The organism is Streptomyces sp. NPDC014894, from assembly GCF_043080985.1.
GTDB lineage: Bacteria > Actinomycetota > Actinomycetes > Streptomycetales > Streptomycetaceae > Streptomyces.
The window spans coordinates 646,695-703,667 of record NZ_JBIBWD010000001.1 but is presented as its reverse complement, the minus strand read 5'-3'; the positions used below and the strand labels follow the sequence as shown (position 1 = coordinate 703,667).

The following is a 56,973-nucleotide window of genomic DNA, read 5'->3' as shown; positions in this document are numbered from 1 at the left end:
TTTCTGCCCCGCCCGCGCCGGAGCGCGAAGGACGGGCCGCCCCGGCTGCTCACCCTGCGGCGGGCCGAACGGATCGCCGCCAACGACGACCGCGACGAACTCGCCGCGCACGACGTCGGCGCCGAGGAGCCCGCCGCGCTGTACGACCTCACCCGGCTCACCGCCGGGCGCGACAACGACGAGTTCGACGGGGCCTTCCTCCTGGACGACCGGCATCTGCTGGTCACCGGCCGGACCTATCCCCCGGGCCGCCCGGCGGTGATCCGGCACTGGCTCTGCGACGCCGCCACGCTCCGGCCGCTGGGGCGGCTGCGCTATCCGGCCCCGGTCGGCTGGGTCACCCCGCTCGGCGACGGCACCTGGCTCACCCGGAGCGCCGACGGCCACCGCCACTGGGCCCTGCCCTGACCGCACCCCGACCGCACCCGCCCCGACCGCACCGGACCCACCGCCGGGGAGCCGTGTCCCGGCCGCCCGCGAGCCATGGGCAGCCGTCCGCCGGGCAGCCCGCCGCCCGCGCGTCGCCCCGGACGGCAGGACGCCCCGGAGCAGGCCCGTCCGGCCGCTCCGGGGCGTCCTCGGCGCCTCGGGCCGACTACGCCCCGCCCTCCGTGCCCCCGTCGCTCTCCTCGGTGTCCGAGGGCGCGTCGGTCGGCACCGAGGCGGCTCCGTCGGCCTCCAGCAGCCGGGCCAGCTGCCGGCCCACGATGCGCTTGAACTTCCGCTTCTGCGGCCGCGTACGGTCCAGCACCGCCACCTCCAGCCGCTCGGCGGGGATCTCCCGCTCGGTGCCGTTGGTCTGGTTCGACAGCGCCTGCACCGCCAGCTTCAGCGCCTCGGCGAGCGACATCCCGTCCCGGTGCCGCTGGTCGAGATAGGCGCTGATCTGCTCCGCGTTGCCGCCGACGGCCACCGAGCCGTGCTCGTCCACGATCGAGCCGTCGTGCGGCAGCCGGTAGATCTGGTCGCCGTCGGGCGTCGCGCCGACCTCGGCGACCACCAGCTCCACCTCGTACGGCTTCTCGGCCGAGCTGGAGAAGATCGTGCCCAGCGTCTGCGCGTAGACATTGGCCAGGCCGCGGGCGGTCACATCGTCGCGGTCGTAGGTGTAGCCCCGCAGATCCGCGTAGCGCACACCGCCGATCCTGAGGTTCTCGTACTCGTTGTACTTTCCGGCCGCGGCGAAGCCGATCCGGTCGTAGATCTCGCTGAACTTGTGCAGCGCGCGGGACGGGTTCTCGCCGACGAAGACGATGCCGTCGGCGTACTGGATCACGACCAGGCTGCGACCGCGGGCGATGCCCTTCCGGGCGTACTCCGCCCGGTCCTGCATGGCCTGTGCGGGGGAGACATAGAACGGCGTCGTCACCGGTTATCCGTCCCTTTCTGTCAGTGGCGTCAAAGCCCCGCCGAGCGGTGGCCGGGGGAACATCAGAGCAGCGCGGCGCGCGGACCGTCGGGCTGTTCGAGGCGGCGCTCCAGGATCGCGCGGGCGATCGCCGAGGACTCGTCGTCCGTCAGCCTGCGGAAGCCGTCCTCCGTGATCACCGTGATGATCGGGTAGATCCGCCGGGCCACATCGGGGCCGCCGGTCGCCGAATCGTCGTCCGCCGCGTCGTACAGCGCCTGCACCACCAGCGTGGTGGTCTGCTCCTCCGTCAGATCGTCGTGATAGAGCTTCTTCATCGACCCGCGCGCGAAGATCGAACCCGATCCCGTGGACGCGAAGCCCAGCTCCTCGGAACGGCCGCCCGTCACGTCGTACGAGAAGATGCGGCCCTTGCCGCGGTCCACGTCGTATCCGGCGAAGAGCGGGACGACCGCGAGACCCTGCATGGCCATGCCCAGATTGCCCCGGATCATGGTGGAGAGCCGGTTCGCCTTGCCCTCCAGGGAGAGCTGTGCGCCCTCCACCTTCTCGAAGTGCTCCAGCTCCAGCTGGAAGAGCTTCACCATCTCCGTGGCCAGCCCCGCGGTGCCCGCGATCCCCACCGCGGAGTACTCGTCGGCGGGGAAGACCTTCTCGATGTCGCGCTGCGCGATCATGTTCCCCATGGTCGCGCGCCGGTCGCCGGCGAGCACCACGCCGCCGGGGAACGCGGCGGCGACGATGGTCGTGCCGTGCGGGGCCTCGAAGGCGCCCTGCACGACCGGAAGCACGCGCTTGCCGGGGAGCAGCTCCGGGGAGTGCTCCCCCAGGAAGTCCATGAAGGAGGAGGAGCCTGGCGTCAGGAAGGCAGCTGGTAGACGCCCGGTGCCACGAGTGTTGGCTTCCACGAGTTTCCTTCCACGTAGGCGGCAGCCCGCCGGACGGTGTCGGGATCGTCTCCCAACTCGCCGATGGCCGAATCGCAGTTGAAGCACAGTACGCCACGGACCCTACCCGTCCCGCGGCGGTGATCCACATGTACGGCGGAAGCCGCCGGACGGAGCCCGGACGGGCCCGCCCGACCGGCGGTCGCGCCGGTCCGGCCGGGGGCGCCCGCCCCGGGCCGGGGCCCGGGCCGGGGCCCGGGGCGGCGGGTCGCTACTGTCCGCCCTTTTGTACGAATGACCGGACGAAGTCCTCGGCGTTCTCTTCGAGGACGTCGTCGATCTCGTCCAGCACGGAGTCCACGTCGTCCGACAGCTTCTCCTGGCGCTCCTTGAGATCCTCGGAGACCTGCGCGTCCTGCGCCTGCTCCTCGACCTCCTCCGTGGAACGCGTGGCCTTCTGCTGTCCGCCGCCGGTGTCCTTGGTCGCCATGTCCCTCACCCCGCTCGGTTTGCCCTGACGTGAGTTCGATCCTGTCAAGATCAGACCCTACAAGCCCGGTCTGACATCGGCCCCGCACTTTCCTCAACGCCCCGGGGCCGTCCCCGCGATTCCCGGTGATGATTCCCGAACCGGGACCTTTTAGCCTCCTGACAGCACCCGGACCAGGTCTTCCGCCGTCCTGCAGCGGTCCAGGAGCTCCTTCACGTGATTGCGTGTACCGCGCAAGGGCTCCAGGGTCGGGACCCGCTGGAGCGAGTCACGGCCCGGCAGATCGAAGATCACCGAGTCCCAGGAGGCGGCGGCGACGTCGTCCGCGTACTGCTCCAGACAGCGGCCCCGGAAGTAGGCGCGGGTGTCCTCGGGAGGCTTCGTACGGGCCCGGGCGACGTCCTGCTCGTCCAGCAGCCGTTTCATCCTGCCGCGGGCCGCCAGACGGTTGTAGAGGCCCTTGTCGGGCCGTACGTCCGCGTACTGGAGGTCCACCAGATGCAGCCGGGCGGCGTCCCAGCCGAGCCCGTCGCGCCTGCGGTATCCCTCCATCAGCTCCTTCTTCGCGATCCAGTCCAGCTCGCCCGACAGGCTCATCGGATCGTTCTCCAGCCGGTTGAGCGTGTCCTCCCAGCGGCTCAGCACATCCTTGGTCTGCTCGTCGGCGTCGGCCCCGAAGCGCTCCTCGACGTACTTCCTGGCCAGCTCGTAGTACTCCATCTGGAGCTGTACGGCGGTGAGCGTCCGGCCGCTGCGCAGCGTGACCAGCTGCCGGAGATCGGGGTCGTGGGACACCTGGTGAAGAGTGCGTACGGGCTGGTCGACGGCGAGGTCGACGGCGATGAAGCCGTCCTCGATCATCGAGAGGACCAGGGCCGTGGTGCCCAGCTTGAGATAGGTCGAGATCTCCGAGAGATTGGCGTCGCCGATGATCACATGGAGCCGGCGGTACTTCTCGGCGTCGGAGTGCGGCTCGTCCCTGGTGTTGATGATCGGGCGCTTGAGGGTGGTCTCCAGACCCACCTCGACCTCGAAATAGTCGGCCCGCTGACTGATCTGGAAGCCGTGCTCGTGGCCGTCCTGGCCGATGCCGACCCGGCCGGCGCCCGTGACGACCTGCCGGGAGACGAAGAACGGCGTCAGATGGCGCACGATGTCCGAGAACGGGGTCTCGCGCTTCATCAGATAGTTCTCGTGGGTGCCGTAGGAGGCGCCCTTGTTGTCGGTGTTGTTCTTGTAGAGGTGGATCGGCAGGGCCCCGGGCAGCTGGGCGGCGCGGTCGGCCGCCTCGGTCATGATCCGTTCGCCGGCCTTGTCCCACAGGACGGCGTCGCGGGGGTTGGTGACCTCGGGAGAGCTGTACTCGGGGTGCGCGTGGTCCACATAGAGCCGGGCGCCGTTGGTGAGGATCACATTGGCCAGGCCGATGTCCTCGTCGGTGAGCTGGCTGGAGTCCGCGACCTCGCGGGCCAGGTCGAAGCCCCGGGCGTCCCGCAGCGGGTTCTCCTCCTCGAAGTCCCAGCGGGCACGGCGCGCCCGGTGCATCGCCGCCGCGTAGGCGTTGACGATCTGGGATGAGGTGAGCATGGCATTGGCGTTGGGATGGCCCGGGACGGAGATGCCGTACTCCGTCTCGATTCCCATTACTCGCCGTACGGTCATGCGGCCCTCCTTGCCCTGCGACGCTCCCGTCCGGGGGCGGCGCTCAAGTACCGCTGGTGCTCCGGTGCGCATGCGGTGCCCGTCCCCGCGCTGCGCGACCCGGCGGTACCGAAGAGCCTAGAACGGCTCTGCGCTGCGGGGGAGATCGATGTCGTCTTTGCTGCGGTGTGGCTGGTGAGACCGGGTGGGCCGGTGTGGTCCGGACGGGAAAGCGGCCGGCTGCGGACGCCCGGCGGGGGCGTCCGCAGCCGGGTCGCCACTACAGGTACTGCCCGGTGTTCGCCACCGTGTCGATGGAGCGACCGGTGTCGGCGCCCTGCTTTCCGGTGACCAGGGTGCGGATGAAGACGATCCGCTCGCCCTTCTTTCCGGAGATCCGGGCCCAGTCGTCCGGGTTGGTCGTGTTGGGCAGGTCCTCGTTCTCCTTGAATTCGTCCACGCACGCCTGGAGGAGATGGGCGACGCGCAGACCCTTCTGGTTGTGGTCGAGGAAGGCCTTGATGGCCATCTTCTTCGCCCGGTCCACAATGTTCTGGATCATCGCTCCGGAGTTGAAGTCCTTGAAATAGAGGACTTCCTTGTCACCATTGGCGTAGGTGACCTCCAGGAAGCGGTTCTCCTCGGATTCCGCGTACATCTGCTCCACGACGGACTGGATCATCGCGTGAGCGGCGGCTTCCTTGGATCCATTGTGCTCGGAGAGGTCGTCGGCGTGCAGCGGCAGCGAAGCGGTGAGATATTTCGCGAAGATGTCCTTCGCGGCCTCCGCGTCCGGTCGCTCGATCTTGATCTTCACATCGAGGCGGCCGGGGCGCAGAATCGCGGGGTCGATCATGTCCTCGCGATTGGAGGCGCCGATGACGATGACGTTCTCCAGGCCCTCGACGCCGTCGATCTCGGCGAGGAGCTGGGGGACGATGGTGTTCTCGACGTCCGAGCTGACGCCCGAGCCGCGGGTGCGGAAGAGGGATTCCATCTCGTCGAAGAAGACGATGACGGGGGTGCCCTCGCTGGCCTTCTCCCGGGCCCGCTGGAAGACCAGCCGGATGTGCCGTTCGGTTTCGCCGACGTACTTGTTGAGCAGCTCGGGGCCCTTGATGTTGAGGAAGTAGCTCTTTCCGGCGGGCTGACCGGTGACTTCGGCGACCTTCTTGGCAAGGGAGTTGGCGACGGCCTTGGCGATGAGCGTCTTGCCGCAGCCGGGCGGGCCGTAGAGCAGGATGCCCTTCGGCGGTCGAAGCTCGTGCTCCTTGAAGAGGTCGGGGTAGAGGTAGGGCAGCTCGACCGCGTCGCGGATCAGCTCGATCTGGTTGCCCAGGCCGCCGATCTTGTTGTAGTCGACGTCCGGGACCTCTTCGAGGACAAGCTCCTCGACCTCGCTCTTGGGGACCACCTCGTAGACGTAACCGGAGCGGGGTTCGAGCAGCAGGGCGTCGCCGGGCCGGATGGTGATGTCCAGCAGCGGTTCGGCGAGCCGTACCACCCGTTCCTCGTCGGTGTGGCCGATGACCAGGGCGCGCTCGCCGTCCTCGAGGATCTCCTTGAGGGTGACGATGTCGCCGGCGCGCTCGTACGCCATGGCCTCGACCACGTTGAGCGCTTCGTTGAGCATGACTTCCTGGCCGCGCCGTAGCTCGTCGAGCTCGACGCCGGGGCTGACGTTCACCCGGAGCTTGCGGCCCCCGGTGAAGATGTCGCAGGTGCCGTCCTCATTGGCCTGCAGGAAGACACCGAAGCCGGCCGGCGGCTGCGCGAGCCGGTCGACCTCCTCCTTGAGGGCCACGATCTGGTCGCGGGCCTCACGGAGCGTATTGGCGAGCCGCTCGTTCTGTGCGGACACGCCGGCCAGATTGGTCTGCAGTTCGACGATCCGCTCTTCGAGAATCCTCGTGTGACGCGGAGAGTCGGCGAGCTTGCGGCGCAGGACGGCGATTTCCTGCTCGAGATAGGCGACCTGGCCGGCTGGGTCTTCAGACCCCCGCCCCGGCCGGATGCCGCGGTTGATGTCGTCGTCGTGGGCTGCCACGGTCCTCACCTCCTCCAAGGGGAGCTGGACGCTTCCTGACCCTACCTGGGTGGGTGGTGATTGAAACCCCTAGATCACAAAGACGGTCGGGGTGTGTCCGATCTTCACCCTTGCGCTCTCCCTCCCGCCAGGGGAATACCCACCCATCAACATCGGAAAGCGGGCGGTTGTAAGGTCGAAGTGTTCAACACCCGTCAGGGCTGGCGCGACTTGCTTCAGATCACTTGGCAGGACGCTCGACCCGACGCAGGAAACGGCAGGAGATATGACCGTGCAGCACGAGGCCCCGTCCGAAGGCGCCGCCGACGCCCTGGAGGTCTGGATCGACCAGGACCTCTGCACCGGGGACGGGATCTGCGTCCAGTACGCCCCGGATGTCTTCGAGCTGGACATCGACGGGCTGGCGTATGTGAAGAGCGCCGACGACGAGCTGCTGCAGGATCCGGGGGCCTCGACTCCGGTCCCGCTGCCGCTGCTCCGGGACGTCGTGGACTCCGCGAAGGAGTGCCCGGGGGACTGTATCCATGTACGTCGGGTTTCGGACAGCGTGGAGGTGTACGGCCCGGACGCGGAGTGACCTCCCGGCTACCCCGCGTCGACGCGCGGGCACCGCGTGCCATGATCGGCGTCCGCATTTCGGACGCCGATTCCCGTACCGCCGGAGCCGGCCCTCACAGGGGCCGTGGCTCGTTCGGCGGCGTACGGAGGAACTTGCCGCCCTCCCACCGCCATTCGGCGTTCTCCCGCTCGTCGGGGCAGCACAGGGGCACCTCGGGCGAGGAGTAGCCGAGCAGGGTGGCGGTGATCGTCTCGTTCCGCACGGCGAGCCGCTCGACGTTCTGGCGCAGCTCGGGCGCGATCAGGGTGGCGACGACGCGCGGGCCGCCGTCCCGGCTCGCGGCGAGGACGTAGACCCCGCTGGGCGGGGTGCCGGCGCCCGCGTCACAGCGTGCCGCCACGACCGTCTCGGGCGCGCCGTCGCCGTCCAGGTCGCCGGTGGCCTTTTTCGTCACCACGGCGGAGACGGTCGCGCACTCCAGGGGGAGCTTCACCCGGGCGGGGTCGGGCGCCGGGGCGGCGGCTCCCGGGCCGGCGGGGGCGGAGCGGGCGGCGGGCCGCTCGCTCTGGGAGGCGGTGGCGGCCTCGGGCTGGAGCAGCCCGGCGAGCGCGGCGACGGCGGCCATCGCGGCGGCGGTGGCGAGCCAGTGCGCCGGGCGGGTCCGGGTGTGCGCGAGGTCCGGGAGTGCGGAGGTCTGCACGCGTGAAGTCTCCTGTGATGGCGAAGCCGGGGGCACGTCGGCGGCGGGAGGGAGGTCTGCATCGTGCCATACGTCACAGGGCCGGGGAACGGCGGGGTGCGGGCCCGCTTGTCAGGGTTTCGTAACCGATCGGCCGCCGAACGCGCCACCGCCGCCGTCGAGTTCCCGTTCGCGAAGTGTGTCGCGACGGGAACTCGGCGGCGGCGGTCCGGCGTTGTGGTGGGCGAGGGCCGGGAAGGGGCCCTCGATCGGGGCTCAGCCCTTGTTGGGTCCCTCGTAGTCGTCGCCGTAGGCGCCCTTGGCGGGGCGGCGGCGGCGCATCGGGGGCTCGACGCCGTCGGCGAGGCGCCGCGCGGTGACGAGGAAGCCGGTGTGGCCGATCATCCGGTGGTCGGGGCGGACGGCGAGCCCTTCGACGTGCCAGTTGCGGACCATGGACTCCCAGGGCTGCGGCTCGGCGAAGCATCCGATCTCACGGATGGACTCGACGGTGCGGGCGAGCTGGGTGGTGGTCGCGACGTAGCAGCAGAGGATGCCGCCCGGGACGAGCGCCTTGGACACGGCGTCCAGGCACTCCCAGGGGGCGAGCATGTCCAGGATCACCCGGTCGACGTCGGCGTCGGAGAGGTTGTCCTGAAGATCGCCGACGGTGAGCTGCCAGGCGGGGTGGGGACCGCCGAAGTAGCGCTCCACATTCTGCTGGGCGATCTCGGCGAAGTCCGGACGGCGCTCGTAGGAGTGGAGCATGCCGTGGTCGCCGATGGCGCGCAGCAGGAAGGCGCTGAGGGAGCCGGAGCCCACTCCCGCTTCGACGACGCGCGCACCGGCGAAGATGTCGGCGAAGGCCAGGATCTGCCCCGCGTCCTTGGGGTAGACCACGGCGGCGCCGCGGGGCATGGACAGGACATAGTCGGGGAGCAGGGGGCGCAGCGCGAGGTAGGCGACGTTTCCCGTGGTTCGGACAACACTGCCCTCGGGAGCGCCGATCAGCTCGTCGTGCGGGAAGGACCCTTTGTGGGTGTGAAAGTTCTTCCCGGCTTCGAGCGTGAACGTGTAGTGGCGTCCCTTGGGATCGGTGAGCTGGACCTGGTCCCCGACCTTGAAGGGCCCGCGTCGGCGGGCGGCACCGGTCGGTTCGGACATGTGACCAGCGTACCGGGCCCGGGGAGGGCCTGAGCACCTGGGAGAGCGGGGCGGGGCCCGGGGGCCTCGCGGGGGGCCGCCCCGGGGTCTCGCGGGGCGGTGGGCCGGCGGGGGGCGCGGGTCAGTGGGGGCGGGCCATGGCGGCGACGAAGGCGCGCTCGACGTCGGCGGTGGAGAGGACTCCGTAGATCTCGCCGGTCTCCTCGATCACCAGGTATTCGGTGGCGGGGGTGGTGCGGAGGCGGTCGAGGAGGGCTTCGCCGGCGAGGTCGGCGGGGAGTCGCATGCCGTCGGTGAGGTCCTGGGCGAGGCCGCTGACGGCGACCCAGGGGCGGCGGTGCTCGGGCACGCCGACGATGGCGGTCTCGCGGACGAGTCCGGTGGGCTCGCCCTGGCCGTCGACGACGACGAGGGCGCGGGCCCCGGCCTCGTTGGCGCGGCGCAGGGCCTCGGAGAGGGGGGTGCCGGACTCGACGGGGACGGCGCGCCGGGTGAGGGTGCGGGCCTCCAGCTCGGGGAGGTGTTCGCGCAGCCGGGCGACGCGGAGGCTGTTGCCGGCCCCGGTCCAGATGATGGCGGCCAGGATGGCGGCGAGGAGCGCGTCGGTGATGGTCTCCATGCCGCCGATGTCCTGGGCGGGGTTGCCGAGGGCGCCGGTGTGGGTGAGGAGGGGGAGGCCGATGAGGACGGCGACGGCGAGGGCGCGGCCGACCCAGGCGGCGGCGATGGTGCCGCTCATCGGCTTGCCGGTGATCTTCCAGACGACGGCGCGGAGCATCCGGCCGCCGTCGAGGGGGAGGCCGGGGAGGAGGTTGAAGGCGGCGACGATGAGGTTGGAGATCATGAGGCCGGCGAGGAGGACGCCGGGGACGGTGCCGGCCTCGACGGTCTGCATGCCGAGGTAGAAGACTCCGGCGAGGACGAGGGAGAGCAGCGGGCCGACGAAGGCGAGGATGAATTCGCGGCCCGGGGTCTCGGTCTCCTTCTCGATCTCGGAGACGCCGCCGAAGAACTGGAGCTGGATACGGCGTACGGGGAGCTTGAAGCGGAGCGCGGCGACGGTGTGGGCCAGCTCGTGGACGAGCACCGAGGCGTAGAAGGCGACGGCGAAGAAGAGGGAGACGAGGTAGCGGGCGCCGCCGAGGTCGGGCAGGACCCGGTCGAGCTGGCCGCCGAAGACCCAGGTGATGAGGGCGGCGACGAGGAACCAGCTGGGGGCGACATAGACGGGCACGCCGAAGGGGCGGCCCATGAGGATGCCGCCGCCGGGGCCGTCGGGGCGCTGCGGTTTGCCGTTGCGGCCGACGCCCCGGGGGTTCTCCCCCTGGCCCTCGCTCCGTGCCCGCTTGCGCTCGCCTCGGGTGTCGTCCTCGTTCACGGGTTCCCTTCGTCTCGGTGGGGCGGGGCGCCCCTCGCTCGATCATGCGCTGTGCCGACCTCTGACGTCGATGGTATTGCGCTCGCTGTCAGTGGCGGGTCGTAGGGTCGTGGTCATGAGGACGAGTGAGGAGCCGTTGCGGAGCCGGCCGCCGATGTCGCTGTCGCCTTCGCGGGCGAGCGATTTCATGCAGTGCCCCTTGCTGTACCGGTTTCGGGTGATCGACCGGCTGCCGGAGAAGCCGAGCGAGGCGGCGACCCGGGGCACGCTGGTGCACGCGGTGCTGGAGCGGCTCTTCGACGCTCCGGCGGCGGAGCGCACGGCTCCGCGGGCGAGGTCGCTGGTGCCGGGGCAGTGGGACCGGCTGCTGGCGGACCGGCCGGAGCTGGGTGAGCTGTTCGACGGGGACGAGGGCGGCGAGCGGCTGACGCGCTGGCTGGGCGAGGCCGAGGCGCTGGTGGAGCGCTGGTTCTCGCTGGAGGATCCGACGCGGCTGGAGCCGGCGGAGCGGGAGATGTTCGTGGAGGCGGAGCTGGAGTCGGGGCTTCGGCTGCGCGGGGTGATCGACCGGGTGGATGTGGCGCCGTCGGGCGAGGTCAGAATCGTCGACTACAAGACGGGCAAGGCCCCGCGCCCGGAGTACAGCGAGGGCGCGCTGTTCCAGATGAAGTTCTACGCGCTGGTGATCTGGCGGCTGAAGGCGGTGGTGCCGCGCCGGCTCCAGCTGGTCTATCTGGGCAGCGGCGATGTGCTGACGTACGACCCGGTGCCCGCGGATCTGGAGCGGGTGGAGCGGAAGCTGCTGGCGCTGTGGGAGGCGATCAGGGCGGCGACGGAGTCGGGCGAGTGGCGGCCCCGGCCCACCAAGCTCTGCGGCTGGTGTGATCATCGGGCCGTGTGCCCGGAATTCGGGGGTACTCCCCCGGTGTATCCGCTGGGCGTTTCCCCGGCGGCCGGGGAGGCGGAGGGTCAGGGCAGAATGGGATCCGACCGAGTGTGAGGAGTTCCCTGTGGCCATCCGCGTTCTACTGGTCGACGACCAGCCGCTGCTGCGTACCGGTTTCCGGATGATTTTGGAGGCCGAGCAGGACGTCGCGGTCGTGGGCGAGGCCGGGGACGGTCTCCAGGCACTCGACCAGGTGCGGGCGCTGCAGCCCGATGTGGTGCTCATGGACATCCGGATGCCCCGGATGGACGGGGTCGAAGCGACCCGGCAGATCACGGGTCCCGGGCGGGACGGTCCGGCGAAGGTTCTGGTGCTGACGACGTTCGATCTGGACGAGTATGTGGTGGAGGCGCTGCGGGCCGGGGCCAGCGGCTTTCTGCTGAAGGACGCCCCGGCGGACGAGCTGGTCCAGGCGATCCGGGTGGTGGCGGCCGGTGAGGCGATGCTGGCGCCGAGCATCACCCGCAGGCTGCTGGACAAGTACGCGGGCCATCTCCCGTCGGGCGAGGAGCCCCTCCCGGACACGCTGAACACGCTGACCGACCGTGAGGTGGAGGTCTTGAAGCTGGTCTCCCGGGGTCTGTCGAACGCGGAGATCGCCGCCGATCTGTTCGTCAGCGAGACGACGGTGAAGACGCATGTCGGGCATGTGCTGACCAAGCTGGGCCTTCGGGACCGGGTGCAGGCGGCGGTGTACGCGTACGAGAGCGGTCTGGTGCGGCCGGGGGCGCAGTAGGCCCTCGGGCGGGAGCGGCGGCACAGCGGTAGACGGAGAACGGCGGCGGGCAGGATGCCCGCCGCCGTTCTCCGTCGTACGCCCTTCGAGAGCGCCGGCGGGTCAGCTGCCGGTGGTGGACAGCTCCCAGAGCTGGAGGTCGGAGCTGCCGTTGAGGAGCCGCTCGACGCCGGTGACGCCCTTGCGGGCGGCGACGTACTGCTTGCCCTGCCAGAGCGGCAGCACGGGGACGTCCTCGGCGACGATCTGCTGGAGCCGGGCGAAGACGTCGCCGGTGGCGGCGCGGTCGGCCTGGCGGCGGGACTGCGGGATGAGCTTGCGGGCCTCGGTGCTCACATACGGGGAGTTGAGGAAGTTGCCCTTCTCCAGGAAGGGCGCGATGTAGTTGTCCGGGTCCGGGAAGTCGGGGACCCAGCCGAGGCCGTAGACCGGGTAGTCGCCGCGCTGTCCGGCGGGGCGGAACTTGGACCAGTCGGCGCCCTTGATGGTGACGTCGAAGAGTCCGGAGGCGTTCAGCTGGTCGCGGATGACCTCGAACTCCTTGACCGCGTAGCGGTCGGCCGCGTAGTGCAGGGAGGTCTTGACCGGGGTGGTGATGTTGGCCTCTTCGAGGTACCGCTCGGCCCGCTTGCGGCTGGGGTCGCCGTACTCGTCGTAGAAGGCGTTCTTGTGCCCGTTGACGCTGGCGGGGATGAGCGAGTACAGCGGTTCGGCGGTGGCGCTGTGGACCTCGGCGGCGATCTGGCCGCGGTCGATGAGGGAGGCCATGGCCTTGCGTACGGCCTTGTCCTTCACCGACGGGTGGTCGGTGTTGAAGGCCAGGTACTGGATGGACAGGCCGGGCAGCTCGGTGAGCTGGATGTCCTTGTCGGGCTTGTCCAGCATCTGGGTGATCTGCTTGGAGTTCATCTCCCGGGTGGCGATGTCGATGTCGCCCTTCTCCAGCGCCTTGGTCATGGCCGCGGAGTCCTTGAAGATCCGCAGTTCGACCTTGTCGTTGTGGAGTTCGAGATCGCCGTTGTACGAGTCGTTCTTGCTGAAGACGACCTTGGTGACCTCGCCGCCCTTGTCCTCGGCCTTCATCGTGTAAGGACCGGAGCCGTCGACCTCGAGGCCGTCGCGGAGCTTCTTGCCGTCGTAGTCCTTCTCGTTGAGGATCGCGGCGGCGGGGGTGGAGAGCTTGTACGGGAACGTCGCGTCCGGGATGGAGAGATGGAAGACCAGTTCCAGCTCGCCCTTCACCTCGATGGTGTCGATGTTCGACAGCAGGGCGGCGGCGCCGTTGGAGTGGTTGATGGCGAGCAGGCGCTCGATGGAGAACTTGACGTCCTCGGCGGTGATGGCGGTGCCGTCGGAGAAGGTGAGTCCGCCCCGGAGCTTGCAGCGGTAGCTCTGCGAGGCGTTGTCGGTGAAGTCGCAGGACTCCGCCGCGTCGGGCACGGGCTCACCGCCGCCGCGAGGGGCGTGCATCAGCGTCTGCACGGTCTGGCGCAGCACGTTCCAGGAGCCGGTGTCGTAGGCGAACGCCGGGTCGAGGGGGGCGCGCGCCTCCTTGTTGGCGATGAGCTGATCCGTAGTGCCCACGACAATGGCGTCGCCGCCACCGGCCCCGCTCTCCGTACTGCCGCAGGCGACGAGTACGGGTGCGAGCAGGCCGACCACGGCCGGCAGCACCAGAGTCTTACGGTTCATCCTGGACGTTCTCCTCATCCGGCACTGGGATACAGCTGGTACGGGAGGCTTCGCCGCAGCCGCCCTGTGGGGCGGTTCGACCGGTCCGTGGAATCAGGACGATCGGTCCTGTGTTCGCGGCGGTTGCGCGACCGCCGGGGCGCATCGGTGTTGCGGCGAAGGCTCGCGAAGAGATTAGTCCGAGAGGGCCGTGGGGGTTCACCGGCCCACAGATGGCTCGCATTCGCTCAGTGATGGCTTGTGTCGGTGAGTGAATGGCCATGCCATGGAATGTTTCGTACACCACTCCATGAATGTGGACACAAAGACCCTCCTGGCGCACGCCAGGAGGGTCTGTGACCGGCCGGGACGAATCCGTCCAGGGCGTTTTCGGTGACGAACGTCACGTTCGAAAAGTTATCAGAAGGGTCTTTCATAAACGCTTTTCCGGCCAGTGGGAAATATCGACCGGCGTTCTCCGAGTTTCTTCGACATTCAAGAAACACGGACCGTGCATGACTCAGTTCATAGGCGTGATGAGGCCGCGGAGAAAGCTGAGGTTCACTTCTTCGAGAGAGCCGACGACGACACGGCCCTCGGCGGGCGCGATGGGGGCCACCGAGGGGACGGCGACCACCCGGCAGCCGGCCGCCTCGGCGGAGGCGACGCCGGTGGCGGTGTCCTCGACGACGGCGCAGTGGGCCGGGTCGGCGCCCACCCCGCTCGCGGCCAGCAGATAGGGGTCGGGGTGCGGCTTGGTGCGCGGCACCTCGTCGCCCGCGACGGAGAGCGAGAAGTTCTCGGGGCCGAGGGAGGCCAGCACCCGGTCGATGATGCGGCGGTGCGAGGCGGAGACCAGGGCGGTGGGCACCCGGTGGGCGGCGAGTTCCGCGAGCAGCCGCTCGGCGCCGGGCATCAGCGGCACGCCCCGGTCGATCCTGGCCTCGAACCGGTCGTTGAGCAGCACGGTCAGCTCCGGCAGGGAGATGTCGGCGCCGGTCACCTCGATGAGATAGCCCGCGCTGCGGCTCATGGGGCCGCCGACGACCACATCGCGCCAGGCCGGGTCCAGCTCGTGCCCGAGGTCCGCGAAGACCTCGGCCTCCGCGTCCCACCAGAAGCCCTCGGTGTCCACGAGGGTGCCGTCCATGTCCAGGAAGACCGCCTCCAGCGCGGCCCCTCCCGCCGGACGGGTCAACGACGCGGGGACCCTGCTGGTCAGCGAAGCGGGGACCGTGCTGGTCATCGGCACACCTCCGGTGGGGACGAGAAGGCCGGTCGCCTTCTTCCCGCGGCTTTCCCGCGAGAAGAGTCGACCGGCCTGCTTGGGACCGACCAGTGTACGTCCGCTCCGGCGCGCGCGCCCGGGAATAACGGACCGGCCCTCTCCGGACCGGTCTCCGGGCCCGGAGCAGGGCCGTCCCCGGGCCCGGAGCGGCGCGGAGGCGGGCCGCCCCGGGCCCGGGGGCCAGGGGCGGAGGGCCCGTCCCCGGGGCCTCTCCGGGTCCCGGGGACGGCCGGTGACGCGGTCCCTACCGGGCGTTGAAGTACTTGGCCTCGGGGTGGTGGATGACGATGGCGTCGGTGGACTGCTCCGGGTGGAGCTGGAACTCCTCCGAGAGATGGACCCCGATGCGCTCCGGCCGCAGCAGGTCCGCGATCTTCGCCCGGTCCTCCAGATCGGGGCAGGCCCCGTATCCGAGCGAGAAGCGCGCGCCGCGGTACTTCAGCGCGAACATGTCCTCCACGTCCGCCGGGTCCTCCCCCGCGTACCCCAGCTCGGCGCGGACCCGCGCGTGCCAGTACTCGGCGAGCGCCTCGGCGAGCTGGACCGACAGACCGTGGAGTTCGAGGTAGTCCCGGTAGGAGTCGGAGGCGAACAGCTCGGCGGTGGCCTCGCCGATCCGGGAGCCCACGGTCACGACCTGGAGGCCCACCACGTCGACCTCGCCGGACTCCTCGGGGCGGAAGAAGTCCGCCAGGCAGAGATACCGGCCCCGGCGCTGGCGGGGGAAGGTGAAGCGGGTGCGCTCGGAGCCGTCCTCGTGCAGCAGGATCAGGTCGTCGCCCTTGGAGACACAGGGGAAGTAGCCGTAGACCACGGCCGCCTCCAGCATGTTCTCGGTGTGGAGCTTGTCGAGCCAGCCCCGCAGATGCGGCCGGCCCTCGCTCTCCACCAGCTCCTCGTAGGAGGGGCCGTCCCCGGCCCTGGTCTGCTTGAGCCCCCACTGCCCCTTGAACAGCGCGCCCTCGTCCAGCCAGGACGCGTACTCCTTCAGCTGGATGCCCTTGATGACCCGCGTCCCCCAGAACGGCGGCGTCGGCACCGGATTGTCGACCGAGATGTCGGAGCGGGCCGGGATCTCGGGCTCGGCGACCTCCAGCAGCGGGGTGTCCCGCTTGGCGACCCGCCGCTGCTTCAGCTCCGGCAGCACCGCCCCCGGCACCCCGCGCTTGACCGCGATGAGCGCGTCCATGAGGCGCAGCCCCTCGAACGCGTCCCGGGCGTAGCGGACCTCGCCCTCGTAGATCTCGTGGAGGTCCTGCTCCACATAGGCGCGGGTCAGCGCGGCGCCGCCGAGGATCACCGGATAGTCGGCGGCCATGTTCCGCTGATTCAGCTCCTGGAGGTTCTCCTTCATGATGACGGTGGACTTCACCAGGAGGCCGGACATGCCGATCACGTCCGCGCGGTGCTCCTCGGCCGCCTCCAGGATCGCGGAGACCGGCTGCTTGATGCCCAGGTTGACCACGTTGTAGCCGTTGTTGGAGAGGATGATGTCGACGAGGTTCTTGCCGATGTCGTGGACGTCGCCGCGGACCGTGGCCAGCACGATCGTGCCCTTGCCCTCCGCGTCCGACTTCTCCATGTGCGGCTCCAGATAGGCCACCGCGTTCTTCATCACCTCGGCGGACTGGAGCACGAACGGCAGCTGCATCTGTCCGGATCCGAACAGCTCGCCGACGACCTTCATCCCCTCCAGCAGGGTGTCGTTGACGATCGCGAGCGCCGGTCGCTCCTCCAGCGCCTCGTCCAGATCCCGCTCCAGACCGTTCTTCTCGCCGTCGATGATCCGCCGCTGGAGCCGCTCGTCCAGCGGCAGCGCCAGCAGCTCCTCCGTCTTGCCGGCCTTCATCGACTTGGTGTTGACGCCCTCGAAGAGCGCCATCAGCCGCTGCAGCGGGTCGTAGCCCTCGGCGCGCCGGTCGTAGATCAGATCGAGCGCGGTGGTGACCTGCTCGTCGTCGAACCGGGCGATCGGCAGGATCTTGGAGGCGTGGACGATGGCGGAGTCCAGGCCCGCCTTGACGCACTCGTCCAGGAACACCGAGTTCAGCAGGATCCGGGCCGCCGGGTTCAGGCCGAAGGAGATGTTCGACAGGCCCAGGGTGGTCTGCACATCCGGATGGCGGCGCTTCAGCTCCCGGATCGCCCCGATCGTGGCGATGCCGTCCTTCCGGGACTCCTCCTGGCCGGTGCAGATGGTGAAGGTGAGGGTGTCGATGAGGATGTCCGACTCATGGATCCCCCAGTTCCCCGTCAGATCGTCGATGAGGCGCTCGGCGATGGCGACCTTGTGCTCGACGGTACGGGCCTGGCCCTCCTCGTCGATGGTGAGCGCGATCAGCGCCGCCCCGTGCTCCTGGGCCAGCCGGGTGACCTTCGCGAAGCGGGACTCCGGGCCGTCGCCGTCCTCGTAGTTCACCGAGTTGATGACCGCGCGGCCGCCCAGCTTCTCCAGACCGGCCCGGATCACCTCCACCTCGGTGGAGTCCAGCACCAGCGGAAGGGTGGAGGCGGTGGCGAACCGGCCGGCCAGCTCCGCCATGTCCGCGACACCGTCCCGGCCGACATAGTCGACGCACAGGTCGAGCATGTGCGCGCCCTCGCGGATCTGGTCCCGGGCGATCTCCACACAGTCGTCCCAGCGGGCCTCCAGCATGGCCTCCCGGAACTTCTTCGAGCCGTTGGCGTTCGTCCGCTCGCCGATCGCCATGTACGAGGTGTCCTGGCGGAACGGCACCGTCTGGTACAGCGAGGCGGCGCCGGGCTCCGGACGCGGCTCCCGGGCCGTCGGCACCAGGCCCCGGACCCGCTCGACCACCTGCCGCAGATGCTCCGGCGTCGTACCGCAGCAGCCGCCGACCAGCGAGAGTCCGTACTCGCGGACGAAGGTCTCCTGCGCGTCGGCCAGCTCCGGCGCGGACAGCGGATAGTGCGCGCCGTCCTTCCCGAGGACCGGCAGGCCCGCGTTCGGCATGCAGGACAGCGGGATCCGGGAGTGGCGGGCGAGATAGCGCAGATGCTCGCTCATCTCGGCCGGGCCCGTGGCGCAGTTCAGTCCGATCATGTCGATGCCCAGCGGCTCCAGGGCGGTCAGCGCCGCCCCGATCTCGGAGCCCAGCAGCATCGTGCCGGTGGTCTCCACCGTGACCGAGCAGATCAGCGGCAGATCCAGTCCCGAGATGTCCAGGGCGCGCCGTGCTCCCAGGATCGCCGACTTCGTCTGGAGCAGGTCCTGGGTGGTCTCGACCAGCAGCGCGTCGGCGCCGCCCGCGATCATGCCCTCCGCGTTCGCCTGGAACGCGTCCCGCAGCACCGTGTAGGGGGCGTGGCCCAGCGTCGGCAGCTTGGTGCCGGGGCCCATCGATCCCAGCACCCAGCGCTGCTGCCCGGTCTCGGCCGTGAACTCGTCGGCGACCTCCCGCGCGATCCGCGCGCCCGACTCCGACAGCTCGTGCACCCGCTCGGGGATGTCGTACTCGGCGAGCGCCGCGAAGTTCGCTCCGAACGTGTTGGTCTCCACGCAGTCGACGCCGACGCCGAAGTAGGCCTCGTGGACCGAGCGGACGATGTCGGGGCGGGTCACGTTCAGGATCTCGTTGCAGCCTTCGAGATTCTCGAAGTCATCGAGGGACGGATCCTGCGCCTGGAGCATGGTGCCCATCGCACCGTCGGCGACGACGACTCTCGTCGCGAGGGCCTCGCGAAGGGCTGCGATCCTGGTCCGGCTGTCTGCGGAAGGGGCGGAAGAGGTCGGCGACGAGGCCATGGAATGAGCTCCCTGGGATGCGACGGCTGTCGGCTTTGCGCCTTCCGGCGGGAGGGCGCACGGAGCCAGAGTAGCCGGGCGGGGCGCGCCGAGTCGTGGGTGTCCCACGGGACGGACGCAAGTTGGCCGAGGGGTTTCTGTGAACCCGTCTGCCGCGAGATACTCGCTCCACACTGACCGAGGTCGACATCGACCGATAGTGTTCAGCATTGTCGAACAGCAGTGGGAGAGGGCCGATCCGATGGCGAAGAGCATCCAGTCACTCGAGCGTGCGGCGGCGATGCTGCGACTGCTCGCGGGCGGAGAGCGCCGGCTGGGCCTTTCGGACATCGCCTCCTCGCTGGATCTGGCCAAGGGGACGGCCCACGGCATCCTGCGCACCCTCCAGGCGGAGGGCTTCGTCGAGCAGGACCCGGCCTCCGGGCGCTATCAGCTGGGGGCGGAGCTGCTGCGGCTGGGCACCGGCTATCTGGACGTGCACGAGCTGCGCGCCCGCGCCCTGGTCTGGACGGACGACCTGGCCCGCTCCAGCGGCGAGAGCGTCCATCTGGGCGTGGCCCACCAGCACGGCGTGCTCGTCGTCCACCATGTCTTCCGGCCCGACGACAGCCGCCAGGTGCTGGAGGTGGGGGCCATGCAGCCGCTGCACTCCACGGCCCTGGGGAAGGTGCTGGCCGCCTACGACCCGGTGGCGCACACGGAGGCCCTGGAGGTCGAGCGGGAGGCGTTCACCCCGCGGACGGTGACCGACGCGGCCGAGTTCGAGTCGCTGCTCGATCTGACCCGCGCGCGCGGGTGGGCGAGCGATGTGGAGGAGACCTGGGAGGGGGTGGCGGCGGTCGCCGCCCCCATCCACGACCGGCGGCGGATGCCGGTGGGCGCGGTCGCCATCACCGGTGCGGTGGAGCGGGTGTGCGAAGGCCGTGAGCTGCGGTCCGAGCTGGTGGCGGCGGTGCGCGAGTGCGCCCGTTCGGTCTCCCGCGATCTGGGCGCCGGCCGGTTCTGAGGCGCGGGCGGCCCGTTCCGAGGCGCGGCCCGCCTGTCCTGAGACACGGGCGGCCTGCCCTGAGGCGCTACCTGCCGGTTCTGAGACACGACCGGCCGGTTCCGAGGCGCGGCCCGCCTGTCCTGAGACACGGGCGGCCGGATCTGAGGCGCTGCCTGCCGGTTCTGAGACACGACCGGCCGGTTCCGAGGCACGGCCGGCCTGCCCCGAGGTCCGGCCGGCCGGAAGCCTGAGACTCGGTTGGCCGGCGCGCCCCGCGGCGGCCCCCGCTCCCCCGCCCCCGGCTTCCGGCCGGGGCCGGGCCGGCGATGGCCGAACACGCGCCGGGCGGTTCCTGGCGCCCTGGCGCATCATCGATAACGATCGGGTTTTGGGGGCATACGACCCTTGACGCCATGTTAACCAGGGACAAAACTGCCGTTCATCGGTCGGCATTGTCGAACACCTACCGGCGATACCCGTTAGAGTGTGACAAGCGCCAAGGGCCGACAACGCCCTCACCTGAGGGCGCGGACCACCGGTGTGACCCCGGGGTCCGCCTTCCCCTGGACGAAGGACAAAGGAGTCGCGGTGTCCAGCTCCGACATCTTTATCGGCGAGATCATCGGAACAGCTGTTCTGATCCTGCTCGGCGGTGGCGTGGTCGCCGCCGTCACCCTCAAGAATTCCAAGGCGCGCGGCGCCGGCTGGCTCGCCATCACTCTCGCGTGGGGCTTCGCGGTGATGACGGCCGTCTACATCAGCGGCCCGCTCTCCGGCGCTCATCTGAACCCGGCCGTCACCCTCGGCATCGCCATCAAGGACGGGGTCTGGGACCACTTCGGCGTCTACCTCGCCGGCCAGCTCCTCGGCGCGATGCTGGGCGCGGCGCTGACCTGGGTCGCGTACTACGGCCAGTTCCAGTCACATCTCACCGATCCCGAGATCATCGGCGACCCGGCCGACAAGCCGATCGAGGGTCCGCACAACGGAAACAGGGCCGGACCGGTCCTCGGCATCTTCGCCACCGGCCCCGAGGTCCGCGTCGTCTGGCAGAACCTCGCCACCGAGATCCTGGGCACCGTGGTGCTCGTGCTCGCCGTGCTCACCCAGGGCCTCAACGACGAGGGCAAGGGCCTGAGCATCCTCGGCGGACTGATCACCGCCCTGGTCGTGGTCGGCATCGGCCTCTCGCTGGGCGGCCCGACCGGCTACGCCATCAACCCGGCCCGTGACCTGGGCCCCCGTATCGTCCACGCCCTGCTGCCGCTGCCCAACAAGGGCGGCTCCGACTGGGGCTACGCCTGGATCCCGATCGCCGGTCCGCTGGCCGGCGGAGCGCTCGCCGCGGGTATCTACAACCTCGCGTTCGTCTGACCGTGAACGCACGCCGTATACGTACGCCGTACAGGTACAGCCGTATCCCCTCCGTATCCAGCAGGAGCACATCGTGACCGACGCACACACCACGGGAACCTCGTCCCACGGCCACGGCCCGTTCATCGCGGCCATCGACCAGGGCACCACCTCCAGCCGCTGCATCGTCTTCGACAAGGACGGCCGGATCGTCTCCGTCGACCAGAAGGAGCACGAGCAGATCTTCCCCAGGCCCGGCTGGGTCGAGCACAACGCCACCGAGATCTGGACCAACGTCCAGGAAGTCGTGGCGGGCGCGCTCGACAAGGCGGGCATCACCGCCGCCGACGTCAAGGCGATCGGCATCACCAACCAGCGCGAGACCACCCTGCTCTGGGACAAGGCCACCGGTGAGCCCGTCCACAACGCCATCGTCTGGCAGGACACCCGCACCGACGCGCTCTGCAAGGAGCTGGGCCGCAATGTCGGCCAGGACCGCTTCCGCCGCGAGACCGGTCTGCCGCTGGCGAGCTACTTCGCCGGACCCAAGGTCCGCTGGCTGCTCGACAACGTCGAGGGCCTGCGCGAGCGCGCCGAGCGCGGCGAGATCCTCTTCGGCACCATGGACTCCTGGGTCATCTGGAATCTGACCGGCGGCGTCGACGGCGGCGTGCACGTCACCGACGTCACCAACGCCTCGCGCACCATGCTGATGAACCTCTACAGCATGAAGTGGGACGACAAGATCCTCACTTCCATGGAGGTCCCGGCCGAGGTGCTGCCCGAGATCCGGTCCTCCTCCGAGGTGTACGGCCTCGCCAAGGGCGGCATCCTCGACGGCATCCCGGTCGCCTCCGCGCTCGGCGACCAGCAGGCGGCCCTCTTCGGCCAGACCTGTTTCGCCGAGGGCGAGGCCAAGTCGACGTACGGCACCGGCACGTTCATGCTGATGAACACCGGCGAGACGCCCGTCAACTCGTACAACGGACTGCTGACCACCGTCGGCTACCGCATCGGCGACCAGAAGGCCGTCTACGCCCTGGAGGGCTCGATCGCGGTCACCGGTTCGCTGGTGCAGTGGATGCGCGACCAGATGGGCCTAATCAACTCCGCGGCCGAGATCGAGACCCTGGCCCTGTCCGTGGAGGACAACGGCGGCGCGTACTTCGTGCCCGCCTTCTCCGGACTGTTCGCCCCCTACTGGCGCTCCGACGCGCGGGGAGTGATCGCCGGTCTCACCCGCTATGTCACCAAGGCGCACATCGCGCGCGCCGTTCTCGAGGCCACCGCCTGGCAGACCCGCGAGATCACCGACGCCATGACGAAGGACTCCGGCGTCGAGCTGACCGCGCTCAAGGTCGACGGCGGAATGACCTCCAACAATCTGCTGATGCAGACCCTCTCGGACTTCCTGGACGCGCCCGTGGTGCGTCCCATGGTGGCCGAGACGACCTGCCTCGGCGCGGCCTACGCCGCCGGTCTGGCCGTCGGTTTCTGGCCGGACACCGACGCGCTGCGCGCCAACTGGCGCCGGGCCGCGGAATGGACCCCGCGCATGGACGCCGAGCAGCGTGAGCGCGAGTACAAGAACTGGCTCAAGGCCGTCGAGCGGTCCATGGGCTGGCTCGAGGAAGAGGAGTAATCGACATGACCACCCTGCAGAGCGTTCCGGCCCTCGGAGCGCATCCGGCGTCCGGCTCCCTCCCGAGCCGTGCCGAGACTCGGGAGCAGCTCTCCAAGGCGACGTACGACCTCCTGGTGATCGGCGGCGGCATCCTGGGCATCTCCACCGCCTGGCATGCGGCCCAGTCCGGGCTGCGGGTGGCCCTGGTGGACGCCGGCGACTTCGCCGGCGCCACCTCCTCCGCCTCCTCCAAGCTGCTCCACGGCGGTCTGCGCTATCTGCAGACCGGCGCGGTGAAGCTGGTCGCGGAGAACCACTTCGAGCGCCGTGCGGTCTCCCGTGAGGTGGCCCCCCACCTCGCCAACCCGCTGACCTTCTATCTGCCGGTCTACAAGGGCGGACCGCACGGTGCGGCGAAGCTCGGCGCGGGCGTGTTCGCGTACTCCGCGCTCTCCGCGTTCGGCGACGGCGTCGGCCATGTCATCAGCGCGGCCAAGGCGCAGCGTGACGTGCCCGAGCTGCGCACGGAGAATCTGAAGGCCGTCGCCGTCTACGGCGACGACCAGATGAACGACTCCCGGATGGCGCTGATGACGGTGCGCGCGGCCGTCGCGGCGGGGGCGACCGTCCTCAATCACGCCGAGGTCACCGGGCTGCGGTTCACCAAGGGCCGGGTCACGGGCGCGGAGCTGAAGGACCGGCTGGACGGCACGGAGTTCGGAGTGGGCGCCCGGCTGGTGCTGAACGCCACCGGCCCGTGGGTGGACCACCTGCGCCGGATGGAGGACCCGAACGCGGCTCCGTCGATCCGGCTCTCCAAGGGCGCGCACCTGGTGCTCAAGCGCACCTCGCCCTGGAAGGCCGCGCTGGCGACCCCGATCGACAAGTACCGCATCACCTTCGCGCTGCCCTGGGAGGACATGCTGCTGCTGGGCACCACGGACGAGGAGTTCGAGGGCGACCCGGGCGATGTGTCGGTCAATGAGAAGGACACCGCGCAGATCCTGGACGAGGCCGCGTTCTCCATCCGCGACCAGCAGCTGTCGCGGGATCTGATCACCTACTCCTTCGCCGGTCTGCGGGTGCTGCCCGGCGGCCCCGGGGACACCTCCAAGGCGAAGCGCGAGACGGTGGTCTCGGAGGGCCGCGGCGGGATGCTGTCGGTGGCCGGCGGCAAGTGGACGACCTTCCGCCACATCGGCCGTACGGTGATGAACAAGCTGGCGGCGCTCCCCGGGCACCCGCTGGCGGAGGACATGGAGCCGATCTCGCGGCTGCCGAAGAAGCTTCCGCTGCCGGGCATAGCCAACCCGAACGCGGTGGCGCACCGGCTGCTGGTCGACGGCGGTACGCCGGGGCCGCGGATGGCCGCGGACACCGCGCGTCATCTGGCCACCCACTACGGCTCGCTCTCCTTCGACATCGCGCGGCTGGCCAACGACGACCCGGCGCTGGCCGAGCGGATCCACCCGGACGCGCCGGAGATCTGGGCGCAGGTGGTGTACGCGCGGGACCAGGAGTGGGCGGAGACCGCCGACGACGTGCTGCGCCGGCGGACGACGCTGACGATCCGCGGTCTGGCCACGGACGAGATCCGGGGCCGGGTGACGGACCTCCTCGGCGACAAGTCGTAGCGGGGCGTCGTACGGGCCCGGGGGCGCGACCCCGGGCGCGGTGACGGACGGTGTGGGGCGGCTCCCGGGCGGGGGCCGCCCCTCTCGTGTTCGCGCTGTGTCGGCGCCGTGTTCGCGCTGGGAGAAAAGATCGCCCGCGGGGGAGATTCGCCGGTGACCGCTTGGATGAACGAGCAGGCGGATGGGTAGCTGAGGCGGATCGGGCACGTCTCGGCGAAGTTCACCCGCCCGTGCGCGAGGGCGGCGGCGGGACACCCCGCACGCCGTAAGGTTGGGGCCGTACGAGAGGCACGTCGGAAGGAGGCACTGGGTGATCGAGCTCGAGGGGGTACCCGAGCTGATCGACCCGGTCATGGTGGCCGCGTTCGAGGGCTGGAACGACGCCGGCGACGCCGCCTCCACCGCGGTCGCGCATCTGGACCGGGAGTGGAAGGGCGAGGTCTTCGCGGCGCTGGACGCCGAGGACTACTACGACTTCCAGGTCAATCGGCCCACGGTGTGGCTGGACGGCGGAGTACGGAAGATCACCTGGCCCACGACCCGGCTCTCCGTGGTCAGGGTCGGCGGCGAGAAGCCACGTGACCTGGTGCTGGTGCGGGGCATAGAACCGTCCATGCGCTGGCGTTCGTTCTGCAACGAGATCCTTGGATTCGCCCATGAGCTGGGCGTGGAGATGGTGGTGATCCTGGGCGCGCTGCTCGGCGACACCCCGCACACCCGGCCGGTGCCGGTGAGCGGCATCACCTCGGACCCGGATCTGGCCAGGACGATGGATCTGGAGGAGACACGGTACGAGGGGCCGACCGGGATCGTCGGGATTCTCCAGGAGGCGTGCACGCACGCCGGAGTGCCGGCGGTCAGCCTGTGGGCGGCGGTGCCGCACTATGTGTCGCAGCCGCCCAATCCGAAGGCGACGCTGGCGCTGCTGAACCGGCTGGAGGATCTGATCGGGCTGCGGATCCCGCTGGGCGAACTCCCCGAGGACGCCCGGGCGTGGCAGCTGGGCGTGGATCAACTGGCCGCCGAGGACGGCGAGGTGGCGGAGTACGTCCAGACGCTGGAGGAGGCGCGGGACACGGCGGAGCTTCCGGAGGCCTCGGGCGAGGCGATCGCCCGGGAGTTCGAGCGGTATCTGCGGCGGCGGGACGGCGGGCCGGGGCCCGGTGTCGCCACCGACGGCGGCGAGGGCGCCGCGTATCTGCGGGATTCCGCGACCGGGCTGAACCGGCCGCCGAAGGCGGCGCGTTCGGAGCAGCCGGCGGAACCGGAGTCGCCGGGGGCGTCGGAATCGCCGGGGCCGTCGGAGCCCTCCCGGGCGGCGGAGTCGGCGCAGTCGGCTCAGTCGGCGGAGGGCGCCGCCGAGGACTCCCCCGAGGACTCCGCCGGGCGGGCGGCCGATTCCGAGCCGCAGGCGGCCGAGGAGCCGTCGCGACGGGACCCGTCGGAACGAGGCTCGTCGGAACGGGACCTGTCGGAGGGCCCGGAGGGCTCACCGCCCCCCGAGGCCGCCGAGCGGAAGGACCCGCCCCGGCCGAAGCCGAAGCCCAGGTCCAGGACGAAGCGGGAGCCCGGCCCGGGCACGGGCACCGGCACCGGCAGGACCCGGGGCCGCGGCAAGAGCGCGGACCAGGGGGACGAGAACGGGGAAGAGCCCCGCGAGGGCTGACACTCCACCGCACGCCGAGCGGGGCGGGGTCCATGTGGACCCCGCCCCGCTCGGCTGCGCCGGGGCTCGTCTCCCCGGGCGGGGCTCCGGGCTCGTACCCGGCGGACGGGACGGGACCGTCCCGGGCCGGGTGCCGGGGGCCGTCTGCGGGCGAGGGCGAGTGACGGGCCCGTCCACACCGGGCCGGGCGCCGGAGACGGTCCACGGGCGGGCCGGGCGCGCCGGGCGGTACGGCGGCGGGGGCCGGGCGGTCGTCGTGACCGCCCGGCCCCCGCCGTCGTACCGTGCTCGTCTGTCGGCCGCGCGCCTAGAGCGCGACCCCCAGCAGTGCGTCGACCGTACGGGAGACCACGCCGGGCGCGCCCTCGTCCGTACCGCCGCCGGCGTGCTGGAGGTCGGCCCAGCGGTCCACGGCCGCCAGGGCGGCGGGCGCGTCGAGGTCGTTCGCGAGGGCCTCGCGGACCTCTTCCACCAGGGCGTCGGCGGAGGGGCCGTCGGGGCGCGAGACGGCCGCGCGCCAGCGGTCGAGGCGGGCCACGGCCTCCCGGAGGACGGCGTCGGTCCACTCCCAGTCGGCGCGGTAGTGGTGGGAGAGGAGGGCGAGCCGGATGGCGGCCGGGTCGACGCCGTCGCGGCGCAGCGCCGAGACGAAGACCAGATTGCCCCTCGACTTCGACATCTTCTCGCCGTCGAGCGCGACCATGCCCGCGTGGACGTACGCGCGGGCGAAGGGGTGCTCGCCGGTGAGGGCCTGGGCGTGGGACGCGCCCATCTCATGGTGCGGGAAGACGAGGTCGGAGCCGCCGCCCTGGATGTCGAAGCCCATGCCGAGATGGTCCAGGGCGATGGCCACGCACTCGATGTGCCAGCCGGGTCGGCCCCGGCCGAGGCTGCCGCCCTCCCAGCTCGGCTCGCCCTCGCGGGCGGCCATCCAGAGCATCGGGTCGAGCGGGTTCTTCTTCCCCGGGCGGTCCGGGTCGCCGCCGCGCTCGGCGGAGAGCAGCCGCATGGCCTCGGCGTCGAGGTGGGAGACCTCGCCGAAGTGCGGGTCGGCCTCGACGGAGAAGTAGACGTCGCCTTCGAGTTCGTAGGCGGCCCCCGCGTCGCGCAGCCGCTCGACGAGCGGCACGATGCCGGGTATCGCCTCGACGGCTCCGATGTAGTGGCGCGGCGGGAGCATCCGCAGCGCCGTCATGTCCTCGCGGAAGAGGGCGGTCTCGCGCTCGGCGAGCTGTGTCCAGTCGTGTCCGTCGCGGATGGCGCGTTCCAGGAGCGGGTCGTCGACGTCGGTGACGTTCTGGACGTAGTGAACCTGCCGCTTGGTGTCGAGCCACACGCGCTGAACGAGGTCGAACGCGTTGTAGGTCGCCGCGTGACCGATGTGGGTCGCGTCGTACGGCGTGATGCCGCAGACATAGATACGGGCGACGGGACCGGGGGCGAGGGTCAGGAACCCACCGGTCGCGGTGTCGTGGATCCGGAGGTCGCGGCCCTTGCCAGGCAGGGCGGGGACCTCAGAAGCGGGCCAGGCATGCATTCCTTGAGCCTAACCGGACGACTGATCCGTTTACGAACCGGATCACGCCGATTGGCTGGTTGGACACCCTCGGGAGTGGCACATGTCCGCAATCGCCCTCCCGGCGGTCCGTCCGGAGCCGGACCGGGACCCGCGCCCGCGTGCGGTCAGACCGGGGGCCAGGGGATCGCGGGCCATTCGCCCGAGGGGACCGGGTGCCGTCCGGAGGTCCGCAGGGCCTCGACCCGCGCCCGGACCGCCGCCACCTCCGCCGGGGTGATCAGCGGGGCCAGCCGGGCGGCCAGCGCCCCGCCGTCCGCCAGCGCGGCGGCCAGCGTCTCCAGGGCCTCCAGCGCGTCCGGCGGCAGCGGCTCCCCCGCCCAGCCCCACAGCAGCGTCCGCAGCTTGTCGTCCACGTTGAAGGTCACCCCGTGGTCGATGGCGTAGAGCGTCCCGTCCGGCGCGGGCAGCAGATGACCGCCCTTGCGGTCGCCGTTGTTGATCACCGCGTCCAGCACCGCCAGCCGTCGCAGCCGGGTGTCGTCGGCGTGGACGAGCAGCGCCGTGCGCCCCTCCCCCACCTCGGCGAGGCCGACCGCCTTCCAGCCGTCGCCGGGCTCCTCCTCCTCGACCAGCGCCAGCAGGGACGCGTCCGGATCCGCCTCGATCCAGAGCTGGACCATGCCCCGGCCGTACGGTCCGTCCCGCAGCACGGTGGGCGGCACCAGATGCCAGCCGAGGGCCTCGGAGACCTCGTACGCCGCCACCTCGCGCTCGGCCAGCGTCCCGTCGGGGAAGTCCCACAGCGGGCGCTCCCCGGCGACGGGCTTGTAGACGCACGACGCCTCCCGGCCCTCGTGGGAGACGGAGCAGAACAGCACCGCGTTGGACGCCTCGCGGACCCGGCCGCGCACGGCCAGCTCGCCCCGGGCGAGCAGATCCAGCGAGGTCACGCTCCCCGTCGGTATCCGTTCTGGCGCGGGCATACATGTCCTTCCGGATCGAGCGGCAGGCTGCACAGCGGGCAGGGGGGACGGCCGGCGTTCACCACGTCCAGCGCGCGCTTGGCGAAGGCCCGCGCCTGGGCGCCGGTCAGCCGCACCCGGAGCATCGGGGGGCCGTTCTCCTCGTCCTGGAGCAGCCGCTCCTCGGCGTCCGCCAGCTCCTCGTCCGACTCGGCGTCCAGCTCGACCAGCGCCTGCGCCTCGACGATCATTCGCTGTTCCTCGCCGTCCCAGGCCAGCGCCATCGTGCCGACCCGGAACTCCTCCTCCACGGGGGAGTCCAGCGGCGCGGTGTCCGCGACGTCGGCGGGGGCCACGGCGGGCACCGGGGCATTGCCCCCGGTGCGGCGCACCACCTCGTCCAGCAGCTCGTCGATCCGCTCCGCGAGAGCGGCCACCTGGGTCTTCTCCAGCGCCACGCTGGTGACGCGCCCTCCGGAGGACGCCTGGAGAAAGAACGTACGGCGTCCAGGCAGCCCGACCGTACCGGCGACGAACCGGTCCGGCGGGTCGTAGAGGAACACCTGACGGGACACGCTCTCTCCCTTGAAATCTTGGGAACGACCTGTGGACGGTCATGGACTTTCGGCGCGTCCACCCTACTGCGCCGGGCGATCACGGGGCGCCCGCGCCGCCCCCCACCACCGCGTCTCCCGCGCCGGCCCGCTCCCCGCCGCCGCGCGGCGCGAGGTCGTCGAGGTCCCCGGTGTCGCCGAGACGGAGAAGAAACGGCCGGGTCCGGGTGTAACGGATCGCTGTCACGGAACACGGTTCGACATGGATCCGCTGGAAGAGATCGAGATGCATGCCGAGCGCGTCGGCGACGAGCGATTTGATGATGTCGCCGTGCGAGCACATCAGGAACACCGCGTCCTCGCCGTGCTCGGCGTCGACCCTGGCGTTCCAGTCCCGTACGGCGTCGACCGCGCGGGCCTGCATCGCGCGCAGGGACTCGCCGCCGGGGAAGGCGGCGGCCGAGGGATGCCGCTGGACGACCTCCATCAGCGGTTCGCCGGCCAGCTCCTTGAGCTTGCGGCCCGACCAGTCCCCGTAGTGGCACTCGCCGATCCGCTCGTCGGTGCGCGGCTCCAGCTCCGGCCGGGCGTCCAGCAGCGGCTGAAGCGTCTGGAGACAGCGCTCCAGCGGGCTGCTGACCGCGACGGCGATCGGCACTTCGGCGAGCCGCCGGGGCAGCGAGGCCGCCTGCGCGGCTCCGCGGTCGTCGAGACGGACGCCCGGGGTCCAGCCGGCGAGCACTCCCGCCGTGTTGGCGGTCGAACGTCCGTGGCGTACGAGGATCAGCGTGGCCATGACCACAAGCCTAGGCGGAGCCGGCCCCCGGGGTGCGCCCGGGTGGCCCGCGCGGGAGAATGCGCGCTGTGATCGTGGACTGCGCCATCTACCGTGACGGGCGTCGCACCGAGGGGCCGGGCGACCTCTCCGACGCGCTCGCCCGGGCCCGGGCGAGCGGCGACGCCTTCTTGTGGATCGGGATGCACGAGCCCACGGAGGAGGAGTTCGAGCTGGTCAGAACGGAGTTCGGGCTTCATCCGCTGGCGGTCGAGGACGCTCTGCGGGCCCATCAGCGGCCCAAGCTGGAGGTGTACGACGACTCGCTCTTCGTGGTCCTGAAGCCGGTGGTGTACGAGACGCGGAGCGACACGGTCACCACCGGCGAGCTGATGCTGTTCATCGGCGACTCCTTCGTGGTGACGGTCCGGCACGGCGAGGGCGCTCCGCTCGCCGCCGTGCGCGAACGGCTGGAGTCGGAGCCCGACGTTCTGGTGCACGGTCCGACGGCGGTGCTGTACGCGATCAGCGACGCGGTGGTGGACCACTACATCGAGGTCGCGGCGGAGCTTCAGGTGGACCTGGAGGAGATGGAGGCCGCGGTCTTCGCCCCCGGCGGCGGCTCGGGCGCGTCGGGGCCGCCGACGGCCGCGCGGATCTATGTCTTCAAACGGCAGGTGCTGGAGTTCCGGCGGGCCACGGGGCCGCTGGCGGGGCCGATGTCCCGGCTGGCGAGCGCGGGGGTGCCGTTCGTCCACGCGCGGTCGCAGCCGTTCTTCCGCGATGTCATGGACCATCTGACCCGGGCGAACGAGCAGGTGGAGGGGTTGGACCGGCTGCTGTCGGACATCCTGGCCGCTCATCTGGCACAGCAGGGCGTGCGGCAGAACGACGATATGCGCAAGATCTCGGCGTGGGCGGCGATGGCGGCCGTGCCGACGATGGTCGCGGGGATCTACGGCATGAACTTCGCGCACATGCCCGAGCTGGGGTGGGTCGGCGGCTATCCCACCGTGCTGGCGGTGATGGCGGGCGCGGTCTACGGCCTGCACCGGCTGTTCAAGCGCCGCGGCTGGCTGTAGGGCCGCGGCGCCCGAGCACGGGGGCGGAGCCGGCCGCTCAGACGGCGGGCGCGGGGACGGGCGGCCCGTCGAGCGCGCCGCGCCGCTCCGGCATGGCGAGGCCGATCATGCGGTGCCAGCCGCCGAACCTCTCGTACGCGTACACGCCCCGGACGCCCGCGGCGAGCGCGGCGGACTTGGGCGGGGACCAGTGCAGCAGCCGGCCCATGTGCGCCATCACGGCGAGGCTCACATCGCGGTAGACCTTGATCTCGGCCAGGGCGCTGTCGCGCAGCACCCGGTGGATGGTGCGGCCGTGTCCGGCGGCGGCGAGGCCGAGCAGCTCCTCGTGGCAGTAGGCGAGGTGGTTGTCCTCGTCCCGGCTGATCATCCTGATCGCCCTGCCGACCTCGGGATGGTCGCCGAAGTACCGCACGAGCATGTCCATCTGGTCGGCGGCGCGCTGCTCGGTGACCCGGCTGTGGGAGAGGTAGACGACGATGTCCTCCTCGGTGAGGGGTTCGTCGCGGCGCAGCTTCTCGTGGGCGAGGCCGATGCCGTGGCGCTCCAGCAGCATCGTGTAGTCGGTCTCCGGGGGTACGGGGAGGGGTTCGAGGCCGCGTTTGGCGAGGAGCGCGTTGAAGATCCTGCCGTGCTTGTCCTCGTCCGCCCCGTGCCGGGCGATCCTGGGCGCGAGAGCGCGCATGCTCTCGGGCACCAGGGCGGCGATCCGGCCGTTCTCCCAGCCGCCCTGGGCCTCGCCGCTGGCGGCGATGGAGCAGAAGAGCTGATAGGCCGAGTCGTCGTCGACGATTTCCTGGAACAGGCTTCGGGCCGAGAGCATGACGGGCACACCTCCTGAGCACTCCCCCAGGAAAAGCTGACACGCGATGGGGAGGTCGGGGCAACAGCTGGGGCGGGCAAACTCCGCCGAACGGTGGACGCGGGGCCGGTGCGGGGGCTTCGGGCGGGGGTACGGGGGCGGCCGGGGCGGGTGGTCGTACGCGGGCTGCCGAGGGCGCCGGGGCCGGCGGGCGGGGCCGGGCGGGGCCTTCGCCGGGCGCGCGGGCACGGCCGGACGCGCCCGGGACCGCCCGGCCGCCCGCGGGAAGCGGCCGTTACGCCGGCTGGGCCCGCTCCAGGGCCTCGGCGCCCGCGCGCAGGGCGGCGATCCGCTCCTCCAGGGTGAAGCCCGCGGGGGCGAGGGTGAGCGTGGTGACCCCGGCCGCCGCGTACGCCTGCATCCGGTCCGCGATCCGCTCCACGGAACCGAGGAGCGTGGTGGAGTCGATCAGACTGCGGGGCACGGCCGCCGCGGCGGCGTTCTTGTCGCCGGAGAGGTACTTGTCCTGGATCTCGGCGGCCTCCTTCTCGTACCCCATCCGCCGCGCGAGCTGGTTGTAGAAGTTCTGCTTCCGGCTGCCCATGCCTCCGACGTACAGCGCGGTGTACGGGCGGAACGTGTCGGCCAGCGCGTCGATGTCGTCGCCGACGGCCAGCGGCAGGGTGGGACAGACGTCGAAGCCCTCCATGGTCCTGCCGGCCTTCTCCCGGCCCGCGCGCAGATGGCTGACCGCGGTGGACTCCAGATGCTCGGCGGCGGCGAAGATCAGCAGCGCGCCGTCGGCGATCTCGCCGGTCTGCTCCAGATTCTTGGGGCCGATCGCGGCGATGTAGAGGGGGATGTGCTCGCGCGTGGGGTGGACGGTGAGCTTGAGGGGCTTGCCCGGACCGCCGGGCAGCGGGAGCGTCCAGTGGTCGCCCTCGTAGGAGAGACGTTCGCGGGTCATGGCCCGGCGGACGATCTCGACGTACTCACGGGTGCGGGCGAGCGGCTTGTCGAACTTCACCCCGTACCAGCCCTCGGAGACCTGGGGGCCCGAGACGCCGAGGCCGAGCCGGAAGCGTCCGCCGGAGAGGGAGTCGAGGGTGGCCGCGGTCATCGCGGTCATCGCGGGCTGCCGGGCCGGGATCTGGAGGATCGCCGAGCCGACGTCGATCCGCTCGGTCTGAGCGGCGACCCAGGCCAGCACGGTGGGGGCGTCGGAGCCGTACGCCTCCGCGGCCCAGCAGACGTCGTAGCCGAGCCTGTCGGCCTCCTGGGCGACCGCGAGATTGTCGCCGTCCATGCCCGCGCCCCAGTAGCCGAGGTTGATGCCGAGCCGCATAACCGCTCCCTCTTACTGATCAGTAACGTCCGTGTTCCGGGGACTCTAGCGCGCAGGGCGGCGATCCGTCAGGGGGCCCCGGCGAACGGGGTTGTCCACAGGCCCTCTCGGCGCGGGCCCCCGGCCAGTAACCTCAGCGGTCATGGAGCAGAGGCATCTCGGCCGCACCGGCCTGCGCGTGTCCCGGATCGGTCTCGGCACCCTGACCTGGGGCCGGGACACCGACGAGCACGACGCGGCGGATCAGCTCAAGGCGTTCTGGGAGGCGGGCGGGACGCTCGTCGACACCGCGGATGTGTACGGGGGCGGGGACGCGGAGTATCTGCTGGGGCGGCTGGTGGAGCGGCTGGTCCCCCGGCGCGATCTGGTGATAGCGACCAAGGCGGGCAGTGTGCCCGATCCCGAACGGCGCTTCGACGGCTCCCGGGGCCATCTGCTCACCTCGCTGGACCACTCGCTGGCCCGGCTGGGGACGGACTATGTCGATCTGTGGCAGGTGCACGCCTTTGATCCGCTGACCCCGCTGGACGAGACCCTCCAGGCCCTCGACATCGCGGTGAGCAGCGGCCGGGCGAGGTACGCGGGAGTGTCCAACTTCTGCGGCTGGCAGCTGGCCAAGGCGGCGACCTGGCAGCTCGCCGCCCCGGGGGTGCGGACGCGGCTGGCCAGCACCCAGATGGAGTATTCGCTGCTGCAGCGCGGGGTGGAGCGGGAGGTGCTGCCGGCCGCGCTGGACCTGGGCATCGGGATGCTGCCGTCCTCGCCGCTGGGCCGGGGCGTGCTCACCGGGAAGTACCGGCACGGGATGCCGTCCGGGTCCCGGGGCGCGTCCGCGATGCTGGGTCCCTTCGTCGAGCCGTATCTCGACGAGATGGCGGACAGCATCGTGGACGCGGTGCTCACAGCCGCCGACGGGCTGGCGACGACCGCGCTGCACGTGGCCCTGGCGTGGGTGCGGGACCGGCCCGGGGTGGTCGCCCCGATCGTCGGCGCGCGCAACGCGCAGCAGCTGACGGCCGCGCTGTCAGTGGAGGCGCTTACGCTTCCAGACGAGATCTGCCGGGCGCTGGACGATGTGTCGGCGCCCGTGCACCGCTATCCCGATCAGGACTGGAGCACGCTGTGACCGCGTCTTCCCGGGGGCCGAACCCCGAACCGCCGGCCGCCGCCGACCGCGCGCCCGAGAGCGCCGAGAGCGCGCCGCCGGGCCCCGAGGATCCGCCGGGGTCCGAGGAGGGGCCGGAGGCGGAGGCCGCGCCGGAGACCGGATCCGTGGAGGAGACCGGGCCGGGGGCGTCCGAGGCGTCGGCGGCGGTCGAGTCCGCTGTGTCTGCCGTGTCCCCCGAGTCCGCCGAGGGCGGTGCACCGGGAGACGAGGCGGACGGGGCCGACGAGCCCGGTGAGGACGGCTCGGACAGCGCTCCCGAGGGCGTGTCGGACCCGGCCGAGGACGCCTCCCCCGCCGAGGAGGCGGACGGCGGCGGCACGGGCTCCGGTGCGACGGACCCGGCCGAGGCGGCGGACACGGCCGACGCGGCGGACACCGCGGACACCGCGGACACGGCTGACGTAGCGGACACAGCGGAGAGCGCGGGCGCGGCCGACGCCGGGGAGTTGAGCGAGGCGGCGGCGGAGATCGCCGCGCAGCGCGAGCTTCAGGCCCGGATCGAGCGGCGGAAGGCCGAGAAGGACGGGCCCGTCGAGAGCGGGGCCAAGCTGAGCGGCAAGGCCGCCGATCTGCTCGCGGCGGTCCGGGCGGTGGAGAGCGGACAGAAGCCCGGCAAGGTCTTCTTCGACGCCCCCGCGCCCGCCCCGGAGCGGCCCGCGCCCTCGGCGGCCGCGCCGTCCCCGGAGGCCGTCCCCCGGCCCCGGGAGCGCCGGGCCGAGCAGAGCGGGGGCGCGCCGGAGACCGTCGCGGCCGTACGGGGGGTGCTCGCCGAGGGCGGTGCGCCCGAGTCGCTCGCGGCCGGGGCTGCCCAGGCTCTCGGCGCCCAGGCCGCCGACGCCCTGCGCGAGGATCCGTGGCGGCTGCTGTCCGTGCCGGGGGTGCGGCCCGAGCAGGCCGACGGCTTCGCCCGGGCACTGCTCGGCGACGCCTGCGGTCCGGGTGACGAGCGGCGGGCGGCGGCCCTGATCGTCTGGCGGCTGGAGGGCGCGGCCCTGCGGGGACACACCGCGCTGGAGTCGTCGGCCGTGCGCGCGGCGCTGGCCGAGCGGTCGGTGCCCGACCCGGACGGCGCCCTGGAGCGGGCGATCGCCGAAGGGGCCGTGCTGGTGTTCCAGGACGGCGCCGAGGATCTCGCCGAGGGCGACCCCGAACACCCCGAGAGCTCCGGCGACCCCGGCCGCCCCGACGGCGGTCCGGAGGGCGTGGACGGCTCGGGGGACGGGAGCGCGGAGGCGGCGGTCGCCGAATCGCCCGCCGGTCCGGTGCTGCTGGGGCTCGACCGGTACGCCATGGCGGAGGAGAGCCTGGCGGACGGTCTGGCCCGGCTCGCCCGGTCCGGTCCCGACGCCCGCTGGGAGGCCGCCGAGCCCACCGAGCTGGTCCGCGCGGTCGCCGTGAGCGGTCTGGCGGTCCACACCGGCGGTGAGGCGGCGCGGGCCGAGCCCGTGGCGCTGGCCTCGGCCGCCGAGGCGCTCGGGCTGCGCGCGGTGGTCGCGGTCCACAGCGAGCGCGCCCGGCCGGCCGTCGGTCCGGCGGCGGTCACGGCGGCCGGGCTGCTGTCCGGCGCGGAGGGTCCCGGCCGGGACGGCGACGGCGCGCTCGCCCTCGATCTCCTGGTGGTGCTGGACGCGCCGCTGCTCGACGTCGAGAGCGCCGCGATGCTGGTGGAGTCGCTGCCGGACGGCGCCCGGCTGGTGCTCAGCGGCGACCCGGGGCAGCTGGGCGCGGCGGGGGCGGGCCGGGTCTTCGGCGATCTGCTGGCGGCCCGGGTCTGCCCGCAGATCGTCTCCCGGATCCCGGACCCCGGACCGCTCGGCGAGCTGGTCTCGGGCATCGGCGCCGGCGAGCTGCTCCAGGTGGCCGCTCCGGGGAAGGAGATCGTCATCGTGCCCGTGCGCGACGCGGGCGAGGCCGTGCACCGTACGGTGCAGCTCGTCGCCGACTCGGTCCCCCGGGCGATCGGGGTGCCCGCCGAGCAGACTCAGGTGATCACCGTGGGCCATGGCGGGGCCGCGGGGACGCGTGCGCTCAACGCGGCGCTGAAGCAGCGGCTGAACCCGGGACCCGGCAGGTTCGGCGGCTTCGACCCGGGCGACCGGGTCGCGTACGCGCAGGCCCCGGGCCGCACCCGGCCCGGCACGGTCGTGTCGGCGGACGCGGAGGGGCTGCGGATCGACTGCGAGGGCGCGCCGGTGACCGTGCCGAAGGAGCGGGTCGCCTCGGCGCTGCGGCACGGCTGGGCGCTGACGGCGCACCAGGCCGCCGGGATGCGCTGGCCCGCGGCGGTCGTGGTGCTGCCGGGGGACGCCGTGCCGGGGCTGAGCCGTCCGTGGGTGTACACGGCGTTCGGCCGCGGTGAGCGCCATCTGTCCGTGGTGCACGGGGTCGACCAGGCCCTGCCGCGCGCGGTGGCGGAGATCCCGGCCCCGGAGCGTACGACCAGGCTGCGGCCGCTGCTCGAAGGGCTGCTCGCCGCCCCCGTATGACGCGTCCCGCCGTACGGCGTCGCCGCGCCGGACGGGCGGCGCAGGCGGCCGTCTTCCGGACCACGACCGGTCGTGGTCCGGAGGACGGGCCCGGAGCCGCGGCGCTCCGAGGCTCCGGGGAGCGGGAGCGGGAGCGGGTCCCGGCGGGCCGGTCAGCGCCCCGCGTCGTCGAGGTCGTCCAGATCCTCGCCCAGCTCGTCCTCGTCGAAGACGGAGCTGACGTCGAAGCGGATCACGACCCGCTGCGGGTCGGCGGCCTCGAAGGGGACGCTGAGCCATTCGCCCGGCTCGGCGAGTTCGTCCACGGCCGAGACCCAGAGCGTGGAGTCGCCCTCCTCCAGACCGAACTCTTTGTGCCGGGAGGCGATCTCGTCGGGTTCGTACTCCCCGAAGACCAGCCCGAGCGCCGCGTGGACGCTGGTGCCGGCGGCGCGGGAGCGCTCGGGGGCGGCCTCGTCGGGATCGAGGTCGGCGATGCGCCGTGCCTGGGAGAGCAGCCGTCCCGGCTCCACCACCGCGTAGTCGCGCCGGATCAGCACGCTGAGGGCGTTGGGCTCCTCGGGGCCCGCGTACGCCGGAAGGGGCTCGTCGGCGGCCGGGATCTCGAAGGGGGTGACCTCGTCGTAGCGGTCGTAGAGGCGCTCGTCGTACGCCTCAGCCGCGACGGCCAGGGCGTTGAAGGCGTCGTAGACGGCCGGGTCGTCCTCTCCTGTGCGGTTCTCGACCGCCACGAGGTGGCGGTCCAGTGCGGCTTTGACCGCCTCGGCGGCGGCACGTACCTCGTCAGCGGTGGGCGGCGCGGCATCAGACATAGTGCAGACGCTATCCGTACCGGGCCGGTGCCCGCACAATAGATGCGATGCCGGAATACGAATTTGTCGATGTGTATGTGCCGCGCGGGGTCTCCCGCAAGGAGGCAACGCGTCTGCTGACCGACCACGCCGAGTACGGACACTGGGAGTTGGACCGACTGAGTCTGCGCAGGGACGGCAGCCGCAGGGTGCGGCTGCGGCGCCGGATCATCCGCCAGGTGCGCGCCACCTGGTGAGCAGCACGGAGTGGGCCCCGCCGTGGCGGGACCCACTCCGAAGGGTCGACCGGGCGCTCAGGCGCGCACGCGGGCACGGCGGTACAGCACCGCTCCCGCGAGCATCATCCCCGCGCCGACCGGGATGATCAGACCGAGCGAGTCGGCGCCGGTCTGGGCGAGCTGCTGCTCGCCCTTCGGCTGCTCGGCGATCTGGGCCCGGGAGCTGTTCGCCTTGTGGGCGTTGGTGGTCGTACGCCCGTGGGTCCCGGGGTCGCCGGGGGTGCTCGGGCGGGTGGTGGGCGGTTCGGGGGTGACCGGAGTCGGTTCGCCCGGCTTGGTGGGCGGGGCGGGAGGGGCGGGCTCCCCCGGCTGCGCGGGCTCGCCGGGCGGGGTCGGCGTGGAGGCGTTGGCGCAGTCGTTGCCGAATGTGGGGTTCAGCAGACCGCCGAGGGTGACGCTGTTGCCGCAGGCGTTCACGGGCACGTCGACGGGGGCCTGGACGTTGTTGCCCGAGCCGACGCCGGGAGAGTGGTGGGCCCCGCCGTTCGCCTGCGAGCCGCCGCCGGTCTGGGCGCCGGTCTGGGGTCCGGACGGGGAGCCGCCCGGCTGCGGGCCCGCGGTGTCGCCGCCGCCCGTCTGGGCGCCGCCCGGCGAGCCGCCGCCGGAGACATTGGCGCAGCTGTTGCCGAATGTGGGGTTGAGCAGCGCGACCGCGTTGACGGAGTTGCCGCACACATTGACGGGCACGCTGACGGGGACCTGGACCGAGTTGCCGGACGCGACGCCCGGCGAGTGGGACGCGCCTCCGGTCGCCTCGGCGCCGGCGTGGGCGTAACCGCCGCCCAGCGCGATCGCGCCGCCCGCCGCCGCCATGGTGATCAGGCCCTTGCGAGTGACCTGTCGCATAGGTAGCTTCCTTGCCTTTTTTCTTCGGACGTACCTCCGGGCGCCGTGCCCGGGAGCGGAAAGCCGGGCGGTCCCGGAGTGCGTGTGCACGCGCTCACGGGACCGCCCGGGTTCAAACCCAAACCCCGATGGGTCGAGTCACCACATCAAGAGTTGACGCAAGTGTTGCCGAAGGCGGGGTTCAGCAGCCCGACCACGTTGATCGTGTTGCCACACACGTTCACCGGCACGTGAACGGGCACCTGGACGGCGTTGCCGGAGATCACACCGGGGGAACCGACAGCGGCGCCCTGGGCGCCGGCGTCGGCCATGGCCACACCCGCACCGGCGAGCATGAGGCCACCCGTGGCAGCCGCAGCGGCGACGACCTTCTTGATCATTATTCCTCCTCGTTGGCAAAGCGATCCCAGCCGCGGACCGCATCACCTGTAACGAGGAGGAGGGAGCGGGGCTACGAGCCAGATGTACCTTTCACTCTTCTCAGTTGTTTACGCACGGATTGACGATTATTGGAGTGTCTTTTCGGCGGGCCCGCCGGGAGGTCACCCGATCCGGTCTCAGGACTGGTCGATGAACCGGTCAAGCACGCGTACGCCGAACTTCAGACCGTCGACCGGGACCCGCTCGTCCACGCCGTGGAACATCCCGGCGAAGTCCAGCTCCGGGGGGAGCTTCAGCGGCGCGAAGCCGAAGCAGCGGATTCCGAGGTCGTCGAAGGACTTGGCGTCGGTGCCGCCGGAGAGCATGTACGGGACGGCCCGGGCGATGGGGTCCTCGGCGCGCAGCGCGGTCTGCATCGCGTCCACCAGATCGCCGTCGAAGCTGGTCTCCAGCGCCTTGTCGCCGTGGACGTCCTCGCGGCGCACCCGGGGGCCGAGCAGCCGGTCGAGATCGGCGAGGAACTCCTCCTCGTACCCCGGGAGGAAGCGGCCGTCGACATGGGCGGTCGCCTGGCCGGGGATGACATTGACCTTGTAGCCGGCGCCGAGCATGGTCGGGGCGGCCGAGTTGCGCAGGGTCGCGCCGATCATCTTGGCGATCCCGCCGAGCTTGGCGAGGGTGGCGTCCATGTCCTCCGGGTCGAGCGGGGTGCCCAGCGCGTCGGACAGCTCGTCGAGGAAGGACCGTACGGTCTTGGTCATCCGCACCGGCCAGGTGTGGCGGCCGAGCCGGCCGACGGCCTCGCACAGCTCGGTGATGGCGTTGTCGTCGTTGGTCATCGACCCGTGGCCGGCGGTGCCGTCCACGGTGAGCCGCATCCAGTGCATGCCCTTCTGCGCGGTCTCGACCAGATAGAGCCGGAGATTCTCGTTGACGGTGAAGGAGAAGCCGCCGACCTCGCCGACGGCCTCGGTGACGCCCTCGAAGAGGTCCGGGTGCTTGTCGACGAGATACCGCGCGCCGTAGGTGCCGCCGGCCTCCTCGTCGGCGAGGAAGGCGAGCACGATGTCGCGCGGGGGCTTGCGGCCGGAGCGCAGCCGGTCCCGGACGACGGCGAGCGTCATCGCGTCCATGTCCTTCATGTCCACCGCGCCCCGGCCCCAGACGCAGCCGTCGGCGATCTCGCCGGAGAAGGGGTGGTGGGTCCAGTCGTCGGCGTTCGCCGGTACGACGTCGGTGTGGCCGTGGATGAGCAGCGCGGGCCTGCTCGGGTCCTCGCCCTCGATCCGGGCGACGGTGGAGGCGCGTCCCTTGTGGGACTCGATGATCTTCGGTTCGAGGCCCACCTCGGCGAGCTTCTCGGCGATGTACTCCGCCGCGCCGCGCTCCCCCGGGCCGGAGTGGTCGCCGTAGTTGCTGGTGTCGATCCGGATCAGCTCGCGGCAGAGGTCGACGACCTCGTCCTCGCCCGAGACGGTACGGGCCCCATTCGACTCGCTCACGCTGATTCCTCCCGCTGTCGCTGCTGGTGGTTCCCGCCCATCCTCCCGCGCGGGGGCCCGGACCCCAAGGCCGACCGCCCCGGCGGCCGGGGGCGGGGGCCGGGGGCGTGATCTGGCCCCTCGAATGTTTGCTATGGTTTTCCACGTCGCAACGGCCACGGGCCAGGCGGCAGACACCTTGTCCGGGTGGCGGAATGGCAGACGCGCTAGCTTGAGGTGCTAGTGCCCTTTATCGGGCGTGGGGGTTCAAGTCCCCCCTCGGACACCAGCTGAAACCCCAGGTCACCTGGGGTTTTTTGCTTTTCTGGGCGACGACGGGACCGACCGTGCGCCCGACGGCCCGGCGGCCCGGCGAGTCCCGGGGCTGACCGGGGCTGACCGGGGCTGACCGGGGCTGACCGGCCGAGCCGACCCGCACCGGAGGCGGCGGGCCTCCGTGCTCCGTCCCCGTGCCGCCGCCTCGACTACATCAAGGGGCAGACCAGTTCCGGACCGGAGCGGTTCGGGGAGCACGTGACGAGGGCGACCGCGTGGAAGACGGTCCCGTTGAGGTAGTGCCCCAGGGACACGTCCCCGCCCCAGGTCAGCCGTTCCACGGCAGCCCCGACCAGAAGGGCCGGTCGAGCCGCCTCCCGGTCCGCCTCCGACGCGAAGCGGGGTGCGAACTCCGCCAGCCGGAGGCCGAGCCATTCCCCGGCCTCCTTCGGCTCCTCCCATGTGCCGCGCACCATCGCGGCCGGTTTCATCAGCCAGTGAGCCGTCTGCATCGGAGGGACGCCCGTCGCCGGGAAGTCGGCCACCGCGTTGCGGTAGCGCTCCCTCAGCGCCGCGTCGATCCCCTCGGGCGGGGCGTGCTCCGGCGGCGGTCGCCGGACGCTCTCGTCGTCGAACGTCTTCTTCTCTCCGACCCACGCGTAACCGTGGTAGTGCACTGCCGCTCCGTTTCGGGGAATGGCGACGGCCCCGCCCGTCGGCGTGCGGGCGGGGCCGTCGGTCGGACGGTGCTCGGGGATCAGGCGGAGAGGTCGAACCGCGCCGGGTCGATGCCCGCCGCGTCCAACTCCGCCGTGGTGAACCGCAGCGGCTCGGCGTCCGGGCGCTTGCTGTCGCCCACGGCCCACGCGTCCGGGCCGATCCTGGCGAGCGTGACGCACGCTTCGCCGTCCGGGTGCGTGTTGCCGCCGCAGGCCTTCGAGAACTCGGCTCCCCCGATGGGAAGCCCGTACAGGTCGGTCATCGTCGTGCCTTCCTGGTCTGTCCGACGGCCCCGGGCGGGGCCGTCTCCCGCCCGCCGCGGACGGAAGTCCTGGAAATCGGGACGCCCCGGCCGTCCCGGGTCCGGAGCGATGCCCTCGGCGCCCAGGGCGAGGACAGGGATCACGTCACGGAGGACGCGGACTCGTCCCGAGCCGTCCTCGACCCGCTCGCCGACGTCCTTCCCGACGGTGGCCATCAGTGCCCCTCCGGGTGCCGCCGCAGGAAGACGTCGCAGTCGGTGACGGTGGTCATGTCGCCGCCCGCCCGGGCCCGATCGCGCACGCTCGCCAGCTCCGCGCAGCCTGCGCAGCCCTCCACGGGGACGGGCTCCCGCGTCATCCTCAGCGGCAGCTCCACCGGTGCCGCCGACCACCGCGTTGGTTCAGTCATGACGCCGCACCCTCCCGATTGCTTCCGAGGTCGATGGAACGACCCTAGGAAGTGGCGGATCCACGCGGCTATGTTCTTGCACCAGCTTGCATGCGAACTAGCCGAGAGATGTGATGGCTTCCGAGATCAGGGCCCGAGCAGCGGCACCGTGAACCGCGATCTTGGACAGCTCGGAGAACGCTTTCGCGTAGGTGGCGACCTCGCTGGGGGCTGTCACGTTCACGGCGGCCGTGAGCAGTTCGACGCTCGCCTGACGGCTGTCGAACATGTAGAACGCTTCCAATGGCCAGACGCGGCGCCGAGCCGAGAAGGGGATGACCCCCAGGCTTACATTCGGCAAGGCCATGACAGCCAGGAGATAGCCGAGCTGCCCGGCCATGGCGGCCTCGTCCCCGATGCGGTAGCGGAGCACCGTTTCTTCCAGGAGCAACGCGAACCGGCGGTCGCCCTCGTGCAGAACGCGAGAGCGCTCGATCCGGGATGCGGCCGCCGTCGCCGCGTCGTCCGGGGTTCCCTGGAACGCCGCGATCGTGGAGAGCAGAGCCGTCGCGTACGCCTCGGTCTGGAGCATCCCGGGCACCACGTTCGAGCAGTACACGCGGAAGTGACGCGTTCGCTCGTACAGGGGGACGACTTCCTCCTGGGCCCGGCGCATCCCGTGCCGGTGGAGCTTCTGCCAGTGCACGTACATCTGATCGGCCTGCCGGTTCGCCGCGATCAGATCGTCCGATTGCTCCTCGGCTCCGCAGGCCTTGCACCACGCACGGATGTCGGCGTCGGACGCGGGCGTTCTGGCCCGCTCGATGCGTGAGGACTTGGCCGGACTCCATCCACAGCGAAGGGCCAGCTCATGCCCGGTCAGCTCCGCCTCTCTGCGCAGGCCGCCGAGACGGGCCGCGATGGCTTCACGGGCAGCCTGGGCACTGGACGAGGAGGATGCAGACATGAGTTGGCTCTTCGTGATTCGTCAGATCAGACCGAGTACTTCTCGTGCGGGACACCGCGGTCCCACACCTCCTCGAAGGCGGCCGAGGCGAGTGCGGCCACGGCCGGTTCGGAGCGGACCTCCCAACCGGGCTCCGACCAGCTCCCGTCCCCGGCGAAGTGGTTGAAGAGCACGATCTCTCCGTCGAAGACCCAGCAGTCGTTTCCCGGGAGCGAGATGTCCGAGGCCCGGCGCCTGGGGAGCCAGCGGACCTGTTCCCCGGCGTAAAGATTCACTCCGGTGCCGGCATGCTCGTACCGGATGTACTCCGTGACGGGCTCGGACACCACGCGCGCACGGCGGACGATGACGCCTCGCGCCACGGTGTCGCGCATCAGATCGACCCAGGGCGCCCAGTAGCCGGAGGCCGGGTCGACGTCTCGCTGCCCGGTGCGCCGCCAGTTCTCGAAGTCCGCGGCCTCGTCACCCACGCCGTAGGAATCGCGCATCTCCAGGTGCACGGCGGAGTGCCGGGCGGCTGCCAGCAGCTCGTCAAAGCCCGGTTCCTTCTGCGACATCGCACGCCTTCCTCAGCATCGGCACCATGCGGGCCGGAATCCGGATCACCGCCTCGTGGGGTGGAATGCCCGGAGCATGGCCGGGGATCTCGAACGCGGCGCACTCCGCCGCCAGCTTCTCGCCCGGCTTCCAGCCTTGGAGCACCAGCTCCCTCTTCGTCTCGTCCACCCACACGGTGGGTGAGCCCTGCTGCCCGGTGTCTGGATCAATCCCGATGAACCGTAGTGCCATGACTGCCTCCGGTGTCGACGGACTTACGCCAGCTTGCACGAGCTTCGTTGTGGCAGCAGGCGAGCGTCAAGACCTGCGGTGGTGTGGCAGACCTCTGAGGGGCGCTTCTCAGCCAGGGGAGAGGGCTCGGTCTCGCAGGGGCTTGCGAAGGCGCGAACCGGGCCCATGGGGGCGCTCTCCCCGGTCGGAGGGCATGCGGGCCCGCGCCCGGGTGGAGGGTCACCCGGAGGCCTTCCGCCTTCTGAGCAGGGTCAGGGCGCCGGCGCCGAGGACGGTCATCAGGATCGCGCCGGCCGTGCCGACGGTGTTGAGGCCGGCGGTGAAGGCTTCCCGGGCGAGGTGGAGGAGTTCGTCGGCCGCCTCGTCGGGGAGACGTTCCGCGGCGGCGTGGGCGTCGGAGAGGCTCTCGCCGGCCGGGGAGCCGGGGGCCGCGGCGGTGCGGGCGCCGTAGACGGCGGCGACGACGCTGCCCGCGAGGGCCACCCCGAGGCCGATGCCCAGCTCGCCCCCGGTCTCGGAGAGGGCCGCGGCGGAGCCGGCCTTCTCCTTCGGGGCCGCCGCGACCACCAGATCGGTGGTGAGGACGGGGATCGGGGTGATCCCGGCCAGCGCGATCGCGGTGCCGGTCAGCAGCACGGGCAGGCTCCCGGTGCTCTCGACCCGGGCGACGAGGACGAACCCCGCGACGGAGAGCAACGCACCGCCCGCGATCACCGACACCGGCCGGACGTACCGGGCGAGGACCGGGGCCAGCAGCGAGCCGACGGCGCCGGCGAGGATGACCGGGACCGTCCACAGACCGGCCTCCGACGGCGAGAGGCCGACCACCAGCTGGAGGTACTGGGGCAGCAGATACTCCAGCGCGTTGATCGCGACGAGTCCGAACAGCAGCAGGCCGAGCGCCGCCGAGAACGCGCGGTCGCGGAAGAGGCCCAGGTCGAGCAGGGGGTGCGGGATCCGCCGCTGCCTGCGGACGAAGGCCCGGCCCGCCAGGAGTCCGGCGGCGGCGGAGGCGAGGACGACCGGGCCCGGGCCGTCGGTCGCCAACTGCTTCACGGCGTACACCGCCGGGAGCAGGGCGGCCAGCGAGAGGGCGATGCTCGGCAGATCGGGCGCGCCCGGCGCGGGGTCGCGGTACTCGGGCAGCGTCACGGGCGCGAGCAGGACCAGCAGGGCCATCACGGGCACCCCGAGCAGAAAGACCGAGCCCCACCAGAAGTGCTCCAGCATCACACCGCCGACGAGAGGGCCCGCGGCGACGCCGAGCATCATCGTGGTCATCCAGACGGCGATGGCGAAACCGCGCTGCCGGGCGTCGGTGAACATGCTGCCGATGAGGGCGAGCGTGGAGGGCATCAGGGTGGCTCCGGCGACGCCGAGCAGGGCGCGGGCGGCGATCAGCGTCCCGGCGCTGGGGGCGTAGGCGGTGAGCACCGAGGCGACGGCGAACGCCGCGCCGCCGACGATGAGCAGTCTGCGGCGGCCGAAGCGGTCGCCGACCGTGCCCATGGTGACGAGGAACCCGGCGATGAGGAACCCGTAGATGTCCATGATCCAGAGGGACTGGGCGGCGCTGGGGCGCAGATCGGCCTCCAGATGCGGCGCGGCGAGGAAGAGCACGCTGACGTCCAGCGCCAGGACGAGCACGGGCAGGGTGAGCACCGCCAGCCCTGCCCACTCCCGTGGACCGGCACGGCCGGGGCGGGCGGGTGCGGCGGTGGGCGATTGCGGCGGCATGAAGGTTCCTCCTCGGCGGGGTGCGATGCCCTCAGCCTGCGGAACGGGTGTTCTGGAAGTGTTCCGGTACGGATCCGGGGGCCGTGGGCCATGCCGAGACCCGGCCCCGGGCCGGGAGCGGGGCCGCGTCTCGTACGCCGTGCGGTCGGCGGGTGGGCCGCACGGCGCCGCGCTCCGGACCCCGGCCGGGCTGCGGACGTCGCGCGCTTCCGCCGTCGCGCGGGCGGGACGGCCCGGGGGCCGAAGGACCGGGCGCGGTAGGAGGGTTGGCGGGGGCGCGGAGGGCAGGCCCTAGGCTGAGGGCATGCGGTTCGGGGTGCTCGGTTCCCTTGAGGTGTGGAGCGACGGCGGGGAGCCGGTGCGCGTGCCGGAGCTGAAGGTCCGTGCGCTGCTGGCCGATCTCCTCGCCCACGGCGGCCGCCCGGTCCCGCCCGGCCGGCTGATCGAGGATCTGTGGGGCGGCGCGCCGCCCGCCGAGCCGGCCCGGGTGCTGCGGAGCAAGGTGTCCCAGCTGCGGCGGGCGCTCGGGGACGCGGAGCCGGGCGGCCGCGAGCTGGTGGTGGCCACGCCCGCCGGCTACCGGCTGACGGCCGGGGCGGACGCGGTCGACGCCGGCCGCTTCCGGGCCCTCGCCGCGCGCGGACCGGCCGACGCGGATCCCCGCGCCCGGGCCGCCCGGCTGGAACGGGCGCTCGGGCTGTGGCGCGGTCCCGCGTACGGCGGGTTCGCCGACGAGGTCTTCGCGCGGGCCGCGGCAGAGCGGCTGGAGGAGGAGCGGCTCGCCGCCTTGGAGGACCACGCGGAGGCGCGGCTCGAACTGGGCGAGCACCACGCGCTGCTGGGAGAGCTGGCCGAGCGGGTGGCGGAGCATCCGCTGCGGGAACGGTTCCGCGCCGTGCAGATGCGGGCGCTGTACCGCGCGGGACGGCAGAGCGAGGCGCTGGCGAGCTATCGGCGGCTGCGCGAGCTGCTCGCCGACGCGCTGGGGATCGACCCGGGGCCGGAGCTGGCGGCCCTTCAGGAGGCGATCCTCCGGCAGGATCCGGCGCTGGCGGCCCCCGAGCCCGCGACGGGCCGCGCACCGCGCCCGGCGGCCCGGCTGCCCGTACCGCCGACCGGGCTGATCGGCCGGGAGGAGGCGGTCGCCGAGGTGCTCGCGAGCCTTCGCGGCGGGCGGCTGGTGACCCTGACGGGGCCCGGCGGCGTTGGCAAGACCCGGCTGGCGCTGGAGGTCGCGCACCGGCTGGCGGCGGCCCGTGAGGAAGTGGTCCTGGTCGAGCTGGCCGCGCTGGAGCGGACGGAGCCGATCGCGGACGTGGTGCTGGCGGAGTTCGGGGTGCGCGACGACGGGGGCGGCCCGGCCTCCGGCGCCGGGCGGCGGGCCGGTCCCGTCGAACGGCTCGCGGCGGCCGTCGCGGGGCGGCCGGTGCTGCTCGTCCTGGACAACTGCGAGCATCTGGCCGACGCGGTGGCCGGGCTGACGGCCGCGCTGCTGCGGTCGGCCCCCGGGCTGCGGATCCTCGCCACCGGCCAGGAGCCGCTGCGGGTCCCGGGCGAGCTGGTGCGCCCCGTCGCCCCGCTGCCGGAGGCCGCCGCCGTCGAACTCTTCCGCGCCCGCGCGGCGATGGCCGCCCCCTGGGTGCGGGTCCGGGGCCCGGCGGCGGCGGAGATCTGCCGGCGGCTGGACGGGCTGCCGCTCGCGCTGGAGCTGGCCGCCACCCGAGTGGGCTCGCTGGGGATGGCCGGGCTGGCCGAGCGGCTCGACGACCGGTTCCGGCTGCTGGCCACCGAGGGGCGCGGGGTGCCGGCCAAGCACCGGACCCTGCGGGCGATGGTGGACTGGAGCTGGGGTCTGCTGAACGACGCCGAGCGCGCGGTGCTGCGCCGGCTCTCCGTCCACGCCGAGGGCTGCGCCCTCGCCGCCGCCGAGGCCGTCTGCGCGGATCCGCCCGGGGCCGGGGCCGTGGTGGCGCCCCGGTCGGACGGGTCCGGGGCGGCGGCCGGGACCGTGGCCCGGGGCGAGGTGGCGGATCTGATCGGGCGGCTGGTGGAGCGGTCGCTCGTGGTGGCGGCGGAGGGGCGGTCCGGACTGCGCTACCGGCTGCTGGAGTCGGTGGGGGCGTACGGACGGGAGCGGCTGGCCGAGGCCGGGGAGGCGACGGCGGTACGGGCGCGGCACCGCGGGTACCACCTCGCGCTGGCGGAGCGCGCCGAGCCCCGGCTGCGCGGACGGGAGCAGCGGCGGTGGCTCGCCCTGCTGGACGAGGAGACGGCGAATCTGCGGGCGGCGCTGGACGGCGCGGTCCGGGACGGGGACGCCCCGGGGGCGCTGCGGCTGGTCAACGCGCTGTGCTGGTACTGGTATCTGCGCGGCAGGCTCGGTGAGGCGCGCCGGTCTCTGGACGCGGCGCTCGGGCTCGTCGATACGGCGGCCGGGGCGGCGCCCGGTGCCGGGGGCCCGGAGCGCGCGGCGCCCGGAGCCGGGAAGCCGGAGCGCGCGGCTTCCCGGGCCGCCCGGGATCAGGGTCCGGAGCGGGCCGTGGTCGCGCGGGCGCGGGTGTGGCGGGTCGGCGCGGGCATCGTGCTCGGGGAGATCACGGACGCGGTCCGGGCGGCGGGCGAGGCGCTGTCGGCGTACGAGGGGGCCGGGGATCCGGCGGGCGAGGCGTGGGCCCGCTGGTTCCTCGCCTCGCTGCTCGGCTTCGACGATCTGCCCGCCGCCGAGCGGCTGGCCGCGGACGCGGCCGCCGCCTTCGACGCGCTGGGCGATCCCTGGGGCACGGCGGCGGCGTTGAGCACCCGGGCGTGGCAGCGGCTGACGCGCGGCGAGCCCTCGGCGGCGCGCCGGGACGGCGGGCGGGCGCTCGCGCTCTTCGACGGGCTGGGCGACGACTGGGGACGGCTGCGGGTGATGCCGACGCTGAGCGCCCTCGCCGAGATCGGCGGCGCGTACGAGGAGTCCGCGCGGCTGCACCGGGAGGGCACCCGGCTCGCCGAGGAGCTGGGGCTGTGCACGGAGATGTCGTACCAGCTGTCGGGGCTGGCCCGGGTCACCCTGCTGACCGGCGATGTCGCCCGTGCCGATGTGCTGCACGAGCAGGCGCGGCAGCTCGCCGTCGAGCACTCGGACCGGTTCGGGCGGCAGCTGGCCGAGCTGGGGCTCGGTCTCGGCGCGCGGCGGCGCGGCGATCCGGCGGCGGCCGAACGGTATCTGCGGCGCTGCCTGGCGTGGAACAGGGAGCGCGGGGCGGCCTCGGCCGTCGCGCTGGTCCTGGCCGAGCTGGGCTTCGTCGCCGAGGCGCGCGGGGACGCGGCCGGGGCGCGGGCACTGCACCGGGAGGGTCTGGCGGCGGCGCGGACCGTACGGGATCCCCGGGCGGTGGCGCTCGCGCTGGAGGGGCTGGCGGGCGCGGAGGCGCTCGACGGGCGCGCGGAGCGGGCGGCCGCGCTGCTCGGGGCGGCCGCCGCGGCCCGGGAGTCGGCGGGCGCCCCGCTGCCGCCGGCCGAGCGGGGGGACGTGGACCGGATCACCGCCGTGGTGCGCGCGTCGCTGGACGCGCCCGCGTTCGCCCGCGCGCACCGGGAGGGCGGCGCGCGGGGCGCCGAGCGGGTGGCGGGGTGAGCCGGGCGCCGAGCGGGTGGGGGTGAGCCGGGGCCGGTGCGCGCGGGGCCGGGGGCCGGTGCGCGCGGGGCCGGGCACCCGGTGCGCGCGGGGCCGGGGGCGCGGACGGCCGGGCGCGCGGCGGCATACAGTCGCGGGGGTGAGACGCAGACGCAAGGCTCCCCCGTCGCCGCTCCCCCAGCGCGACGGCATCGATCCCGTACGGGTCCGCCTGCCGGAGGATCCGGAGGGCCGGTGGGGGACGGTGTACGACCATCTGGCGGCGCGGTACGGGGACGCCGTCGGCCGGGAGCGGGTCGCGGCGCTCTTCCGCGAGGGCCGGATCGTCTCGGAGAAGGGGCCGGTCGGCGCGGACGAACCGTACGGGCCGGGGCGGTATCTCTGGTTCCACCGGGAGTTCGCCGCCGAGACACGGGTCCCGTTCGAGATCGGGATCGTGCACCGGGACGAGCGGCTGCTGATCGTGGACAAACCGCACTTCCTCGCCACGACGCCGCGCGGACGGCACATCACCGAGACGGCGGTGGCGCGGCTGCGCCGGGAGCTGGGGCTGCCCGGGCTCCAGCCGGCGCACCGGCTGGACCGGCTGACGGCGGGGCTGCTGCTGTGCGTGGTGCGGCCCGGGGACCGGGGCGCGTATCAGACGCTGTTCCGGGACCGGCTGGTGCGCAAGGAGTACGAGGCGATCGCGCCGTACGACCCGGGGGTGGCGCTCCCCCGTACCGTGCGGGGGCGGATCGTGAAGGAGCGCGGGGAGCCGGCCGCGCGGGAGGCGGCGGGCGAGCCGAACAGCGAGAGCCGGATCGAGCTGGTGGAGCACCGGGGCGGGCTCGGCCGGTACCGGCTGCGGCCGGCCACCGGCCGCACCCATCAGCTGCGGGTCCATATGAGCGGTCTGGGGCTGCCGATCCTGGACGATCCGCTGTATCCGGTCGTCCAGGATCCGGGGCCCGCGCCGGACGACTTCTCGCGTCCGCTGCAGCTGCTGGCGAAGGCGCTGGAGTTCACCGATCCGGTGACGGGCGAGCCGTACCGCTTCGAGAGCGGGCTGCGGCTCGCCCGGTGGCCCTGACCCGGACCGGCGGCCGGTCCGGGCCGGAGCCCCGGACCGGCCGGGGGCCCGGTCTCAGTGACCGCGCCGGATCCACTCCGCCAGCTGGGGGGCCTCGTCGCCGATGGTGGTCCCGTCGCCGTGGCCCGTGCGGACCTCGGTGCGCGGCGGGAGCGTCAGCAGCCGGTCGCGGATCGAGTCGATGATCGTCGGGAAGTGGGAGAAGGAGCGCCCGGTGGCTCCGGGGCCGCCGTGGAAGAGGGTGTCCCCGGTGAAGACCGTGTCGAGCGCGGGCGCGTGGAGGCAGACCGCGCCCGGCGCGTGGCCGGGGGTGTGGAGCACGGTCAGCCCGACCCCGCCGACGGTGAGGATCTGGCCGTCGGCCAGTTCCCCGTCCGGGGCGCGGTCGGGGTGGGTCCGCTTCCACAGCGGGAGATCGTCGGGGTGGAGCAGGATCGGCGCGCCGGTGGCGTCGGCGAGCGCGGGGGCCGCGTCGATGTGGTCGTTGTGGGCGTGGGTGCAGACGATCGCCTTCAGCGTGCGGCCGTTCAGCGCGGCCTCGATCGCGGAGGCGTCGTGGGCGGCGTCGATGACGATCGCCTCGGTGTCGTCGCCGACGATCCAGACGTTGTTCTCGACGTCCCAGCTGCCGCCGTCGAGGGCGAAGACGCCCGCCGTGACGAGGTGCTCGATGCGCGCGGCCATCAGAGACGCACCACCGAGCGGAGGACGTCGCCCTCGTGCATCCGGGCGAACGCCTGCTCGACGTCGCCGAGTCCGATGGTCTCGGTGACGAACGCGCCGAGGTCGATCCGGCCCTGCTGGTGGAGGTCGATCAGCATGGGGAAGTCGCGCGAGGGCAGGCAGTCGCCGTACCAGGAGGACTTCAGCGAGCCGCCTCGGCCGAAGACGTCCAGCAGCGGAAGCTCCAGCTTCATCTCCGGGGTCGGTACGCCGACGAGGACGACCGTGCCCGCGAGGTCCCGGGCGTAGAAGGCCTGCCGGTAGGTCTCGGGGCGGCCGACCGCCTCGATGACGACGTCGGCGCCGAAGCCGCCGGTGAGTTCCCGTACGGCCTCGACGGGGTCGGTGGAGCGGGAGTTGACGGTGTGGGTGGCGCCCATCCGCAGCGCGGTCTCCAGCTTGCGGTCGTCGATGTCGACGGCGATGATCCGGGCCGCGCCCGCGAGCCGCGCGCCGACGATCGCGGCGTCGCCGACGCCGCCGCAGCCGATGACGGCGACGCTGTCGCCCCGGCCGACCTCGCCGGTGTTGATCGCCGCGCCGATGCCCGCCATCACTCCGCAGCCGAGGAGGCCCGCGACGGAGGCGGAGACGGCGGGGTCGACCTTGGTGCACTGGCCGGCCGCGACGAGGGTCTTCTCGGCGAAGGCGCCGATGCCGAGCGCCGGGGAGAGCGCGGTGCCGTCGGTCAGGGTCATGCTCTGGCGGGCGTTGTGGGTGTTGAAGCAGTACCAGGGGCGGCCGCGGAGACAGGCCCGGCAGCTGCCGCAGACCGCGCGCCAGTTGAGGATGACGAAGTCGCCGGGGGCGACGTCGGTGACGTCCGGGCCGACGGACTCGACGACTCCGGCGGCCTCGTGGCCGAGGAGGAAGGGGAAGTCGTCGTTGATCCCTCCCTGCTTGTAGTGCAGATCGGTGTGGCAGACCCCGCAGGCCTGCACCTTCACCACGGCCTCACCGGGGCCGGGGTCGGGGACGATGATCGTCTCCACCCGCACCGGCTCGTTCTTACCGGGTGCGATCACACCTTGCACCTGCTGCGACATCGATTCCCTGCCCTTCCGCGTACCTGGGTCGACCACCACTATGGCCTGCCCCGCGGTGCGCCGCGACAGCCGGGTGCGCGACGGGCGCGGGGGGCCGTACCGGGGTGTTCTCCGCCACCGCCCCGGATCGGGCGATCGGAGCGGAACGGCGGAAGTCCTCCCGGCGGCCGGGGCCGGCCGGGAGGACTTCACAGGTGATGGGGACCGGGGCGGTGCGCCGTCAGAGCCGCTCGCGCTCCGCGGCGATGGAGGTCACCCGGCCGCGCACCATGAACCAGCCGCCGACCAGGGCCGCCGCGATGAGCGGCAGGAGCATCACCGTCGTACGGCCGATGCCGCCGCCCCACCACATCAGCACGAGCACGCTGACGAGGAAGACCAGGGTGACGATCTGGGTGTACGGGGCCCAGGGCAGCCGGAACGAGGGCCGGCTGAGGCGGCCCTCCTGGGCGCGCTGCCAGAAGAGCAGCGAGCAGATCATGATCATGCCCCAGGTGCCGAGGATGCCGAGCGAGGCGAGGTTGAGCACGATCTCGAAGGCCTCGCCGGGCATGACGTAGTTCAGTCCGACGCCGGCCATGCCGAAGGCGGCGGTGAGCAGGACGCCGCCGTAGGGCACCTGGCCCTTGTTCATCCGGCCGGTGAACCGGGGCGCGGAGCCCGCGAGGGCCATGGAGCGCAGGATGCGGGCGGTGGAGTAGAGACCGGCGTTCAGGCTGGAGAGCGCGGCCGTGAGGACGACCAGGTTCATCACCCCGGCCGCGCCGGGGACGCCGAGTTTGTCCATGACGGTGACGAAGGGGCTCTCGTCCGCCGAGTACGCGGTGTACGGCAGGAGCAGCGCGAGGAGCGCGACGGATCCGACGTAGAAGACGCCGACCCGCCACATGATCGAGTTGATCGCCCCGGGCATGACCTTCTCGGGGTTCTTGGTCTCGCCGGCCGCGACGCCGCACAGCTCGACCGAGGCGTAGGCGAAGACGACGCCCTGGATGACCAGCAGCATCGGCAGCATGCCGAACGGGAAGACGCCGTCGTTGGCGGTGATGGTGCCGAGGCCGGGGGTGTGGCCGCCGATCTCCTTCTGGGTGACCAGCAGGAAGATGCCGACCAGCATGAAGGCGACCAGGGCGGCGACCTTGACGATCGCGAACCAGAACTCCATCTCGCCGAAGTACTTCACCGAGATGAGGTTGGCCGTCAGCACGACGGCGAGGGCGATCAGGGCGAGGATCCACTGCGGGATGTCGCTGAACATGGCCCAGAAGTGGGCGTAGGTCGCGGCGGCGGTGATGTCGGCGACGCAGGTGGTGGACCAGTTCAGGAAGTAGAGCCAGCCCGCCGTGTAGGCGCCCTTCTCGCCCATGAACTCACGGGCGTAGGAGACGAAGGCTCCGGAGGAGGGGCGGTAGAGGACCAGCTCGCCGAGGGCGCGGACCACGAAGAAGGCGAAGAGGCCGCAGACCGCGTAGGCGATGGCGAGGGAGGGGCCCGCGTCGGCCAGCCGGCCGCCCGCGCCGAGGAAGAGCCCGGTGCCGATCGCCCCGCCGATCGCGATCATGTTGATGTGGCGGGACTTGAGGTCCTTGCTGTACCCGGCGTCGCCGGCGTCCACGTGCGAGGAGCCCTTGGACAGGGGACCGGCGGGGGGCGGCCCGGCCTCGGTGGTGCGGTCACTCATAGGGGGGAGGTTCGCCTTCGTGAGGGAGCGTAGGTCGTCAGCAGCCCTGCGATTCTGGCAGTGCTCAAGGTCACACAGACATAGATCTGAGGTGCTTCTGAGGTTTCGAGCGGGTAAAGCAAGGACCTCAGCAAACCGTGGCAGTAAATCACGGCCGAAGGGGCCGGGCCGACGCGCGCCGGTGACCGGCTCCCCGGCCGGAAGGCGGAGGAGAGCCGGGGAAAGCCGGGGAGAGCAGGGGAGGGCAGGACGGGCGCAGGGGGCGGCCGGGGACGGCCGGCCGAGGGACGCGGGGAGCGGCGGGGCGGGCGGGGGCGGCGAAGGGGCCGGTCAGCGGGACGGGTCGGGGGCGAGCACGTCCAGCTCGGCGAGGGCTCCGACCGCGATCTCCCGGGTGATCTCCTCGGCCCGGGCCGCGTCGCCCTCGCGGACCGCCTCGGCGACCTGGACATGGAGGGTCACGGCCGCCGGGTCGGGGTCGTCGAACATCACCTGATGGTGGGTACGCCCGGTGAGGATCTCGGCGACCACATCGCCGAGCCGGGCGAACATCTCATTGCCCGAGGCGTTGAGCACCACCCGGTGGAAGGCGATGTCGTGTCGCAGATACGCCTCCAGCTGGTTCCCGCGCGAGGTGGCGACCATGCCGAGGGCGCACTCGGTGAGCGCGGCGCACTGCTCGGGGGTGGCGTTGCGGGCGGCGAGACCGGCGGCGACCGGCTCGACGGCGGAGCGCAGCACGGTCAGCGAGCGCAGCTGGCGGGGCCGGTCGGCGCCGGCCAGGCGCCAGCGGATGACGCGCGGGTCGTAGACGTTCCACTCCGCGATGGCGCGGACGGTCACGCCGACTCTTCGGCGGGACTCGACCAGGTGCATGGACTCCAGGACGCGTACGGCCTCGCGGACGACGGTGCGGGAGACGTCGAAGCGCTGGGCGATCTCGTCGGTGCGCAGCACGCTGCCGTGCGGATACTCGCCCGCGGTGATCGCGAGGCCCAGGGTGTCGAGCACCAGTGTGTGGAGGTCCTGGCCGCCCGCAGTCGTCATGGATCAAGGGTACGGGGCGGGGTCCGAAGCTCGGTCCGGGAACAAAAAGTATGACGTTTAGGTCTCAGCCTCTTGAATATGTCGTACCTAATGGGTTTCAGTAGCGCGACGGACCGATGTCGACACCGTGGTCGGCGCCGGTGTGACGGAATCAGCGAGGCATGTAATGAGCACCCCTCACGTCGTTGTGGTGATGGGCGTGGCAGGAACCGGCAAGACCACGATCGGTCCCCTGCTCGCCGACGCACTGGGCGTTCCCTACGCCGAGGGCGACGACTTCCATCCCCCGGCGAACATCGCCAAGATGTCGGCCGGCACCCCGCTGGACGACACCGACCGGTGGCCCTGGCTCGACGCGATCGGGCAGTGGGCGCACGGCCGGGCGGGCGTCGGCGGGGTGGTGTCCAGCTCGGCCCTGAAGCGGTCCTACCGGGACCGGCTGCGGGCCGCCGCCCCGGACGCCGTCTTCCTCCACCTCACCGGCGACCGTGAGCTGATCGAGCGGCGGATGTCCGAGCGCAAGGGGCACTTCATGCCCACGAAGCTGCTCGACTCCCAGTTCGCCACGCTCCAGCCGCTCCAGGAGGACGAGGCGGGCGTGGACGTCGACGTCTCCGGCACCCCCCAGGACATCACCGCCCGCGCCGCCGCCGCGCTGCGCGCGCTGGACCGGTAGGCCCGCTCCGTACCGCCGTACCGCTTCTCCCTCCCCACCCCCTCACTCAGCTTCCTTAAGGAACCACCGTGACCAGTCTCAGCGTCGAGATGCTGGCAGCGGACGCCACAGCGCCGATCACCTCGGCGGGCAACGCCCAGCTCGGCATCGCCGTCCTCGCGGGCATCGCCGTCATCGTCCTGCTCATCACCAAGTTCAAGCTGCACGCGTTTCTGGCGCTGACCATCGGGTCGCTGGCGCTCGGAGCGTTCGCCGGGGCCCCGCTCGGCAAGGCCATCGAGTCGTTCTCCAAGGGCCTCGGCTCGACGGTCGCCGGTGTGGGTGTGCTGATCGCGCTCGGCGCGATCCTGGGCAAGCTGCTCGCCGACTCCGGCGGCGGTGACCAGATCGTGGACACCATCCTGGCCAAGGCGAACGGGCGCACCATGCCCTGGGCGATGGTGCTGATCGCCTCGGTGATCGGTCTGCCGCTCTTCTTCGAGGTCGGCATCGTGCTGCTGATCCCGGTGGTGCTGATGGTGGCCAAGCGCGGCAACTACTCGCTGATGCGGATCGGCATCCCCGCGCTGGCCGGTCTGTCGGTCATGCACGGCCTGATCCCGCCCCACCCCGGCCCGCTGGTCGCGATCGACGCGCTCGACGCCAACCTCGGCGTGACGCTCGCCCTCGGTGTGCTGGTCTCCATCCCGACCGTGATCATCGCGGGCCCGCTCTTCGCCAAGTACGCGGCCCGCTGGGTGGACATCCCCGCGCCCGAGAAGATGATCCCGACCCGTCCGTCGGAGGACCTGGACAAGCGTCCCGGCTTCGGCGCGACCGTCTTCACGGTCCTGCTGCCCGTCGTTCTGATGCTGTCGAACGCGCTGGTCGAGATCGTCGTCGACGACCCCGAGAACCCGGTGCAGAAGGTCACCGACATCATCGGCTCCCCGATGATCGCGCTGCTCGCGGCCGTTCTGGTGGGTCTGTTCACGCTGGGCGCCGCGGCCGGCTTCACCAAGGACCGGCTGGCGTCCACGGTCGAGAAGTCCCTCGCCCCGATCGCGGGCGTGCTGATGATCGTCGGCGCGGGCGGCGGTTTCAAGCAGACGCTGATCGACGTCGGCGTCGGCCAGATGATCCTGGACATCTCCGAGAACTGGGCGATCCCGACCCTGCTGCTGGCCTGGCTGATCGCGGTGGCGATACGTCTGGCCACGGGTTCGGCGACCGTGGCGACGATCTCCGCGGCCGGTCTGGTCGCCCCGCTGGCGGAAGGCATGTCCACCACGGAGTCGGCGCTGCTGGTGCTGGCGATCGGCGCGGGTTCGCTCTTCTTCAGCCATGTCAACGACGCCGGTTTCTGGCTGGTGAAGGAGTACTTCGGGATGACCGTCGGCCAGACGATCAAGACCTGGTCGGTGATGGAGACGATCATCTCGGTGGTCGGCATCGTCTTCGTGCTGCTGCTGTCCCTGGTGCTGTAGCTCTCCGCGCGACGGACCCCGGGCGCCGGGGCGGACTCTTCGAGGAGTCCGCCCCGGCGCTTTCGTGTGTACGGGGGCGCCCGCCGGGCCGGGCGGCTCCCCGTACGGCGGCACGGGCGGCAC

Annotated in this window: 49 protein-coding genes, 1 tRNA gene and 1 pseudogene (1 of these 51 cut by a window edge); 18 read left to right on the top strand and 33 right to left on the bottom strand. The window is 72.0% G+C overall.

What is annotated here, in order from left to right:
- Positions 1-408 carry the end of a hypothetical protein gene (locus tag ACF089_RS03000; RefSeq protein ID WP_392020939.1) on the top strand. Its footprint begins 666 nt before the window's first position, so 408 of the gene's 1,074 nt are visible here — the last part of the coding sequence; its start codon lies beyond the left edge, outside the window; the stop codon is at positions 406-408.
- A gap of 187 nt (positions 409-595) precedes the next feature.
- Here ACF089_RS03000 and prcA read toward each other — a convergent pair whose 3' ends face one another.
- The 6 genes and pseudogenes from prcA to arc all read right to left on the bottom strand — a co-directional run bounded on the left by prcA (position 596) and on the right by arc (position 6,434).
- Positions 596-1,369 carry a proteasome subunit alpha gene (prcA, locus tag ACF089_RS02995; protein ID WP_392020936.1) on the bottom strand — a complete coding sequence of 258 codons (774 nt, stop codon included), beginning with the start codon at positions 1,367-1,369 and terminating at the stop codon, positions 596-598.
- A 62-nt stretch (positions 1,370-1,431) separates the two neighbouring features.
- The gene (gene prcB, locus ACF089_RS02990; RefSeq protein WP_392020934.1) at positions 1,432-2,277 is read right to left on the bottom strand and encodes a proteasome subunit beta; all 846 of its coding nucleotides are present in this window, start codon (positions 2,275-2,277) and stop codon (positions 1,432-1,434) included.
- Positions 2,229-2,420 (bottom strand): annotated as a pseudogene (locus ACF089_RS02985) (endonuclease domain-containing protein); the annotation flags it as partial. The gene prcB and the pseudogene ACF089_RS02985, both read right to left, overlap by 49 nt.
- A 107-nt stretch (positions 2,421-2,527) precedes the next feature.
- Positions 2,528-2,746: a ubiquitin-like protein Pup gene (locus tag ACF089_RS02980; protein WP_086569168.1), complete on the bottom strand. Its 219-nt coding sequence runs from the start codon at positions 2,744-2,746 to the stop codon at positions 2,528-2,530.
- Between the two features lie 150 nt (positions 2,747-2,896).
- A complete protein-coding gene (gene dop / locus ACF089_RS02975; protein WP_392020930.1) occupies positions 2,897-4,408 on the bottom strand; it encodes a depupylase/deamidase Dop in 1,512 nt (503 codons plus the stop codon).
- Positions 4,409-4,667: 259 nt separating this feature from the next.
- Positions 4,668-6,434: a proteasome ATPase gene (arc, locus tag ACF089_RS02970; RefSeq protein WP_392020927.1), complete on the bottom strand. Its 1,767-nt coding sequence runs from the start codon at positions 6,432-6,434 to the stop codon at positions 4,668-4,670.
- A 265-nt stretch (positions 6,435-6,699) separates the two neighbouring features.
- Here arc and ACF089_RS02965 point away from each other — a divergent pair, with 265 nt between their 5' ends.
- On the top strand, positions 6,700-7,011 hold the full coding sequence (locus ACF089_RS02965) for a ferredoxin (protein WP_392020925.1): 312 nt from the start codon (positions 6,700-6,702) through the stop codon (positions 7,009-7,011).
- A 94-nt stretch (positions 7,012-7,105) separates the two neighbouring features.
- Here the strand turns inward: ACF089_RS02965 and ACF089_RS02960 are convergent, their stop codons facing one another.
- The 3 genes from ACF089_RS02960 to ACF089_RS02950 form a co-directional block, all read right to left on the bottom strand.
- Positions 7,106-7,693 (bottom strand): hypothetical protein, encoded by a 588-nt coding sequence (locus tag ACF089_RS02960; protein ID WP_392020922.1) that lies wholly within the window; start codon positions 7,691-7,693, stop codon positions 7,106-7,108.
- Positions 7,694-7,948: 255 nt separating this feature from the next.
- The gene (locus tag ACF089_RS02955; RefSeq protein ID WP_392020920.1) at positions 7,949-8,836 is read right to left on the bottom strand and encodes a tRNA (adenine-N1)-methyltransferase; all 888 of its coding nucleotides are present in this window, start codon (positions 8,834-8,836) and stop codon (positions 7,949-7,951) included.
- A 121-nt stretch (positions 8,837-8,957) separates the two neighbouring features.
- A complete protein-coding gene (locus ACF089_RS02950; protein WP_392020917.1) occupies positions 8,958-10,214 on the bottom strand; it encodes a site-2 protease family protein in 1,257 nt (418 codons plus the stop codon).
- Between the two features lie 115 nt (positions 10,215-10,329).
- On the opposite strand from ACF089_RS02950, the gene ACF089_RS02945 reads away from it, so the two are divergent.
- Positions 10,330-11,214: a RecB family exonuclease gene (locus ACF089_RS02945; RefSeq protein WP_392020914.1), complete on the top strand. Its 885-nt coding sequence runs from the start codon at positions 10,330-10,332 to the stop codon at positions 11,212-11,214.
- A gap of 10 nt (positions 11,215-11,224) precedes the next feature.
- Positions 11,225-11,896, top strand: coding sequence for a response regulator (locus tag ACF089_RS02940; RefSeq protein ID WP_392020912.1), 672 nt, complete (start codon positions 11,225-11,227; stop codon positions 11,894-11,896).
- Positions 11,897-11,998: 102 nt separating this feature from the next.
- Here the strand turns inward: ACF089_RS02940 and ACF089_RS02935 are convergent, their stop codons facing one another.
- From ACF089_RS02935 to metH, 3 genes are all read right to left on the bottom strand, one after another.
- On the bottom strand, positions 11,999-13,588 hold the full coding sequence (locus ACF089_RS02935) for an ABC transporter substrate-binding protein (RefSeq protein WP_392020910.1): 1,590 nt from the start codon (positions 13,586-13,588) through the stop codon (positions 11,999-12,001).
- Positions 13,589-14,087: 499 nt separating this feature from the next.
- Positions 14,088-14,789 (bottom strand): HAD family hydrolase, encoded by a 702-nt coding sequence (locus ACF089_RS02930; RefSeq protein ID WP_392021602.1) that lies wholly within the window; start codon positions 14,787-14,789, stop codon positions 14,088-14,090.
- Between the two features lie 310 nt (positions 14,790-15,099).
- Positions 15,100-18,621, bottom strand: coding sequence for a methionine synthase (metH, locus tag ACF089_RS02925; protein WP_392020908.1), 3,522 nt, complete (start codon positions 18,619-18,621; stop codon positions 15,100-15,102).
- A gap of 241 nt (positions 18,622-18,862) precedes the next feature.
- Between metH and ACF089_RS02920 the strand changes: the two genes are divergently transcribed.
- The 5 genes from ACF089_RS02920 to ACF089_RS02900 all read left to right on the top strand — a co-directional run bounded on the left by ACF089_RS02920 (position 18,863) and on the right by ACF089_RS02900 (position 25,886).
- Positions 18,863-19,627, top strand: a complete 765-nt coding sequence (locus ACF089_RS02920) for an IclR family transcriptional regulator (protein ID WP_392021600.1) — start codon at positions 18,863-18,865, stop codon at positions 19,625-19,627.
- A gap of 570 nt (positions 19,628-20,197) precedes the next feature.
- Positions 20,198-20,983: an MIP/aquaporin family protein gene (locus ACF089_RS02915; protein WP_392020905.1), complete on the top strand. Its 786-nt coding sequence runs from the start codon at positions 20,198-20,200 to the stop codon at positions 20,981-20,983.
- 73 nt (positions 20,984-21,056) lie between these two features.
- Entirely contained in the window at positions 21,057-22,604 is a 1,548-nt protein-coding gene (gene glpK / locus ACF089_RS02910) for a glycerol kinase GlpK (RefSeq protein WP_392020903.1), read from the top strand.
- A gap of 5 nt (positions 22,605-22,609) precedes the next feature.
- Positions 22,610-24,220, top strand: a complete 1,611-nt coding sequence (locus ACF089_RS02905) for an FAD-dependent oxidoreductase (RefSeq protein WP_392020900.1) — start codon at positions 22,610-22,612, stop codon at positions 24,218-24,220.
- A 310-nt stretch (positions 24,221-24,530) separates the two neighbouring features.
- Positions 24,531-25,886 (top strand): PAC2 family protein, encoded by a 1,356-nt coding sequence (locus ACF089_RS02900; RefSeq protein ID WP_392020897.1) that lies wholly within the window; start codon positions 24,531-24,533, stop codon positions 25,884-25,886.
- A gap of 307 nt (positions 25,887-26,193) precedes the next feature.
- On the opposite strand, the gene mshC is transcribed toward ACF089_RS02900, so the two are convergent.
- The 4 genes from mshC to ACF089_RS02880 form a co-directional block, all read right to left on the bottom strand.
- Positions 26,194-27,423: a cysteine--1-D-myo-inosityl 2-amino-2-deoxy-alpha-D-glucopyranoside ligase gene (mshC, locus tag ACF089_RS02895; RefSeq protein WP_392020894.1), complete on the bottom strand. Its 1,230-nt coding sequence runs from the start codon at positions 27,421-27,423 to the stop codon at positions 26,194-26,196.
- 146 nt (positions 27,424-27,569) lie between these two features.
- A complete protein-coding gene (locus ACF089_RS02890; protein ID WP_392020891.1) occupies positions 27,570-28,388 on the bottom strand; it encodes an SCO1664 family protein in 819 nt (272 codons plus the stop codon).
- Positions 28,352-28,942, bottom strand: a complete 591-nt coding sequence (locus ACF089_RS02885) for a DUF3090 domain-containing protein (protein WP_392020889.1) — start codon at positions 28,940-28,942, stop codon at positions 28,352-28,354. The genes ACF089_RS02890 and ACF089_RS02885 overlap by 37 nt, the downstream gene beginning before the upstream one ends.
- Positions 28,943-29,021: 79 nt before the next feature.
- Positions 29,022-29,717, bottom strand: a complete 696-nt coding sequence (locus ACF089_RS02880) for a histidine phosphatase family protein (protein ID WP_392020887.1) — start codon at positions 29,715-29,717, stop codon at positions 29,022-29,024.
- Positions 29,718-29,776: 59 nt separating this feature from the next.
- Between ACF089_RS02880 and ACF089_RS02875 the strand changes: the two genes are divergently transcribed.
- Positions 29,777-30,778 carry a magnesium and cobalt transport protein CorA gene (locus ACF089_RS02875; RefSeq protein ID WP_392020884.1) on the top strand — a complete coding sequence of 334 codons (1,002 nt, stop codon included), beginning with the start codon at positions 29,777-29,779 and terminating at the stop codon, positions 30,776-30,778.
- A 37-nt stretch (positions 30,779-30,815) separates the two neighbouring features.
- On the opposite strand, the gene ACF089_RS02870 is transcribed toward ACF089_RS02875, so the two are convergent.
- Entirely contained in the window at positions 30,816-31,601 is a 786-nt protein-coding gene (locus ACF089_RS02870) for a ferritin-like domain-containing protein (RefSeq protein ID WP_392020881.1), read from the bottom strand.
- A gap of 274 nt (positions 31,602-31,875) precedes the next feature.
- Positions 31,876-32,925, bottom strand: coding sequence for an LLM class F420-dependent oxidoreductase (locus tag ACF089_RS02865; protein ID WP_392020879.1), 1,050 nt, complete (start codon positions 32,923-32,925; stop codon positions 31,876-31,878).
- A 142-nt stretch (positions 32,926-33,067) separates the two neighbouring features.
- Here ACF089_RS02865 and ACF089_RS02860 point away from each other — a divergent pair, with 142 nt between their 5' ends.
- Together ACF089_RS02860 and ACF089_RS02855 are read left to right on the top strand one after the other, a co-directional pair.
- Entirely contained in the window at positions 33,068-34,051 is a 984-nt protein-coding gene (locus ACF089_RS02860) for an aldo/keto reductase (RefSeq protein WP_392020877.1), read from the top strand.
- Positions 34,048-36,579, top strand: coding sequence for a helix-hairpin-helix domain-containing protein (locus ACF089_RS02855; protein WP_392020875.1), 2,532 nt, complete (start codon positions 34,048-34,050; stop codon positions 36,577-36,579). Before ACF089_RS02860 ends, ACF089_RS02855 begins: the two co-directional genes overlap by 4 nt.
- Before the next feature lie 152 nt (positions 36,580-36,731).
- On the opposite strand, the gene ACF089_RS02850 is transcribed toward ACF089_RS02855, so the two are convergent.
- Positions 36,732-37,391, bottom strand: coding sequence for a hypothetical protein (locus ACF089_RS02850; protein ID WP_392020872.1), 660 nt, complete (start codon positions 37,389-37,391; stop codon positions 36,732-36,734).
- 47 nt (positions 37,392-37,438) lie between these two features.
- On the opposite strand from ACF089_RS02850, the gene ACF089_RS02845 reads away from it, so the two are divergent.
- Entirely contained in the window at positions 37,439-37,627 is a 189-nt protein-coding gene (locus ACF089_RS02845) for a DUF5703 family protein (RefSeq protein WP_018535088.1), read from the top strand.
- 57 nt (positions 37,628-37,684) lie between these two features.
- On the opposite strand, the gene ACF089_RS02840 is transcribed toward ACF089_RS02845, so the two are convergent.
- The 3 genes from ACF089_RS02840 to ACF089_RS02830 form a co-directional block, all read right to left on the bottom strand.
- The gene (locus ACF089_RS02840; RefSeq protein ID WP_392020868.1) at positions 37,685-38,515 is read right to left on the bottom strand and encodes a chaplin family protein; all 831 of its coding nucleotides are present in this window, start codon (positions 38,513-38,515) and stop codon (positions 37,685-37,687) included.
- Positions 38,516-38,661: 146 nt separating this feature from the next.
- Entirely contained in the window at positions 38,662-38,895 is a 234-nt protein-coding gene (locus ACF089_RS02835; RefSeq protein WP_392020866.1) for a chaplin, read from the bottom strand.
- A gap of 177 nt (positions 38,896-39,072) precedes the next feature.
- Positions 39,073-40,398: a M20/M25/M40 family metallo-hydrolase gene (locus ACF089_RS02830; protein WP_392020863.1), complete on the bottom strand. Its 1,326-nt coding sequence runs from the start codon at positions 40,396-40,398 to the stop codon at positions 39,073-39,075.
- A 180-nt stretch (positions 40,399-40,578) separates the two neighbouring features.
- Between ACF089_RS02830 and ACF089_RS02825 the strand changes: the two genes are divergently transcribed.
- A tRNA-Leu gene (locus ACF089_RS02825) sits at positions 40,579-40,666 on the top strand.
- A gap of 196 nt (positions 40,667-40,862) precedes the next feature.
- Here ACF089_RS02825 and ACF089_RS02820 read toward each other — a convergent pair.
- The 7 genes from ACF089_RS02820 to ACF089_RS02790 all read right to left on the bottom strand — a co-directional run bounded on the left by ACF089_RS02820 (position 40,863) and on the right by ACF089_RS02790 (position 45,517).
- Entirely contained in the window at positions 40,863-41,330 is a 468-nt protein-coding gene (locus ACF089_RS02820) for a hypothetical protein (RefSeq protein ID WP_392020861.1), read from the bottom strand.
- An 80-nt stretch (positions 41,331-41,410) separates the two neighbouring features.
- Positions 41,411-41,635 (bottom strand): DUF397 domain-containing protein, encoded by a 225-nt coding sequence (locus ACF089_RS02815; protein WP_392021598.1) that lies wholly within the window; start codon positions 41,633-41,635, stop codon positions 41,411-41,413.
- Positions 41,636-41,850: 215 nt separating this feature from the next.
- Positions 41,851-42,045, bottom strand: coding sequence for a hypothetical protein (locus ACF089_RS02810; protein ID WP_392020859.1), 195 nt, complete (start codon positions 42,043-42,045; stop codon positions 41,851-41,853).
- Between the two features lie 97 nt (positions 42,046-42,142).
- On the bottom strand, positions 42,143-42,991 hold the full coding sequence (locus tag ACF089_RS02805; RefSeq protein ID WP_392020857.1) for a helix-turn-helix domain-containing protein: 849 nt from the start codon (positions 42,989-42,991) through the stop codon (positions 42,143-42,145).
- 26 nt (positions 42,992-43,017) lie between these two features.
- Positions 43,018-43,548 (bottom strand): DUF6879 family protein, encoded by a 531-nt coding sequence (locus ACF089_RS02800; protein ID WP_392020854.1) that lies wholly within the window; start codon positions 43,546-43,548, stop codon positions 43,018-43,020.
- A complete protein-coding gene (locus ACF089_RS02795) occupies positions 43,523-43,780 on the bottom strand; it encodes a hypothetical protein (protein ID WP_392020852.1) in 258 nt (85 codons plus the stop codon). The genes ACF089_RS02800 and ACF089_RS02795 overlap by 26 nt, the downstream gene beginning before the upstream one ends.
- A gap of 219 nt (positions 43,781-43,999) precedes the next feature.
- Positions 44,000-45,517 (bottom strand): MFS transporter, encoded by a 1,518-nt coding sequence (locus tag ACF089_RS02790; protein ID WP_392020850.1) that lies wholly within the window; start codon positions 45,515-45,517, stop codon positions 44,000-44,002.
- A 304-nt stretch (positions 45,518-45,821) separates the two neighbouring features.
- On the opposite strand from ACF089_RS02790, the gene ACF089_RS02785 reads away from it, so the two are divergent.
- Positions 45,822-49,139: a BTAD domain-containing putative transcriptional regulator gene (locus ACF089_RS02785; RefSeq protein ID WP_392020848.1), complete on the top strand. Its 3,318-nt coding sequence runs from the start codon at positions 45,822-45,824 to the stop codon at positions 49,137-49,139.
- A gap of 139 nt (positions 49,140-49,278) precedes the next feature.
- The gene (locus ACF089_RS02780) at positions 49,279-50,211 is read left to right on the top strand and encodes a pseudouridine synthase (protein WP_392020847.1); all 933 of its coding nucleotides are present in this window, start codon (positions 49,279-49,281) and stop codon (positions 50,209-50,211) included.
- Between the two features lie 54 nt (positions 50,212-50,265).
- Here the strand turns inward: ACF089_RS02780 and ACF089_RS02775 are convergent, their stop codons facing one another.
- The 4 genes from ACF089_RS02775 to ACF089_RS02760 all read right to left on the bottom strand — a co-directional run bounded on the left by ACF089_RS02775 (position 50,266) and on the right by ACF089_RS02760 (position 54,708).
- Positions 50,266-50,895, bottom strand: a complete 630-nt coding sequence (locus ACF089_RS02775) for an MBL fold metallo-hydrolase (protein ID WP_392020844.1) — start codon at positions 50,893-50,895, stop codon at positions 50,266-50,268.
- Complete coding sequence (locus ACF089_RS02770) at positions 50,895-51,980, bottom strand: S-(hydroxymethyl)mycothiol dehydrogenase (RefSeq protein WP_392020842.1); 1,086 nt, start codon at positions 51,978-51,980, stop codon at positions 50,895-50,897. Before ACF089_RS02770 ends, ACF089_RS02775 begins: the two co-directional genes overlap by 1 nt.
- Positions 51,981-52,200: 220 nt before the next feature.
- Positions 52,201-53,661, bottom strand: a complete 1,461-nt coding sequence (locus tag ACF089_RS02765) for an amino acid permease (RefSeq protein WP_392020840.1) — start codon at positions 53,659-53,661, stop codon at positions 52,201-52,203.
- Between the two features lie 330 nt (positions 53,662-53,991).
- On the bottom strand, positions 53,992-54,708 hold the full coding sequence (locus ACF089_RS02760) for a FadR/GntR family transcriptional regulator (RefSeq protein WP_392020838.1): 717 nt from the start codon (positions 54,706-54,708) through the stop codon (positions 53,992-53,994).
- Between the two features lie 166 nt (positions 54,709-54,874).
- Here ACF089_RS02760 and ACF089_RS02755 point away from each other — a divergent pair, with 166 nt between their 5' ends.
- Both ACF089_RS02755 and ACF089_RS02750 read left to right on the top strand, forming a co-directional pair.
- The gene (locus ACF089_RS02755; RefSeq protein ID WP_392020835.1) at positions 54,875-55,384 is read left to right on the top strand and encodes a gluconokinase; all 510 of its coding nucleotides are present in this window, start codon (positions 54,875-54,877) and stop codon (positions 55,382-55,384) included.
- Between the two features lie 68 nt (positions 55,385-55,452).
- Positions 55,453-56,850 (top strand): gluconate:H+ symporter, encoded by a 1,398-nt coding sequence (locus ACF089_RS02750; protein WP_392020833.1) that lies wholly within the window; start codon positions 55,453-55,455, stop codon positions 56,848-56,850.
- Positions 56,851-56,973 lie beyond the last annotated feature (123 nt).

Coding starts and splice junctions, on each gene's coding strand:
- ACF089_RS02755 (WP_392020835.1), top strand. CDS start 54,875: ATGAGCACCCCTCACGTCGTTGTGGTGATGGGCGTGGCAGGAACCGGC.
- ACF089_RS02905 (WP_392020900.1), top strand. CDS start 22,610: ATGACCACCCTGCAGAGCGTTCCGGCCCTCGGAGCGCATCCGGCGTCC.
- ACF089_RS02835 (WP_392020866.1), bottom strand. CDS start 38,895: ATGATCAAGAAGGTCGTCGCCGCTGCGGCTGCCACGGGTGGCCTCATG.
- ACF089_RS02775 (WP_392020844.1), bottom strand. CDS start 50,895: ATGGCCGCGCGCATCGAGCACCTCGTCACGGCGGGCGTCTTCGCCCTC.
- ACF089_RS02770 (WP_392020842.1), bottom strand. CDS start 51,980: ATGTCGCAGCAGGTGCAAGGTGTGATCGCACCCGGTAAGAACGAGCCG.
- ACF089_RS02805 (WP_392020857.1), bottom strand. CDS start 42,991: ATGTCTGCATCCTCCTCGTCCAGTGCCCAGGCTGCCCGTGAAGCCATC.
- ACF089_RS02815 (WP_392021598.1), bottom strand. CDS start 41,635: ATGACCGACCTGTACGGGCTTCCCATCGGGGGAGCCGAGTTCTCGAAG.
- ACF089_RS02935 (WP_392020910.1), bottom strand. CDS start 13,588: ATGAACCGTAAGACTCTGGTGCTGCCGGCCGTGGTCGGCCTGCTCGCA.
- ACF089_RS02880 (WP_392020887.1), bottom strand. CDS start 29,717: ATGGCCACGCTGATCCTCGTACGCCACGGACGTTCGACCGCCAACACG.
- metH (WP_392020908.1), bottom strand. CDS start 18,621: ATGGCCTCGTCGCCGACCTCTTCCGCCCCTTCCGCAGACAGCCGGACC.
- ACF089_RS02860 (WP_392020877.1), top strand. CDS start 33,068: ATGGAGCAGAGGCATCTCGGCCGCACCGGCCTGCGCGTGTCCCGGATC.
- ACF089_RS02840 (WP_392020868.1), bottom strand. CDS start 38,515: ATGCGACAGGTCACTCGCAAGGGCCTGATCACCATGGCGGCGGCGGGC.
- ACF089_RS02790 (WP_392020850.1), bottom strand. CDS start 45,517: ATGCCGCCGCAATCGCCCACCGCCGCACCCGCCCGCCCCGGCCGTGCC.
- ACF089_RS02920 (WP_392021600.1), top strand. CDS start 18,863: ATGGCGAAGAGCATCCAGTCACTCGAGCGTGCGGCGGCGATGCTGCGA.
- ACF089_RS02955 (WP_392020920.1), bottom strand. CDS start 8,836: ATGTCCGAACCGACCGGTGCCGCCCGCCGACGCGGGCCCTTCAAGGTC.
- ACF089_RS02800 (WP_392020854.1), bottom strand. CDS start 43,548: ATGTCGCAGAAGGAACCGGGCTTTGACGAGCTGCTGGCAGCCGCCCGG.
- ACF089_RS02965 (WP_392020925.1), top strand. CDS start 6,700: ATGACCGTGCAGCACGAGGCCCCGTCCGAAGGCGCCGCCGACGCCCTG.
- ACF089_RS02760 (WP_392020838.1), bottom strand. CDS start 54,708: ATGACGACTGCGGGCGGCCAGGACCTCCACACACTGGTGCTCGACACC.
- ACF089_RS02785 (WP_392020848.1), top strand. CDS start 45,822: ATGCGGTTCGGGGTGCTCGGTTCCCTTGAGGTGTGGAGCGACGGCGGG.
- ACF089_RS02810 (WP_392020859.1), bottom strand. CDS start 42,045: ATGACTGAACCAACGCGGTGGTCGGCGGCACCGGTGGAGCTGCCGCTG.
- ACF089_RS02945 (WP_392020914.1), top strand. CDS start 10,330: ATGAGGACGAGTGAGGAGCCGTTGCGGAGCCGGCCGCCGATGTCGCTG.
- ACF089_RS02890 (WP_392020891.1), bottom strand. CDS start 28,388: ATGCCCGCGCCAGAACGGATACCGACGGGGAGCGTGACCTCGCTGGAT.
- ACF089_RS02870 (WP_392020881.1), bottom strand. CDS start 31,601: ATGCTCTCGGCCCGAAGCCTGTTCCAGGAAATCGTCGACGACGACTCG.
- ACF089_RS02845 (WP_018535088.1), top strand. CDS start 37,439: ATGCCGGAATACGAATTTGTCGATGTGTATGTGCCGCGCGGGGTCTCC.
- ACF089_RS02875 (WP_392020884.1), top strand. CDS start 29,777: ATGCGCGCTGTGATCGTGGACTGCGCCATCTACCGTGACGGGCGTCGC.
- dop (WP_392020930.1), bottom strand. CDS start 4,408: ATGACCGTACGGCGAGTAATGGGAATCGAGACGGAGTACGGCATCTCC.
- mshC (WP_392020894.1), bottom strand. CDS start 27,423: ATGCATGCCTGGCCCGCTTCTGAGGTCCCCGCCCTGCCTGGCAAGGGC.
- ACF089_RS02765 (WP_392020840.1), bottom strand. CDS start 53,661: ATGAGTGACCGCACCACCGAGGCCGGGCCGCCCCCCGCCGGTCCCCTG.
- ACF089_RS02795 (WP_392020852.1), bottom strand. CDS start 43,780: ATGGCACTACGGTTCATCGGGATTGATCCAGACACCGGGCAGCAGGGC.
- ACF089_RS02850 (WP_392020872.1), bottom strand. CDS start 37,391: ATGTCTGATGCCGCGCCGCCCACCGCTGACGAGGTACGTGCCGCCGCC.
- ACF089_RS02865 (WP_392020879.1), bottom strand. CDS start 32,925: ATGCGGCTCGGCATCAACCTCGGCTACTGGGGCGCGGGCATGGACGGC.
- ACF089_RS02980 (WP_086569168.1), bottom strand. CDS start 2,746: ATGGCGACCAAGGACACCGGCGGCGGACAGCAGAAGGCCACGCGTTCC.